Annotated in this window: 35 protein-coding genes; all 35 read right to left on the bottom strand. The window is 40.5% G+C overall.

Annotated features, from left to right (window positions below; translation table 11 throughout):
* Positions 1-424: nitrate oxidoreductase subunit alpha (locus tag IIB39_08230; protein MCH8928686.1), on the bottom strand; the 424-nt coding region annotated here is incomplete at its 3' end.
* Positions 425-483: 59 nt separating this feature from the next.
* Complete coding sequence (locus tag IIB39_08225; GenBank protein ID MCH8928685.1) at positions 484-1983, bottom strand: c-type cytochrome; 1500 nt, start codon at positions 1981-1983, stop codon at positions 484-486.
* A 165-nt stretch (positions 1984-2148) separates the two neighbouring features.
* Entirely contained in the window at positions 2149-3138 is a 990-nt protein-coding gene (moaA, locus tag IIB39_08220; protein MCH8928684.1) for a GTP 3',8-cyclase MoaA, read from the bottom strand.
* Between the two features lie 174 nt (positions 3139-3312).
* Positions 3313-3918, bottom strand: a complete 606-nt coding sequence (locus tag IIB39_08215; GenBank protein ID MCH8928683.1) for a hemerythrin domain-containing protein — start codon at positions 3916-3918, stop codon at positions 3313-3315.
* An 842-nt stretch (positions 3919-4760) separates the two neighbouring features.
* Positions 4761-4907, bottom strand: coding sequence for a hypothetical protein (locus IIB39_08210; protein MCH8928682.1), 147 nt, complete (start codon positions 4905-4907; stop codon positions 4761-4763).
* 76 nt (positions 4908-4983) lie between these two features.
* Positions 4984-6006, bottom strand: a complete 1023-nt coding sequence (locus IIB39_08205) for a zinc-binding dehydrogenase (GenBank protein MCH8928681.1) — start codon at positions 6004-6006, stop codon at positions 4984-4986.
* Entirely contained in the window at positions 6003-6749 is a 747-nt protein-coding gene (locus IIB39_08200) for a 3-oxoacyl-ACP reductase FabG (protein MCH8928680.1), read from the bottom strand. The genes IIB39_08205 and IIB39_08200 overlap by 4 nt, the downstream gene beginning before the upstream one ends.
* Positions 6736-7800, bottom strand: a complete 1065-nt coding sequence (locus tag IIB39_08195; protein MCH8928679.1) for an enoyl-CoA hydratase/isomerase family protein — start codon at positions 7798-7800, stop codon at positions 6736-6738. The genes IIB39_08200 and IIB39_08195 overlap by 14 nt, the downstream gene beginning before the upstream one ends.
* 22 nt (positions 7801-7822) lie before the next feature.
* A complete protein-coding gene (locus tag IIB39_08190; protein MCH8928678.1) occupies positions 7823-8623 on the bottom strand; it encodes a 2-hydroxyglutaryl-CoA dehydratase in 801 nt (266 codons plus the stop codon).
* 3 nt (positions 8624-8626) lie between these two features.
* Positions 8627-9421, bottom strand: coding sequence for a 2-hydroxyglutaryl-CoA dehydratase (locus tag IIB39_08185; GenBank protein MCH8928677.1), 795 nt, complete (start codon positions 9419-9421; stop codon positions 8627-8629).
* 10 nt (positions 9422-9431) lie between these two features.
* Positions 9432-10685 (bottom strand): 2-hydroxyacyl-CoA dehydratase, encoded by a 1254-nt coding sequence (locus IIB39_08180; protein MCH8928676.1) that lies wholly within the window; start codon positions 10683-10685, stop codon positions 9432-9434.
* Positions 10685-11839, bottom strand: a complete 1155-nt coding sequence (locus tag IIB39_08175; GenBank protein ID MCH8928675.1) for a 2-hydroxyacyl-CoA dehydratase — start codon at positions 11837-11839, stop codon at positions 10685-10687. The genes IIB39_08180 and IIB39_08175 overlap by 1 nt, the downstream gene beginning before the upstream one ends.
* Positions 11840-12057: 218 nt before the next feature.
* Positions 12058-12948: a radical SAM protein gene (locus IIB39_08170; protein MCH8928674.1), complete on the bottom strand. Its 891-nt coding sequence runs from the start codon at positions 12946-12948 to the stop codon at positions 12058-12060.
* 88 nt (positions 12949-13036) lie between these two features.
* Positions 13037-13465: a copper resistance protein CopD gene (locus tag IIB39_08165; protein ID MCH8928673.1), complete on the bottom strand. Its 429-nt coding sequence runs from the start codon at positions 13463-13465 to the stop codon at positions 13037-13039.
* A 206-nt stretch (positions 13466-13671) separates the two neighbouring features.
* Entirely contained in the window at positions 13672-13854 is a 183-nt protein-coding gene (locus tag IIB39_08160; protein MCH8928672.1) for a hypothetical protein, read from the bottom strand.
* Between the two features lie 39 nt (positions 13855-13893).
* Entirely contained in the window at positions 13894-15192 is a 1299-nt protein-coding gene (hemL, locus tag IIB39_08155) for a glutamate-1-semialdehyde 2,1-aminomutase (GenBank protein ID MCH8928671.1), read from the bottom strand.
* Positions 15189-16163, bottom strand: coding sequence for a porphobilinogen synthase (hemB, locus tag IIB39_08150; protein ID MCH8928670.1), 975 nt, complete (start codon positions 16161-16163; stop codon positions 15189-15191). The genes hemL and hemB overlap by 4 nt, the downstream gene beginning before the upstream one ends.
* The gene (hemG, locus tag IIB39_08145) at positions 16150-17589 is read right to left on the bottom strand and encodes a protoporphyrinogen oxidase (GenBank protein ID MCH8928669.1); all 1440 of its coding nucleotides are present in this window, start codon (positions 17587-17589) and stop codon (positions 16150-16152) included. Before hemG ends, hemB begins: the two co-directional genes overlap by 14 nt.
* Positions 17580-18536, bottom strand: coding sequence for a ferrochelatase (gene hemH, locus IIB39_08140; protein MCH8928668.1), 957 nt, complete (start codon positions 18534-18536; stop codon positions 17580-17582). The genes hemG and hemH overlap by 10 nt, the downstream gene beginning before the upstream one ends.
* A 32-nt stretch (positions 18537-18568) precedes the next feature.
* Positions 18569-19963: an oxygen-independent coproporphyrinogen III oxidase gene (gene hemN / locus IIB39_08135; GenBank protein ID MCH8928667.1), complete on the bottom strand. Its 1395-nt coding sequence runs from the start codon at positions 19961-19963 to the stop codon at positions 18569-18571.
* 2 nt (positions 19964-19965) lie between these two features.
* The gene (gene hemE, locus IIB39_08130; protein ID MCH8928666.1) at positions 19966-21012 is read right to left on the bottom strand and encodes a uroporphyrinogen decarboxylase; all 1047 of its coding nucleotides are present in this window, start codon (positions 21010-21012) and stop codon (positions 19966-19968) included.
* 36 nt (positions 21013-21048) lie between these two features.
* Positions 21049-21864, bottom strand: a complete 816-nt coding sequence (locus tag IIB39_08125; protein ID MCH8928665.1) for a uroporphyrinogen-III synthase — start codon at positions 21862-21864, stop codon at positions 21049-21051.
* Complete coding sequence (hemC, locus tag IIB39_08120; protein ID MCH8928664.1) at positions 21857-22828, bottom strand: hydroxymethylbilane synthase; 972 nt, start codon at positions 22826-22828, stop codon at positions 21857-21859. The genes IIB39_08125 and hemC overlap by 8 nt, the downstream gene beginning before the upstream one ends.
* Positions 22818-24089 (bottom strand): glutamyl-tRNA reductase, encoded by a 1272-nt coding sequence (locus IIB39_08115; GenBank protein MCH8928663.1) that lies wholly within the window; start codon positions 24087-24089, stop codon positions 22818-22820. Before IIB39_08115 ends, hemC begins: the two co-directional genes overlap by 11 nt.
* 243 nt (positions 24090-24332) lie before the next feature.
* Positions 24333-25640: an MATE family efflux transporter gene (locus IIB39_08110; GenBank protein ID MCH8928662.1), complete on the bottom strand. Its 1308-nt coding sequence runs from the start codon at positions 25638-25640 to the stop codon at positions 24333-24335.
* Positions 25641-26209: 569 nt separating this feature from the next.
* Positions 26210-27289: a sn-glycerol-3-phosphate ABC transporter ATP-binding protein UgpC gene (gene ugpC, locus IIB39_08105; protein MCH8928661.1), complete on the bottom strand. Its 1080-nt coding sequence runs from the start codon at positions 27287-27289 to the stop codon at positions 26210-26212.
* A gap of 281 nt (positions 27290-27570) precedes the next feature.
* On the bottom strand, positions 27571-29388 hold the full coding sequence (locus IIB39_08100) for a peptidylprolyl isomerase (GenBank protein ID MCH8928660.1): 1818 nt from the start codon (positions 29386-29388) through the stop codon (positions 27571-27573).
* Between the two features lie 30 nt (positions 29389-29418).
* On the bottom strand, positions 29419-30375 hold the full coding sequence (locus IIB39_08095) for a glycosidase (protein ID MCH8928659.1): 957 nt from the start codon (positions 30373-30375) through the stop codon (positions 29419-29421).
* Between the two features lie 35 nt (positions 30376-30410).
* Positions 30411-31646, bottom strand: coding sequence for a hypothetical protein (locus IIB39_08090; protein MCH8928658.1), 1236 nt, complete (start codon positions 31644-31646; stop codon positions 30411-30413).
* Positions 31647-31652: 6 nt separating this feature from the next.
* Positions 31653-32465 carry a carbohydrate ABC transporter permease gene (locus IIB39_08085; GenBank protein ID MCH8928657.1) on the bottom strand — a complete coding sequence of 271 codons (813 nt, stop codon included), beginning with the start codon at positions 32463-32465 and terminating at the stop codon, positions 31653-31655.
* A 9-nt stretch (positions 32466-32474) separates the two neighbouring features.
* Positions 32475-33335, bottom strand: a complete 861-nt coding sequence (locus IIB39_08080; protein MCH8928656.1) for a sugar ABC transporter permease — start codon at positions 33333-33335, stop codon at positions 32475-32477.
* Positions 33332-34648 carry an extracellular solute-binding protein gene (locus tag IIB39_08075; GenBank protein ID MCH8928655.1) on the bottom strand — a complete coding sequence of 439 codons (1317 nt, stop codon included), beginning with the start codon at positions 34646-34648 and terminating at the stop codon, positions 33332-33334. The genes IIB39_08080 and IIB39_08075 overlap by 4 nt, the downstream gene beginning before the upstream one ends.
* On the bottom strand, positions 34649-35689 hold the full coding sequence (locus tag IIB39_08070; GenBank protein ID MCH8928654.1) for a PorV/PorQ family protein: 1041 nt from the start codon (positions 35687-35689) through the stop codon (positions 34649-34651). It abuts the gene before it with no gap.
* Positions 35686-38985: a hypothetical protein gene (locus IIB39_08065; GenBank protein MCH8928653.1), complete on the bottom strand. Its 3300-nt coding sequence runs from the start codon at positions 38983-38985 to the stop codon at positions 35686-35688. The genes IIB39_08070 and IIB39_08065 overlap by 4 nt, the downstream gene beginning before the upstream one ends.
* A gap of 22 nt (positions 38986-39007) precedes the next feature.
* Positions 39008-40653: TonB-dependent receptor (locus IIB39_08060; protein ID MCH8928652.1), on the bottom strand; the 1646-nt coding region annotated here is incomplete at its 5' end.

Here is a 40653-nt window from a genome sequence, read left to right as displayed (position 1 = left end):
GTTTTAGCCTGTAAGGACCATATAGAACTCTATGAAAAGTATAACCTTTTGCGCATTGCCTCGGGTTCCAGTTATTCGTTGCATGATTTCCTTGAAGATCTGAATAATTTTGGTAATCATAGGTCGATCCCATCCGAGTGACAATCCCATTCCGGACATATGCCCTCACTCTACAGGCGTGGGTGTCGTTTGGTGAACAGACCCAATCAAACCAGCTGTCATATTTGTACTGATTTCTGTAGACTTTCTCCCATCCCCTCTTAACTGATCCCGCCAATGGGTTTTCTGCCGGATTCAGGGACGAAAGTAGATGCATCGGAGTGCTCAGTGTATAGACTAATGCTCCGGCGCCTAATTCCATCCACTTGAGAAACTCTCTCCTTTCCATCCCACCCCTATTTTTTCCTTCAGTTTTTTTATTCATCGTCGCTTCCTCGTTATACTTAAAATTCTTCTGTTTTATCGCTCATTCTTATCTGATTTTTAAGGAGCAATTATCAATTCCTGCCAGATTGTCACCGATTTTTTACCATCCCTGTCACCGGCGCTTCCATTCCAAACGGAGAAAGCCACGGAAAGATGCTGTCCAGGAACAAAATCCAAACTATTTTGACCCTCTCCCTTCAAAGACCTTCTGAACACAACTCTATACGTTCCGATATCGTATATACCAAATGATTTTACGTATTGCTCAATCCTGGGCCGTGCCTTGAGCGTACCGAATCCCTTCGCTGTGAGATTTTCAACAGCAGATTTTCTCGTCGGATCCGATACTATATTTCCCGCTCCCCATCCGGTTATGAAATCAGGATCAGACTCAAGCGTCAGTGCGTTGCGTGCCGGCTGTTCCAATGCGGATTTCATAAGATTGGGATATGAGTCGATTCCTAAGTTCGGATACATTTTATCTATATCCTGGAATGCGGGTTCTAGATCGGCCTGCCGCTCTGATTTCCACATCCAGATACTTACAGTTTGGTTTTTTTCACCCATTCCGAAAAATGGAGGATCGTTTTCACTTGAGAATTCGATGGCAGCTGCATCACGGAAATCCTGTACTCGAATCGCAGTATGATCATCGGTAGCATCCGTCCAGGTTAATCTGAGTGCCAGTTCTCTGCCGTCATGAAGAGCCTGTACGGTCAATATTTCCGGTCTGTCAACCCTCCACCAAAGCGGCATCATATGGATGTTAACAGTTCCCGCTTCCCTCCAAATACCAGCATCAGGATGCTCAGGAATCTTTTGCACTCTATTCGCTACAATCCTGAATTTTTTCATTTCCGCCCTATCACGTTTCAGTTTCGTTGACATTCCGAGGACGTAATTTGTAAGATGCCATGCATCATCTCCGTAAGCCCAGTCGCTCATCGGCATTGGTGTTCCGGGCATCCCCAATATTATTCTGCGATATACCTCCTCCGGATCAGGATTTCCCTTGAACACGCCCATAGTAAGGTCTCGCGGCCGTGTAGGCATTCCTTTTTCATCAATTTGCTCAGAGACTCCATCTCCTTCACCAGTAGCTCCGTGACATGTAGCACACGCGTCTCGAAACCGTTCAAACGCCAATTGTTCCGCCGCCGGCGTATATTCGGCTATAGGAGAAATTTCTAATAGCCCCACTCCGCTGTCACCTATAGCCGTGTTCGGCTCTATCGGATTATCTGCGAAAGTTTTGATATAATGAACAAGACTCCATCTCTCAATTTCTGATAAATGCGCCCACGAAGGCATCGAAGAACCCGGAATTCCTCTCGAAACAACGCCGAATATATCGTTATCCGTTGGAATTCTCTCCCATGTGGAGACTATCCGATATCGGGCTGATACAAAATCTCTCGGTTTAGGATATAATAAGTAGGCTGCTTTGCCCTCTCCTGCTCCATCCAATCCATGGCAAGGCGCGCACCTCTTATCGTATAGAATTTTACCTGATGCTAATAATTCCGGTGACGATTCCGTCTGATTCAAAGGGCTCAAACTTCTTGGGAGTTCTCCGGATTTGACAGTCGTTAAATTTATTGATTTATCGGGTTGTGCGCATGTTAATTGAACAAATCCTACTATTGCTATAATGAGTATAGAATATTTAGTTATATAATAATTGATCATAGCGCTGTTCCCTTATATTTTGATATTGACATTCTATCCCCCCATCTGGCACATGAATTGTGGATAAGATTTTCCATTTGTGGCAGTTTCCATCATTAAGTGTTTCTCCGGCTTGCAGGAAACTGTAAGTTTGATAGAATTCTTGATTTCATTCTCATCCGCACCGGTTCTCAACATACTCAAAAGATCCGTACCCTGATTATTTGCGAGACACGGAATGAGAATACCCTTCGCAGAAAGTCGCATCCGATTACAATCGGAACAAAAGTTCGAGCTCAAAGGACTGATGAAGCCTACACTGCCAATGCCATTAGGTCGGCGAAAATACTTTGCAGGTCCTGATCCTTTGGGCCAATCTTCAACAGGTATCGGTTCCAACGGTTGAGCTAATTGCATCATTTCGTCCAATGGTACTCGCCTCTCGAATGAGAAATAACCTGTCTCACCCATCGGCATGAGCTCTATGAAACGTACGTGGACAGGATAAGTCTCAGTCAGGGTTGCGAAATCGTTTATCTCGTCCTCGTTCATACCTCGCGATACGACTACGTTAAGTTTCACGGGAGAGAATCCGAATTCTAAGGCGCATTCGATCCCCTTTAATACATCGCTGATTTCACCAAATGAAGTTATACTCTTATATTTATCAGCGTTAAGAGAATCAATACTGATGTTGATCCTGTCCAAACCGGCATCCGATAAGGAAGATGCGAACTTTTTTAATAGTATTCCGTTTGTGCTAAGAGAAATATCATCTATTGATTTCAATTCTCTTAATTTCTTAATTAATGAGGGAAGTCCGGGACGTAGGAGTGGTTCTCCACCGGTGATACGAAGTTTCGAGATTCCTAATTCGGCAAAAGCTCTGACAAGACAAACTACCTCTTCGTCTGACATAATTTCGGAGGTAGAACTAAAATTTGAATACAATTTAGGAAGACAATACGAGCAGCGGAGATTGCACCTATCCGTCACTGATAAACGGAGATAATCTATTTTTCGATCTAACGAGTCGATCAGCATACTACTAACAGTATCTCATTGAAATAGGTACTCCTTCCCTCAATTAATCTTTCTAAATCTACTATTCGTAACGTGCACAGAGATCACTTGAACTCCCTTAATCTCGTAACTGAATAGTATCCTATAACATCAATATCATTTATTCTCGCTGTTAAATCTCAGTATCTATCAGATTCATAATTCCATACAGCTGCAATCACAAGCGGAGGAGGCTGCCTTTGTTGGTTTTCCCAGATAAACCGCGCTTAATTCCTCTAAGAGCTTATGGAATTTTTCGTGTACTCCCGGACCGATTTTCTCCATTTCAGCTTTTTCGAAATCAACTAAAAGAGATTGCTGCCTCTCTTCCGATATACGACTATCAGCCATGACGAATAGAATGTTATTCTCTTTGTCAATATGCGCCGTTAACAACTCAATGTAACTCCTTCCATATCGGACGAACTCTTTAGGGGCGGAATCTTTCCCTTCCTTATAGTCAACAATGGCGTTGGTCATACCTTTGACGTTATCTCGTCCTACAATATGCTCTGCTAACATCACACCTATCGGTCCACCCTCATTGGGTATACCATATTCCTCCAATGCCGGGAAAAGTATGTCCTCTTCTTTGCCATGATGGCATTTGTCCGCAAACACTGTGAAGAATTCCACTATATTTTCAAGATCTGATTCTTCCACACGCTCTCCGTTATCGAATCTTCGACAAACTTCCTCCAAGATGTTCAGCATATTTAGTATCGCATCGTGCTCTTTTATAAGTATATCTGTAGGTTTCATTTTTTCTCCTGTTATAAAATCAAAGTCGTTAATTGACTTTAAAATTTTCCGATTATAATCACCATTATTACAACTATTATGCCATTCTTGATCTTTCAGGTTATTTTTCGACCTAAGTCGCTGAATATCAATGTGATAGAATTAGTATTGTTTTAGCTGATTAAGATATTGGGATTGATTATTTCCCAGCTATGCAAAATTTCGAGGTTAGATTCTTAATAATGCGAAGATGGATTGTCTTCGGTTAATATTAATGTGTGAGTTTTAAGACGCGAATAATATGTCTCATGAACGATCATTATTGAGACAAAAAACACTGTCTCAAAAGCTAATTATTATTTGCTCCCGTTTTTGAAAGTTTTGGTACTGCGAAAGGGTGTATCAAATCTGACGTTTATGATACAGTGCTATTTTAGCATCTTCTTCTTGTAAGTCGTACATAATCGCCTGCTTGAAGTGAGAAGAATTCTCGCCTGATTTTAAGACCGATTATGTGAGCATTAAAACCAGGACTATTGTTCACTTCAGCGGCGTTTCCGGTGGGTTCCCAGTCTGTTGAAGCAGTTCTACCCAGGTGACATCGATATTCCGGAATGAGTGTGAATTTATCGAACTGGAAATTGAATCAGAGACTTATCGACAGCCCGAATATTCCTTCTGTCGAGCCGGGCAGGTTCCGTTAGTACCCTCTACCTGTATGGAGAATTCGATCCCTTCTTCAATTTTACCATTCCCTTTTCAATCTTTGTATGAATAGTTGCGCTTATTCTTTTATTGGAGGATGCTTATCTTCCATCTCGTCCAGCATCCCTCTTCAGAAGTTAAGGATATTTCGACGGTCCTCATAGTTTGAACGAAGACATGCAATGGACCATCATCATGGGCATCATCTCATGCATGTTCTTCATAACTTCCTCAGATTCCATCTTATGCATATTTATCATCTTCCGCTTCATCATTCCTTCCATCATTTTGTCCATCTTACCCATTATTACTTTCTAATTCTTTAACCGTATCGACTATATTTCGCTCGTTCAATGACAAAACAATGCTGATATTGTATTTTCATGGAACGATAATTGACCTTAAAGCCTCACCATTTCTAAGTTCATTCAAGGCTTCATTAATCTTGTCAAGCGGATACTCTCCCGTTATAAGTGGCTCTAACTTGATCTTGCCCTGTTCAATCATCTCAATCAAAGGTAAGTAATCTACCGGGCGGCAGCCAAGTGAACCCACCATTTCAAGTTCATAATACATTAACCTGGCAGGCGAGAACGTCATCTCCTCAGCTGTATATCCAATGACAACCAATCTGCCCCCTTTCTTAATGAGGGAGTAACCTTCTGAAATGGTCTTGGGATTTCCGATTACTTCAAACGCAATCTCGAACCCGCCACCCGTTTCTTTCTTTAATTTCCGGACGTACTCTTTATCTTCAAGGGGATTTACCGTCTTATATGCGCCCAACAATTTTGCGAGTTCAAGTTTAGAATCACTCAGATCAACGGCATAGACCGAAGCTCCCATAGCTGCGGCAATTTGCACAACATTGATACCTACCCCTCCGCATCCGATAACGACAACTTTATCACCCTGTTTTACTCGTCCCCTGTTTTTGACGGCATGATACGGGGTTGAAACCGCATCGGCGATAATTGAAGACTTTTTCAGATCGAGTGTATCAGGCAGATGCAATAAATCTTTTGCCGGTGCCGCTATATATTCAGCATAAGCGCCGTTGACGTTATTGCCGAACATTATCTGGTTTGCACAGATATTTTCCCTTTCGGATAGACAGAACTCACAGTTACCGCAACTGATAACCGCAGGAATTAAGACTCTATCTCCCTTCTCCCACCCCTCGACTCCCTCATTTATTTCAGTTACTATTCCTGAAGCTTCATGGCCGAGTATAAGAGGAGGTTTTTTAAAAGTAGGCACCCCGTGATCAATATAATGGAGGTCCGTATGGCAAACTCCGCAAGCAGCAATTTTAATAAGCAGTTCGCCCTCACCCGGCTCAGGAGTCGGCACTTCTTCTATAACGAGATCTTGTCCTGCCCCGTAAAAAACGGCGGCTCTCATATCAGTTGCCCGCCATCTACCTGTATCACCTGAGCTGTTATATAAGCCGCTTCATCGCTCGCGAGAAAGAGAACCAAATTCGCGACATCTTCAGGTTTACCGAGCCGTCCGAGCGCGCTCTCTTTAATTGCCCCCTCCCGAATTTCAGAAGATAGTTTAGCAGTCATAGATGTCTCTATAAATCCGGGAGCCACAGAATTTACATTTACATTGTATCTGCCCATCTCTCTCGCTACTGATTTTGTGAGACCTATTATCCCAGCTTTCGATGCTGAATAGTTCGATAATCCGAATTTCCCTCTAAGACCGTTAATGGATGAAATAGTTATGATCTTACCGGATTTTTGATTCTTAAGTATAGGCGATACAGCCCTGATATAATTAAAACAACCTTTGAGATTTACGTCTATGACACTGTCCCATTCGTCTTCCTCCATATTCCAAATGGTGCTGTCTATATTTATTCCCGCATTGCATACAAGAATATCTAATCCCTTAAATTCTGCGACTACGTTGCTTACAACCTTTCCAGCCTCGCTGAAGTCAGTTACATCGGCTTCAATCGAAATAAATTTTCTTCCGAGAGATGAAATATGGGTGGATAGTTTATCGGCATCTTCTTTCTCTCCAATAAACGTTATTGCTATATCTGCCCCCTGTCGGGCAAATTCTATTGCTATTGCCGCACCGATGCCTGTGCTGCCGCCTGTTATGAGAGCTTTTTTATCTTTAAGAAGAGCCATCTACACTGAGTTTTGAGCCGCATTTACCGCAGTATTCAAATTCGGAAGGGATGCCTTTCGCATTACATTTTGGACATTCATGTTCATACGGACCCCATAAAAATTCAATAGAACCGCCGTCAGCCATTTTATCCCTAAGCTCTTTATAACGCGGTTGACGTTTCTCGACGAATGCCGTCATTCCTTCATACGGCTCTAAGGAGGTAAAGTGCAGGCTTAGCCAATCCCGAGCATGTCCAATTGTACTATGCCATGCGAAATCTTTGAAGAAATTCAATTGCTGTTTTGTATATCGGGTGCATTCATAGAACTTATCTTTGAGTTTATCGGTCATAACTTCAACCGCTTCATCAAGTTTGGTTAAGTCGACCGCATACCCGTTTTCTTCTTTTAAGGCCATTTTTATCTCTTCTCTGCTTGCACCCTCTATGAATTCTCCGTCTTTCGTTACCGAAGGCACTACCTGATTTACGAGTCCCCAATCAAGAGCTTTGCTTGCTGAGATAGGTTCATTGAACATAAGGATCTCTCTCGCCCGTCGGTCGCCGACAAAAAGAGTAAGCCATTGAGTTGCTCCTCCACACGCTACGGAACCTACGCTTGTTCCTACCTGTTTTATATAAGCATGTTCAGCGATGATAGACAGATCACAAGCCAATTGTGATTCGTTACCTCCACCGACAACAATACCGTTTAGCCGCGCGATAGTGGGCTTACCGTTGTTCATTATACTTTCGATGTAACTCCGGAACAATCCCATATACTTCCAATAATCATGAGGTCTTTTAGTGTATAATTTCTCATATTCCTTAACATCTCCACCCGTACAAAACGCTCTGTTACCGGCTCCGGTTATCACTATAACCGCTATTGAATCGTCATAGGACGCATCGTTAAAAGCCTTTGCAAGCTCGATAAGAGAGCCGGTACTATATGCGTTGTAGTTATGTGGTCGGTTTATGGTAACTGTTGCCACACCGTCCGTTTTTTCATAACCGATTTCTTTCAAATCAAGTTCTTCAGCCGTCTTAGGAATGAATTCATCCATCATGTTTCCTTTAAAGGTTTTTTATTTAATTTTCAGCAAGGGTTTTCTTTTCAAGTCGCATTATGCCTAACAGTGCTGCCCCTATCGCTCCGGCAAATTCCGAGTCCGTGCTAACGTTTAGCGGCGCTTCAAGTTTTTCCTCAAGAGCTTTTATCATCCCGACATTCTTCGTCACCCCGCCTGTAAGAGTGATCTCATTTTCTATACCTACCTGCCGTAGCAACGCCACAATCCTATCGCTAATCGATTTGTGGGCGCCTTGAACAATATCTTCTACGTCCACACCCTTGGTCACGAGATTAATAACTTCGGATTCAGCCAGTACAGCGCAGATGTTGCTGATAGTCTGTGGATTTTTCGAACCAAGAGAGATACTTCCTATTTCGTCTAACTCAAGTTCAAGCGCAAGCGCGACTCTTTCCAAAAATCGGCCTGCGCCCGATGCGCATTTATCGTTCATACGGAATTTTAAGACTCTTCCCTCTTCGTTGATTTTCATGGCGCGCGCGTTCATTGCGCCTATATCAATAATACAACGGGTTTTGGGAAAGATATACAATGCGCCGAACGCATTACTTGTGATATCGGTGATCTGAATATGTCTGAAAGGAACCTGATACCTCCCGAAACCTGTGCTGGCTATATATTCTATATCATCAAATTTTATGCTTTCAATTTGACACGCTTTATTCAATGCGGTCTCTGCCGCTTGAGATAAATATGCCCCCGTCATTGTGGTTCCTCTACCGAGTATCTTTCTTTTATTGTCAATCACGACCGCTTTTGTCACTCTCGAACCAACGTCTATTCCTCCGATGAATTTCATATATTAGGCCGTAACCGATTTATTTGATGCCCGTTCAAGAGCGAAAAGAGCTGCCCCGATTGCTCCGATATACTGGGAATCTTCAGTAGCATTAATTTTTATTTTTAATTTCTTTTTTAGCGCCGCTACCATTCCTATATTTCTTGACACGCCGCCGGTAAACGTGAGCTCAGATTCCACTCCAACTCGCCGTAGTAAAGAAGAGCTTCTTCCCGATATCGAATTGTGAACACCACTAAGTATATCTTCCGGTTTTTTACCCCAGGCAAGATGCGAAATTATTTCCGATTCAACAAAGACAGTACAAACGTTTGTAATCCTCAACGGCTTTTTCGATTTAAGGGATATAACTCCTAAGTCATCCAGGGTGATGTCCATTACTTTTGCAGCGGCTTCAAGAAACCGTCCGGTTCCTGCAGCGCATTTATCGTTCATACAGAAATCAATTACTTCACCTTTTGGACCAACTTTAATTGCTTTTGTATCCTGGCCGCCAATGTCTAAAATAGTTCGAGTTTTCGGATGGAGATAATGAGCTCCTTTTGCATGGCAACTGATCTCTGTAATTTGCGTATCTCCAAACGGCACACGAAAACGACCGTATCCAGTCCCAACTGTGTAGGCAATGTCCCACTCTTCCACATCAGCCATTTTCAGCGCTTGATTGAATACTCTCTCAGCCGCCTTAACAACGTTCGCTCCCGTATTTGTCAATCCACGCGCGATAATTTCCCCGTTTTCATTCATGAGAATAGATTTTGTCGCGGTGGAACCTACATCTACTCCGGCTACTATCATTGTATATTCCTCAACCTCCCACTAACCTTCTATGTTCGAGAGATTCAAAAAACGCATCAATCCGATTTCGCATCTGTGCTTCTGAAAAGTATCTTGGGTCCGCGAGATCCGATTCGATGAAGAGCGTTGGAATATTATATTCCCGTATAAACCGCTCTCTCGCATCCGCCTGACCAACGGAAAATGCCCGGCAACTTTTTACCGAATGAATGACAAGAGCATCCGCATTGTAATCATCAATATAACTTTTTATCATTTTAGAACGCATTTTCCAGTTATAGTTGGTATAGCAATTAGTTGCGTATTCGGCTATACTTTCGAGAGGTCGCGTCGGATCATGCCTGAATCCGAAATCCCAAATGCCGCCGACCTTTGAATAGGTGGATGCAACTGCGCATACATCCCACTTTTTGAATAACTCCCAAAAGCTTCTGAAATGGGGCCATGGAGGAGGTCCTTCCATTACGATACGGAATTTTTCCTCCGGGATAGGACCCGTTTTATGTTGTATTCGTTCTTCAATTTCTAATTTTGCCTTCTGGTAATATTCGACGCATTCTTCGGTTCCTCTGAGCACATAAATGGGAGCCATAAAAAAGACCGCTTCAAAAAAAGCATCAAAGGGAGATGGTTCATGTTTCGCTGACTGTAGTATGTTTACCCAAAGATCTTCGGCCTTTACGGAATTTCCGAGAATCTCTTTCAACTTGTCTTCATCATATTGTATACCAGTCTTCCGCTCGCATACCTCGATGAGTTCTTCAAGTTGCGAACGAATATATTTCATATCACCTTTGGTGGGTTTTCCTTCTCTCAAAAACGGGATATCCAACATGAATAGTTCGGTTCCGTAAGCTTTTGCTAACGCCTCGAACCACTTCACATATGTCATACATCCCGAATACGTACATACAAGCAGATCAGGAGGAGAAATCTTTCCGAACGGACCTATATTGCCGGACATCAAAAGCCCGATATCATTTTTCACATATCCGCATACATCAGAAGAATATCCAATATCTTCCGCTTTCATGATGAAATCGCCGGCAACTTTTTTCACTCCACATTGGAGAGCGTTAACTTCCGGATAGACAAGATGAAAATCGAATACCCTCAAAAGCTCTGCGATATTTCCGCTTATGAATAGATATGCGACCTTTTCATTGTTTTCTTTCGCAGAAGATATCCCCGAATACCAGTCATCAAGTAACTTACGTTGATAAGTCCGGGCAACACCCTGATATTTATATTTAGCTTCTTCCATTATGAAAAGAAAAGTATCGATTCCACAAATGTTTCTACCTGAGTCTTAATTGATTCAAATACTCCCATTTTTTCTTCAAATTCGAATGATAGGTACGGTATATCCTTTGTTTCGAGTGCGTTCTTTAACAGTACATAATCAAATAGCGCCGGTTCGCAGAACTTTGCGGCGCAAAACAACACTCCTGCAGCATTTGTATTTTTAACTTTCTTCAATAAATGGTCACTTCTCGAGCGATTTCCGTCATGTCTGACTGAAGACGGATAGCTCTTATTGATATACGCTTCAGCAAGATTCCGATAGGGAGAGCCTTCTGTTGAAACATCTTCCATAAACCAACGATATCCGATTAGCAAGTCATCGTCTACAATATAACAGCCGGCCTCTTCAAGAAGGTGGAGCATATCCAGAGGCGGTTGTTCACAAAACGAACCCTCTAATATGACTCTTACGCTGTCTCTTTCTCCCTTATCTCTCACGGCTATGGAATCCAGCAACTTGTCAAGAGTATCCGAGAAAACTGATTGGGGAACGAGCGTGCCGTATCGAATTATTATATACAACTCCACTGTAGATAACTTCCAAGGTTCATTATTTCTCAAATCATAAAGTTCTCGAAGCTTAGCCCTATTCTTATTGTATACGGAGATCGATTCGAGAATTGAATCTTCCTTCGGTGATGAACCGTTCATTGCGCACAAATTATCAGCAAGACGTTTATATTCGTGAATCAGATAATCAACTGCACTTTCTGAATACATATTCTGCGGCAGATGTATGAATTCTACTTGGTGATCCGGAAAATTCCTTTCCCAAATCCCGCTTAAATTTTTTGAAACATCACATATCGAAGGGAAAACCATAGCATCTACATCTTTCAGAACTCCCTTGAGCCCCACTTCAAGAGTACTCCGTGCTATTGAACAGATAAATGACTGAATAAGTGAATCTGCATATTCTATTTCTACATCGGAACCGCCTCCAAATATCCCTATTGGGAACATACCGCAACCATCAATGATCTCCCATGGTGTATAAACAGGAAAAGTACCCACTGCAAGCCCTGTGGTGCTTTTTTTCTTCCACTTGTTGATATTCTGATACGGGCGTTCTAACGACTTGCGGCACTCAGCAATTATGGTGTCAAAATTCATAAGAATATCGCATTTTATTATCCGATTTAAAGCGATTACTAATTGTAAATCCTCTAATTAATAATTTCTTTCAATTACCGTGCCAACAAGTAGGGGAAATCCCGTTTTATTCATTTAACTAAAGCATTTTCAACATGATAACTTTGGTAACAATTAAAATCATTGAGCTCTTTTTCAATTAGATTCCTACTTTTGCAATTTCAATTAGATGCATATTCTCACTGCTGGGAAATACCATGCTGAACAAAAGTTTCGATATTGTAGCTGTTTCGCTTCGGAAATAATGCGTGTAATAAGTTAACACTCTCTCTATCTCCGCCCATTTTAGCCTCATGTATCATTACCATCGGACATCCGCATGAACTGCAATCCGCGTTTCCCTCAAAAGTACACGGTTTTTTAACCTTTAGCCGAACATCGAATGAAATTGCCGAACTTTTGTAAATACAATTCATCGCTACCGTTTTTTGATGGCATGGTCTGAAAAGTTCGATCGATCTCTCGCTATTAAGTAATACGCCCGGAATCGTTGCCTTAAGTTGAAGAAGCAGATCCACTGCCCTTTCTCGTAAATCAGAGCTTAATGGCGATGAGAATTTCTGCCCCGACACTTGGAAGCCAACTAATATTCCCAGAGCGTTTGCACGATTCACGAGCTCTGGAAATGCTTTAATCTGTTCTATCGCATCAGCTGTGAGGACACTGAAAATCGCGAAAGATTTGGGTGGTATTCTTTTTACGTTTCGCATGACTTTTGCGAAGGAACCATTGCCGCGTATTGAGTCATGGATCGCTTCGGAACCGTCAATTGAAATTAAAATTGAGGCGTTTAGATCTCCGGGAATTGGTAAAACCCCTGAAGTTACGATTGCGTTTCTCGGAAATAAATTTATAGCTCGTCTTAATAGACTTAACCGCAATAACGGCTCACCGCCTACCCAGAAGGCAGATTGTATCCCGTATCGGTTCCTGACCTGTTTAATCTTTTTCAGGTATATTTCATCAGACAGTTCCGTTGGAATTTCCGTTATATTGGTATAATAATAACAGTGAGTGCACCTAAGCGGACATCGACTGCTGATATCGAATATTCCGATAGATCTCTTGATTGTTCCCCCTTGCCTAAGATCGTAATAATACTACCGGAGAATTTACCCTATATAAGACTAGCTGTCAAAGGAAATCGAAATCTCTATTTCAGGGCAAACGTACTCCTGCGATTAAAAGAAGAACAGCAGCTATCGTAACTACCCTTATATGAAAAGCGGTTGATTTGACAAGATCGATCCCTTCTTTCTTTGCGATCCGAGTATGTGCATCTATGGCGGAGATCAGCGTAATCAGAAGTAATATGGTTTTCACTGCAAGTAGGGAATATATCTCATTTTCAAAGCTGAACCAGTTTATTGGATTTGCCTCATAACTTAATCCCATCCAAAAACCGGTGATTATCAAAAGAATAAGAGATGGCTTTCCCATTATTTCATATTTCGACTCGAAATTTAATAGTGAGGACATGTCATTTGAACGGATAACTTCGGGCAGATACCTGAACATCATTATAAGATGTCCACCTACCCATATTGTGGCTGACAAGACATGGATTATGAGAATTAATTCATTCATTAAGTGATTATTAAAGATATGAATCCTTTGCTCCAACTACAATAAAACATATTTTTTGTTTTTTAGAATTATTTCTTAATTTCGAAAGCTGGGAAGCTTTGCTAATTGCAGAAATAAATGATTCGAAGTTTGAGATGCGGTGGTATCCTTTCTTTATTACCCTATTTAGATATATAACATAGCTTATATATCTAACATAAAATTGATTAAAATAATCCAAGATAAATCAGGAACGGTATCAGGATATAAAGAATACTATCACGAATAAGATAGAATATCACGATAGTCCAAAGAACTTTCCAACCCCTCTTCTTAACGAAAACCTTAAAGCCTTCTTCGCGAAGCAATTTTACCCATTCGATAATAAAAAGCGGCAGTAAAAATTTCAAATCTTAGTTGCTCTAATTTTAATATCAATCATCTATAATTTATGATAATTTTTCGAAGGCTAAGATGCTTTTCTTAATTGTAGATTCTATATCATCACTCGAATGTGCAAGAGAGATAAACATCGCCTCGTACGCAGATGGGGCAAGATAGACACCGGTCTCAAGCATGAAATGAAAATATCTTTTATATCTTTCCGATATGGAATCAGGAATATCCTCAAGTTTCTCAATTGGTCCATCTGAAAAGTACATACATAGTAAAGAACCGACCCGTTGGACAATTGCTTTCACTTTCAATGACTCAATAGCATCTTTTAGCCCTATTTCCAATTCGGAAGATCTCATTTCCAATTTTTCATAAGTTCCGGGTTTCGACAATTCATTCAAAACTGCCAGTCCCGCTGATGTTGCCAACGGATTACCCGAAAGCGTTCCCGCTTGATATACCGCACCTATCGGAGCGATCATATCCATCAATTCTGCCTTACCTCCATATGCTCCGACAGGAAGCCCACCACCGATTATTTTACCAAGTGTGGTAATATCGGGCATCACGTCATAGAGCTCCTGCGCTCCGCCGAATGCAATACGAAAGCCGGTTATCACTTCGTCAAAAATCAAAGTCATACCGTCTATGTCGCATCGTTCCCTCAGACCTGCAAGAAATCCCTCCTTAGGAGGAACACAACCCATATTAGCGGCAACCGGTTCTACGATTATCGCCGCAATCTCTCCATTATTCTCGGATAAAACTTCATCCAGAGAATCAAGATCGTTATAAGGAGCAACCAATGTATCATTTGTCACGCTTCTTGGCACACCAGGACTGCTTGGCTCGCCGAATGTCAGCGCTCCTGAACCTGCCTGAACAAGAAAGCTGTCCGCATGACCATGATAACAACCGGTAAATTTCACTATTTTATCTCGACCGGTCGCTGCTCTCGCTAATCTGACAGCGCTCATAGTTGCTTCGGTCCCGGAACTGACCAGCCTTACCTTTTCAATTGACGGTACGGCTTCTACAATCTTTTCAGCCAATAGAATTTCATTCTCTGTGGGCGCTCCGAAACTCGAACCTTTTTCCGCCGCATCTTTGATAGCCGCAACGACTACCGGATGTGCATGACCGAGTATAAGTGGCCCCCACGAACAGACGTAATCAATATATTCATTCCCGTCAGCGTCGTAAATTTTTGAACCTTTAGCTTTGGATATAAAAGGTGGAGTTCCTCCTACCGCGCCGAACGCTCTTACAGGTGAATTAACACCGCCCGGAATAACTTTCTCCGCCCTGCGGAAAAATTCTTCGCTTCTTTTGAGAGAAAAACCGTCAGTCATGAAATAGTCTTCGCGGCTTCTTTTGCAAAGTATGTCAATATCATATCCGCGCCAGCTCTCTTGATTGAAATAAGAGACTCGAGCATCGCTGCATCACCGTCCAACCAGCCTCGCTCCGCCGCGGCTTTTATCATAGCATACTCCCCGCTGACGTTGTAGGCTGCTACCGGTAAATCCCATCTTTCCTTCACATCTCTTATTATATCAAGATATGGCAAAGCAGGTTTCACCATTATTATATCCGCTCCCTCTTCCACATCGAGTGCTACTTCCCTGAGAGCCTCCTTACGATTTGCGGGATCCATTTGATAAGATTTTCGATCACCGAACTGAGGTGATGAATCAACCGCTTCGCGGAACGGTCCATAAAAAGAAGATGAAAATTTAGCGGCATAACTTAATATCGGAATTAGTGCATGCCCTTCATCGTCAAGAGCAGACCGTATGGCGCCCACCATACCGTCAATCATTCCTGACGGGGCAACTATATCAACACCCGCTTTGGCATGTGAGATCACCTGCTTCTGCAGGTTTAACAGAGTAGCATCGTTGTCGAGCTCGCCTGATTTTGTCACCACACCGCAGTGACCGTGCTCGGTGTACTCACAGAAGCAAACGTCAGAGATCACCAACAGATTCGGGATTGCATCCTTCAAAGCCTTTGTTGCGATCTGTATGATGCCGTTATCGTTCCAAGTTTCCGAACCGACCGAATCTTTGCTATTAGGAATTCCAAAGAGAATCACTGCTTTTATACCAAGAGAAAACGTTTCTTTTGCATCCTTGATCAGTTCGTCTATCGAAAATTGGAATTGCCCCGGAAGTGAACTGATGGGATTACGTACCGATTTGCCATGCACAACAAAATACGGCTGTATAAAATCTTCGGGGCTTAACTTCGTTTCACGAACGAGGTCTCTGATTGAGGCAGTTCTCCTCAATCGTCTCGGTCGGCGTTTAAGTGTAAACATTTACTACCTCTGCCAAAGGAGCGTTTTTTATATTTGATAAGTACTCAGATATTTTAACCGCCGTAGCTTTACCATTTGCTATACAATCTTCGACAGATACGCCTCCCCTATACGCCCCGGTCATATAAAGACCCGGATAATTTGCCTCAACATTATTCAATTCGTTCAGTATCTCATGATAACCTATAGTGTACTGTGGAATTGCTTTCTTCTTTATGAATACTTCCTTTAATATCGGCTTTCCTGTGATGTGAAGAATCTTCTCCAAGCTCGTGTGAACCAGGTCAATAAGTTCATTTGGTTCCAGTTCGGTTAATTCAGGATGTCTTTTCCCGCCGATAAAATTGGTAAGTAATACTTTGCCATCAGGCGCTCTTCCATCGAAGAAAGTCGAAGTCCAGAGTGATCCAAGAAATTTATTCGGTTCGCGCGGTGGAGATAACATTCCGAATCCGTTGAGGGGATGTCCAATATCGTTCCTGTTGTAACCAAGCGAAACCACAGCCATAGGGGCGTAGTCGATTATTCTAAGATCGTTTGCCACCTTAGACGAAAACGGCTCTAATAGTTTTGCCGTTTGATATGACGGCGCAGAAATTACTACAGCATTAGCCCTAATAATATCGGTTTTCCCTGCATTTTCAACCGTAACTTCATATAGTGAACCGATTTCTCTCATGGGTGATATATTTTTAACCGTCGTTCCTGTCTGCACCTTATTTCCAAGAATTCCTGTCAATTTATCCGGCAAAGTCTTTAGTCCATTTTTGAACGAGAAAAGTTTTGGGCGAGAACGATTTGATTTACTTCCCGACTTTTTAAATAATTTTTTCACCATACCGCCAATCAGGCTCCCGTAATCTCTTTCCAAGGCATGAAGTCGGGGAAAAGTACTGCGTAAACTGATTTTTTCAGGATCGCCCGCGAAAATACCTCCCACGAATGGAGCAACGGCATAATCAAGAAATTCTCTTCCCATACGTCTGATCACAAAATCAGCAACCGATTCATCAATTTTATCGGAGGGTTTTATAAAAGGCTCCATCAAAAGTCTAAACTTTGCGGAAAGCGAAAATAACTTGGTAGTCACAAACGAAACAGGGCCAAGCGGAAGAGGTACAAGTTTTCCCCCCTTTAATATATAGCGGTTCTTTTGAAGATCGTTTGCGTATAAGATTTCATTTTTAAGTCCGGCATCATCAATCAATTCTAAAAGTTCTTTTGTTCTTCCTTGAAGCGTTGATGGTCCGTGTTCGATGAGAAAACCGTCTTTCAGGGTAGTGTTTATTACACCACCGACTCTGTCGGAAGCCTCAAATAGACAAACGGAAACTCCTAATTTATCAAGCCAGAATGCTGTAGATAAACCGGAAATGCCGCCTCCGATTATCGCCACAGAAACAGCATGGGATTTACTCAGTTCCAAGAATCCATCCTTTGTAATACTAACTCTTTCATTGCACTGATAAATTTCGGAGAATCGTTTAGAGCGGGCATGACTTCATATTGTTTTATTCCGGCCTTAATTGCTAAATCGCGGTTAAATATATCGAGTTCAAAAAGTGTTTCGGAATGGTCATTCACGAAAGCGACCGGAATTACGAGGAGGTTTTTAACACCGTTTTCCCCCAATTCAGGAATAATTTTATCGGTAGCGGGACCAAGCCATTCAACTTTAGTGACTCTGCTCTGAAAACTTATCGAATGGTGATATTTGTTCTCCAACTTTGTCATTACCAAGTTCACAGTCTTACGCACCTGCTTTTCGTAAGGATCACCTTTTTCTATCACGCTTAGCGGCACTCCATGCGCGCTGAACAAAAGATGTAAATCTTCCTCGACTACGCCATTGAATTTTTCAGTACCCTCATGAATCTTCTCCGCGAGCGCATTGATATAGGATTGATAGTCGTGATAATCATGAATAAGTCTGAATTCCACATCAGCATCTTTTTTTCTTTTCAGTACTCGTTCAAATTCATGCAGACTTGAACCTGTTGAAGTAATAGAATACTGAGGATAGAGCGGCAGAAGAATTACCTTTTTTATCTCTTCCTCAATTAGATTATCAACTGCTATCTCTGTAAAAGGATTCCAATATCGCATCGCTATATATACTTTAAAATTACCATCTTCGTTTAGGTCTAATTCAAGTGCTTTTGCTTGTTTTTGTGAAAGTTCACGTAGAGGAGACCCTCCTCCGATCTTTTTATATATTGCCATAGATTCCGGCAACCTCTTTTTCGTAATTCTCTTTGCTAACAGTGGACGAAATATCTTTCCCATCGGCAGATCAATTATATCCGGGTCATTAAAAAGATTAAGTAAAAACGGTTTTACGTCGTCCAATGATTCCGGTGCGCCTAAATTCATTAAAATTACAGCGATTTTCTCTGAATTATGGTTCATATGGTTTTTGAAAACTTACTTACTTTCTTATCGCTAAGGTATTCATCAAATGACATTGTGATGTTCCTTATAAGTAACCTGCCTGCCGGCAAAACCGTTATGCTGTCATCTGTGATCTCCAACAGACCATCATTCTCCATTGGTATCATTACCTCGAGCGCTTCAGAAAAATGCTCATCAAAAATCAGATCATTTGCATCACCAAATGATGTCTTATTGAGGTAAAAATGACACATCAGCTGCATAATGATCTCCTTTCTCAATCTATCTTCGTTACTGAGTTTGTAACCCTTAAAAGTCGCAAGCTCGCCTCTGTCGATAATTTCATAATATTCTTCCAGAGTTTTAACGTTCTGAGCATACATATTACCAACTTCACTTATTCCGGTAATGCCCATTGCAATAAGGTCGCATCCCTTTTTGGTAGTATACCCCTGAAAATTTCTGTGGAGTGTTCCGTTATTTTGGGCGGTAACTATTTCATCTTCCGGAAATGCGAAGTGATCCATACCGATAAATTCATAGCCCGCAGAGGTGAATTCGTCAATCACCAGATGGAGTAATTTGAGTTTTTCATCTGTGCTTGGAAGCCATTCCTCTTTGATCAGGGTCTGATGTTTTTTCATCCATGGAACATGAGCGTAATTAAATGTGGCAATTCTCTCCGGTTTAATATCGATAACCGATTTAATCGTTTTACGAAAATTGTTGACATTCTGATGCGGTAATCCATAGATGAGATCTAAATTAATGCTTTCAAATCCTAATTCTCTGCACCAATCAACCACCTGAATCGTCATATCTTCCGGCTGTATTCTATTTATCGCCTTTTGAACATCAGGATCAAAATCCTGGACGCCCATACTTATTCGATTAAATCCTATCTCTTTGAAGGCTTCAAGATGTTCTCGGGTCAGCCCTCTCGGATCAATTTCAACGCTGACTTCCGCATTATCATCAAAAGTAAAACTATCTTGAATATATTCTCCCAGTCCTACTATCTGCGACGGCAAAAGATAGCTGGGCGTACCTCCTCCCCAATGCATTTGTGAAACTTTGCGTTTGTTTTTGGTAAGCTCCGAAATCATATCAATTTCTTTTTTCAGAAATCCGAGATAATTCTCTTTTTTGTCATCACTGTGAGTTATCATCATCGAACAGGCGCAGAAATAGCAGAGTGTGTCGCAAAACGGAATGTGAAAATAAAGTGAAAGATCCGCAGGCTCTACTAAATCATTCGTCCTGGCAATCTCATTTCTAAAATCGTTTGCTCCTATTTCTTCGCTAAATAGAGGAGCCGTGGGATAACTCGTATACCGGGGTCCCGGTTTTGAATAGCGTTTAAGTAAATCCTCATCAAAGAGTGTAGAATTATTATTTTTGTTTCCCATCATCAACTTTCATTATGAAATTTAGGACTTTCCGATCTAACGGTTTCAATAAATGTTTTCACATTTTCCACAGGAGTTTCGGGCAATATTCCATGTCCGAGATTGAATATATGCCCGCTACCTTCGCCGTATGCCTCAAGAACTTTTATTGTTTCTTCTCTGACTGTTTCCTGATCTGAAAGTAAAACTACAGGATCCAAATTTCCCTGAAGAGCTACTCTGTTATTTACTGTTTTTCTCGATTCAGAAATATTAGAGCCCCAATCGATTCCAAGACAATCAGCACCGCTATCGGCTAAAATGTCTATGCTGTGACTCGCGCCTTTTGCGAACAGGATTATCGGAACACTCTTATCTAAATTCTTAATAACATCTTTCATCGAGGCGAGAGAAATATCGATAAATTGTTGTGGATTCAAAAGTCCCGCCCACGAATCAAAAAGCTGAACTAAATCAGCTCCGGCATTTATTTGTAAGTTAAGACTGCGAGTTACAGCTTCAGTCAATATCTCCATCAATTCTTTAAAGATTTCAGGCTCTTTGTATATGAAAGTTTTGGCATTGATAAAACTTTTTGAGCTCTCTCCCTCAATCATATAAACAGCAAGAGTCCACGGTGAACCGACAAATCCTATCAACGGTTTTGAACTATCCAACTTTGATTTTACCTTTTTAATAGCTTCTGAGACAAATGATAGTTGCACTTCAAAATCAGAATTTATTTTTAATTTCTCAATACTAAGCTTAGAACGTAGAGGATTCTCAAAAACAGGACCCTTTCCCGGAATATAATCCAACGACATTCCCAACGCCTCCGGAATCAACAAAATATCAGAATAGATTATCGCCGCATCTACGCCGAGTAACTCCACCGGCTGTAATGTCAGTTCCGCAGCTATTTCAGGAGAATGAAACGCTTCAAGCAAAGTTACCTTTTCTCTTATTGCTCTGTATTGTGGCAAATATCTCCCGGCCTGCCTCATAATCCAAACAGGTGTTCTTGGAGTCGGTCTGCCGTTGACAGCATCAATGATTAGCGAATTTGGCATAATTCCGGCTGTTTATTCTTTCAGTGTCTGATAATTTTAATGTAGTTCGTTTATTTTCAGAGATTTTGTTGACATAGCCCAATTTTTCATCGCTTCGATTAAACCAAACACCGTATGTTCTTCGGGGATAATATCTGCCTTGAAGCCCAATCCCTTCACGTATTTTGATGTTGTAGCTCCAATCACTGCTAACGCAACCGATTTATTTAATGTTTTTTCTCTCATTTTAATCGGAAGGTGGCTTAAGAAAACTTTAAAGGTTGATGGGCTAAAAAACGTCGCAACCTGCAAAACGCCATCTTCAAAAAGCGAAATCAATTTTCTTGAATTGACTTCATCGTTAGGAATTGTGCGATATACAGGAACCGAAGTCACCTTTGCTCCAATATTGATAAGCCCGTCAATCAGCTGGTGTCTCCCATACTCCGATCCCGGGAACAGGATTCTCTTTTCCATTATATCGTCTTTCTTAAACGATTTTAAAAGATTGTCGCTGTCAAATATTTTAGGCTGAAGGGAAACTTTCAATCCAAAATATTCAAGTCTTTTTCTTGTCTTTGAGCCTACGGCGGCAATCTTTTTGGGCAACAGGTAACCTATATTTTTGCCGACGTGATTAACTCGCTTCAAGAAACTGTCCACGGAATTAACGCTTGTAAACAATATCCAATCGTATGAATCAATTTTACTGATAGCCGAATCGGTATATTCCCATGATTCGGGAGGGTCAATTTTTATTAGTGGAATTAAGTGAGGAGTACCGCCTTCCTTCTCAATCAGCGCTCTAATTTCAGCCTGCTGATGAGCCGCACGTGTGACCAAAATACCAATATCATTTAAAGATTTACTCATTTAGCTGCTTCTCTGTTTCGGAGGTAAAGCTGGAATATTCCGACTTTTTAAATTCGTTCATTATTTCTTGACCTCCATTTTGAAGTAATCTTTCAGCAAGTTCATTACCCAACTTTTCGGCATCGCTGCGATCTCCTGACAGTTTGTTTCTTACAGCCCTATCTCCGCTTAGATCGGTTATTTGGGCTTCGATATTCAATTCGTTTTTTTCAATTTTGCTGATAGCGCCGATTGGAACCTGACATCCTCCCTGAAGTCTCCGAAGAAGGCTCCGCTCTGCGGCCACCGCATCTGAAGAATCTTTATCGTTCAGGATAGATATTATTTGAATTATTTTTTTATCATCCGCTCTTATTTGTAACGCAAGAGCTCCCTGCGCGACAGCCGGAAGCATGACTTTATGATCAAGAATAACACAATTCTCGTTTAGGAGATCTAATCGTTTTAGCCCGGCATAAGCTAAAATTAATGCATCCCAATTAGACTCTTTGAATTTCCGCAGCCTTGTGGGAACATTACCCCTGATATCAACTATTTTCAGATCTTTACGATAGTACAATAATTGAGCGCTGCGCCGCAGGCTGCCTGAAGCAATAACAGAATCCTTACTTATGGAATCTAAACCTTTGCCATCTTTAGTAATCAATACGTCCGACGGTTTCTCACGAAATGGAATAGCGCCTATTGACAAACCCTCCGTCATTCCTGTAGGCAGGTCTTTACAAGAGTGAACGGCAATGTCAATTTCTTCATTCAGCAGTGCCTCTTCAATCTCCTTTGTAAATACCCCCTTGCCTCCGATCATTGGAAGAGGTTTGTCAAGAACCAGATCGCCTTTTGTTTTGATAATTTTAATTTCGAAGTCAATACCTTTGTTGGCATTGGTGAGTTCATTTTTCACCCACTCAGCCTGCCATAACGCTAATTTACTGCCCCTTGAACCTATAACTATTTTATTTACCATTAATTTGATCCTGAATTCCAAATAGCTTATTAAGAACGCCGTCCTTAAGGAGCATCTCACGATGTGGCCCATCACCGTTTTTCAAATATCTCAAAGGCTGATGGAGAAGTCGATTTACCAGCAACGATGTGAACTTATCAACTTGGACAAATTCTTTTTCACTCATTTTATTACTGCTAACAGCAAGTAATTCTTCCTTTACAATATTAAAATGATTGATTAGGGATTTTGAAATATCGCTTTCCATATATTTACGATGCCATCTGCTGAATGATTTTTTTTCATTCATTATAATCTCTTTCGCTCTTGGAATCGACTGTTTCCGTAGTTTGATAGATCTCTGTATTGATTCATTTAAATCTGAAATATTGAACAGGTGGACATTTTTAATATTATCTATATCGTGATCAATATTTCGAGGCATTCCCAGATCGATAAATACTTTCTGCGAGCTAAATCTTTTTAATTTCTCGAGTTTATGACGTGTAATTATTTGTGCATCAGCATTGGTAGCTGATATCAGGCAGTCAACTTCAGGAATTAAATCATTTACCTGATCGAAAGAGATGGGAATACCGCCATACACTTCAGTTAAAGATTTTGCCCTGCTTTTGTCTCTGCTGGCGATGTAGAATGACTTGAGTTTTAAAGAACTTAAATATTTCGATACTGTTATACCGATTTTGCCGGTGCCTAATAATAATATTTTTTTACCGCGAAGTGATCCGATAATTTCTGATGCTTTAGCAAGTGCGGCAGATCCATAGGAAGCATTCCCTTTGCCGATACTGGTTTTTGTTCTAACTCTCTTACCCGTTTTGATCGCCGATTCAAATAATTTTAAAAGAAATGGTCCTGTTGATTTATGATCCCTTGAATTTCGGAGCGCTGTCTTAACTTGACCGAGTATTTCAGGTTCACCGATTATTTGTGATTTCAATCCCGCAGAAACTTCAAACAGATGATTTACCGCATCTTCCCCTTTTATCACATAATTAGTCTGTTTGTTTTTAAGTAGGGCTGTTCCGGTCAGCTTTAGAATATAATTCGAGACATTATTCTCAATATCAATTTCCTGAGATATTATATAAATTTCGAATCGATTACATGTCGAGAGTATAATGACTTCATCTATATTGTAAGATTCAGTAAGCTCAGTATATATTTGATCTATAAATTTATCCGAAGCGGATAATTTTTCTAATTCGCCAATTGGAGCGTGACCATAATCAGAACCGAGGAGTGTTAGATTGTTTATGATATTTTAATCCAAGTTTTTATCAAATAAATCTTCTTACAAATTCCATTAATTATTATTTTAGCCCTTATCCAAATTACGAATTCATATTCTTCTCCTTATAATACGGCAATATTTATGCCATCTGAATTCGATTTAAAAAATGTGAGTGTAAGTTATTGTTATTTGGTGAGGATAGCCAATATTATATCGAATTGTTTTCTACTGAATGATATTGCTTATTATTTCATTATGAAATGCAATGTTTCAATGTGAAACTTTGTATTTTTCTGTAATATCATTTTTAATCGCTCTTTTGAGCCAATAATATGCTCCAATTCCTGCAACTGTCTTCGAAATCATCGATGCTCCAAATATGCCTTTTATTCCTATGAGCTCTGAACCTATAAAAGCAAGTGGAATAAACATAACGAACATTTGAATAAAGGCGATGGCAGTAGCATGAAGCGGTCTATGCAAAACGTTTAGACTCGAATTTGCAATCATCATAATTCCATAAAGTCCATAACTGATAGGGACTATCCATAGAAACAGACTTACGATTGATATAACCTCTGCATCGGCGTGCAAGACTGAAGCAAACGGTTTAGCCACCAACGCAAGAATAACCGCTGCGACAATCCCCCATTTAAGCGCGAATCGATTTACATATATGATTCCTTCTTTTACTCTCTCAAATTTTTGTGCACCAAGATTCTGACCGATAAAGGGATTAATAGCGCTTGATAGCGCCATCATCATTACTAAAGCTAATGCTTCGATCCTTGTTGCCACACCAAACGCAGCTACTGCTCCATGCCCATAGGTAGATATAATCCGATATATGAAACCCATGCCTATCGGATATACTGCCTGTGTGCCGGCAGTTGCTATTCCTATGTATAAAATACTCTTCCATGACTCCCATACTTCTTTTATATCCGGAATTGTGAATGCAAGCATATGTTCCCTGTAATGTAAAACAGATAACGAAACGACAAATGTAATCGCCCGTGAAATAACAGTAGCTATTGCCGCCCCGGTGAGCTCTAACCGTGGAAACGGACCGAATCCGAATATTAAAATGGGATCAAGAATCAGATTTACTAATACCGCAACGCCCATTATCATAGCCGGTGTTTTCATATCGCCCGTTGCCCTGATAGCGCCATTACCTACCATTGGTATGACAACAAATAGTGCGCCGGGATAAATAAATGTCATATAATCCCTTATTAGCAAGAGCTCCTCACCGCTTGCTCCCATCATAGTAAAAACACTATCCATCGAGATCAAACCAATGCCAATCACACTACCGACAATAATCACGGAAAGTACAAGACTGTCTGTTGTAATACGTTTGACTTGTTCAGAGTTACCTTCGCCGATTGCGCGGGATATTAATGTTGTGGTACCTATACCGAGTCCAAGCGCCACGCTTCCTATTATGAATACCACAGGAAAAGTGAAACTGACGGCTGCAAGTTCCAGCGTGCCAAGTTGTCCGATGAAATAGATGTCAATCAGGTTAAATGCGATCATTCCGAAGATCCCGAAAAACATCGGTAACGCCATTCTTATTATCTGCCCGCCAACATTCCCCTCAGTCAATTTCGCATTATTTTGAATGATCGCTCCTTCCTATTTGAGCTATTTGAATAACTTTATACGACACAAAAATATAAATAAATTATATCAATAAAGTTTACAAAAGAATGTCATCGTTTAATTGAATAACTTTTTCAACCATTACAGTTGGTTCAATTACTCAAATGTCACTTTTGAGTGCCCTATCGCCGTAAGTGCCTGATACTCAGTATCGGGCAGAGTCCTTTTAAGCCATTTGCCGGTGGTCGCCCCGCCATTGGCGGGATGTTGTCCCGTAACTTGCGGGAAGTCCACCCGGGCGTACCACTATTTGACCTCTTTTAAATAATTTTCCCAAAACTCATGTATTTAGACGTATTTGAAACAGCCTGACTCTTGTACCATAACTCATTAAATGGGGTAGTTTTGGGAATTTAGGTTTTGGGACACGAAGTGGGGAGTGCCAAAAACGAACATTTTTTCGACGACGCGCTTTTATTAAACAATTTAGGTTGCAGAACCATAATTCTATATCTCTGCTCAGAAATTTTAGGGCTCTATATACTTTTTTCCGAATCGGGGTCAAAATAATGAGCTTTAGAATAATTAAAACTCACGTTGATCTTCTCTCCTTCTTTCACTTTCGTATCCGGTGGAACTCTTGCAATCATTGTGTTTTGTTCTATATTTAAATAAAGATAGATCTCATTCCCCATCATCTCTAAAATATCCACTGACATTGGGGTTCCCTTTTCTTCGCCGGAGATAGAAATATCTTCCGGACGTATTCCGAATATAATTTCTCTTCCGACATAATCCTTTAGTTTATCCTCAGCTCCACCATCAATTTGAAAACTTAACCTTCCGCTTTTAAATACCAATCCCTGATTTTTCTCCACTTTACCGCTGATAAAGTTCATAGAAGGACTGCCGATAAATCCTGCTACAAATTTATTTACAGGATTGTCATACAGATTAACCGGAGTACCATATTGTTGGATTACTCCATCATTCATAATTATAATCCGATCACCTAAGGTCATTGCCTCAACCTGATCATGAGTCACATAGATCATCGTTGTCTTTAATCTATTGTGCAATTTGGATATTTCAGTGCGCATTCCTACACGTAGTTTTGCGTCAAGATTTGACAGCGGTTCATCGAACAAAAAAACTTTCGGTTGGCGCACTATTGACCTTCCAAGGGCAACTCTTTGTCTCTGACCACCGGATAACGCCTTCGGTTTTCTATGCATTAAACTACTTATTCCAAGAATATCAGCTGCTTTTTCAACTCTCTGCTTGATCTCGCTCGGTTTAACTTTTCTTAACTTCAGTCCAAATGAAATGTTGTCGTATACATTCATGTGAGGATAAAGAGCGTAGTTCTGAAAGACCATTGCGATATCTCGATCCTTCGGGGCAACGTAGTTCATAAGTTTATCTTCAATATAAATATCCCCGGAAGTTATATCCTCCAGCCCGGCGATCATACGTAGCACAGTGGATTTACCACAACCGGAAGGACCTACTAATACGACAAATTCACCGTCGGAGATATCAACACTGAAATCCCTTACAGCATAGATTTCATTGTCAAATACCTTTGTCACATCTTTCAATTTTACAACTGCCATTGTAATTTCCTCTGTTGAGTTAAAATTGAATACTCACTAAAATTTATAATAATCGGGTCAACCGGGAAATTCATAAGGTTGCCCCACCGATTCCATTTATTTTATAAGAGTTCTTTTAATATCCGCAAGCTCCCACAATTTAGTCAAAGGTTTATGTTACAAATTAAACTTATAGATTTCACTGAAAATATCGCTCACTTCTTAAAATCGTTTAAGTTCTGCTGCACGGAATCTGTGTCTCATATTCACCTTTATTACTCATAACAATACTGCCTCAAAAACTAATTTCTCACAACGAAAAGGTCTGATATTTTTTCTTTCAGGTCAGACCATCGTCCACTCTCAATTATTTCTTTTCTGAATAATTCTGTATCTACAATGATTTCATGTTTTGTGCGAACCTTGCTCACTGTTTTTATATAAATATCCGCTTCCATTTTTCTAAGGATTTCTATACGAATCCGGCTCTTTACCTCTTCAAGTGGAATGGGAAGTTTTCCTTTTTTCCCGATAATTTTTATGACTGAAAATTCCGACCCATTTTGAATAGGTCCAATAATATCGCCAACTTTTGAGGAAAAAGCGTATTTATCTAAAGGTTGAAATTGCCCGCTCTGAATGTAGCCGAGTTCTCCTCCGTTGGCTGCTGCCTCTTTTCTGATTGAGTACTCTTTCGCCAAAAGGGAAAAATCAGCGCCATCTTCCAGCTTTTGTAAGATTTTATTTGCACTGCTTTCATCGCTCACAAGAATCTCTCTTAAGTTCACCATCGGCTCTGATAAATATTTTCTCTTGTTCTCTTTGTAATATTCGGTTATTTCCGCTTCCGTAATATTTATTGCTCTAATTTCTGAACTAATAAGGTCATTCATCATCCGATTTTGATGCCAAAATCTGATTTCATCGGTGACACGTTTGCTGTTGTGATAACCTTTTTTGATTGATTCTTCAGCAAGAAGTCTGTCCCTCAACCATCGCCAGATTGCACGATTCAGAGACAACGTCCCTGTGATATTAAATTCTTTCGATCTGTTTATTCTCATATCATCAAGAAAATCAGAAACGGTTAGTTCACCTCCATTCCACGTGACGAGGATATCATCAAGTTTGGTGGCGAACTCTTCAGAAAGCGCTTTCAGCTCAGGATCCATATTTGATAGGAGTAAGGGTAAGCCCGTCTTATTTCTTGATTTAACCTCTGCCATAAATACTGCAATTGAATTAAATGTCTCTTTATTGATTAGTGGATTTTTTTCTTTCATCAACCTATTCAAATATTCATTTGAATACTTATCCGCTTTTCTTTTGCGAACTGCATCAATGAGTGTTGATATCTTTAACGCATAATCTTCTTCGGTAATAAAAATATTCTGTTTTCTATCTTCGACTTTTATTATGTGCCAGCCAAAAGTTGATCGGATTGGTCCGGAAATTTCACCCGGTTTTAATTTCCACGCGGCTTCCTCAAAATATGGATCCCATTCCCCCCATTTAATCCAGCCGAGTTTTCCTCCATTAGATGCCAATATGGTATCGGAAAAGGTGCTCTTGGCAATAGCCGCGAAATTTTCTCCGGCATCAAGTCTTGATTGAATAGATTTAATACCATTCTTTTTATTTGCAAAAATATGTGATACCATCAGCTGTTGATTGTGCCTTAAAAATTCAAGCCTTGTATCTTCTTCAGTAACAACTATAACAGAATCTATTTCACGATAGTAGAGCTCCCACCTTGATTGCCTTTCAACCTCATATTTTCGTCTCTTGTTGTACTCATCTGTTTTATCTAAACCACTATCGGTTGCTTCCTGAACCATAATTTCCATCTCGATAATTAAATCAAGAATATCCTGAGGTTTCTTGTAGTTCCTTATCGACGCTCCAATATTTAAAACACGGCGAGCAGGAATCTTTTGACCCTCCCGTAAAAAATCGTTAACAGTTATTCTTTTTCCGTCAACAGTAGCAAGCAATAGATCATCGGTGGATTCAGATTCGCATCCGAAAAAAAACACTGTAGTCATAATCACAGATAGCGATAAAACAGATGAGTAGATTTTCATTAGAATAGATTTATAGTGAAAATATTTTCCGGGCATCTTTTATTATAACTTTCATGACACATAACTTTATCTGTCCTTTACAGGATATTGAAGAACATAATCCATTAGTTCGTGAAAATTTGCAATTGCCAGACCAATACTTGTATCAGCTGCTCCGTAGTACATCCATAGCTCATCATCTTTTCGAATCCAGCCACAAGGAAAAACCACATTGCCAACATCGCCGTGCATCTCATAATCTTCTTTGGGACCGAATACCCATTCGTCTGTTCTATGAGTAACAATTTCCGGATTATTTATGTCCAGTAAGGCTAATCCCACTCGATATATACATCCCGCACAAGTTTGCCTGACTCCGTGATAGGAGATTAACCAGCCGTGAGAAGTCCATAAGGGTGGAGTGTTCACCCCTATTTTATTTGCATCCCACCACGATCCGTTTCTGGCTCGAAGCAGAACTTTGCGATTATTCCAAGTCTTCAAATCTGTTGAATAAGAGATATGGGCATGAGCGCCGGGGTCATCTCCAATAGGATACGGTCGATGAATTAGCGCCCATTTATTATTTATTTTAACGGGAAAAAGAACAGCATCTTTATCAAATGGCTTTAAAATCGCGCCTATTCTCTCAAAATTCCGAAAATCCTTAGTAAGCGCCAAGCTCACGAGTGGACCATCCTTAGAGTAGGAACAAAATACTATGCCGTATTTATCCAGATTTTCAAGATATGTTATTCGCGGGTCTTCAACACCCCATTCGTCTTCAGGATAATTGGAAGGATCGGGCGCAATTGACGGCTTGTCATCTATTTCCCAATTCGATACCCCGTCTTTGCTTCGTGCAACTGTTAAATGAGAATGTCCCCTCATATCTTCCACTCTTAAGAGTAAGAGGGATTCGCCATTAATCTGAATTGCACCTGCATTGAAAACCGAATTAGCCTTATACGGTAAATCCTCACTTGTTATTATTGGATTATTCTTATGACGTTTGAATAACTCATCACTTACGTTCCTTGCCAAATTACGCTCCTATATATAATTATCATCATTATTTATTAAAGAAACCCTTTCTCTTTCAATTCCAAAAAGGTTAATAACGCTTCTATCGTTGACTCTGCGCCTGAATTTCGATTGACACCATTTTCACCGATTCCATCGAAAGTCCTGCCTGTTGTGGAATCATACATAACCACATTTACAGCGTTTTGTCCGGAAAACCATTCCAAAGCTCTATTCATATTTTTCCTGTAATCGTCATTTCCTGTCACCAAAAACGCTTCCATTAATCCTGATGTTATCGCGTGTATGCCATATGCAATTTGCGGGAACTTCTTGACGTTTACGGAATCGGCGGATCTGAATTCAAGTTCATTCAGATGACCATCGAGAACAATCTTGGAATAAAATCCCGCTCCGGCATTTATTGATACGAGCCAATTCTCGTCGTTAAATATCTTATACGCTTTGGCAATGGCTTGAACTTGGTGGGCGCCCCAGGCATGCCAAATATTCTGCCACGAAAGATGCGCGCCTGCGAAATTTCCTTCTCTGATTTGAAAATCCACAAGCCCATTAGTTAGTTTTCTTATGTACTCTTTGACCACTTCGTCTCCTGTTGCATGAAAGTAGTCAATTAATCCGAGAACCAATTCTGATGTTTGGTCGCCTGCTTGATTGATAAGCCACCCCGGAGTTTTATATGGGGAATTTAAATTATAATTCCCATAATTCGATATCCAAATGTCGATATGTGGAAACGTTCGCTCCAATGACGTCTTTAAGCTGTCAGCAAATGTCGATTGATTTAAATTAAAAACTTTATAACCATAAGCCATAGCGCGTATTGCTCTGATGGCCCACCAATTAAAGGACTTAATACTGGTAATGCCGTTTCGATTTATCGTGTGATCTTCATTGATGAAGTTGTAGAATTCTCCGTCTGAAGCTTGCATACTCAGTATAAACCTGAGTCCTTTCTTTGCTCTCAGCAGGAAGTCGTCACCGCCGAACTGCTCATAATATTTCAGATATACTAACACAGCGCGGGCTACGTCGTCAACTGCGGAAATTCCCTCTCCGTCAGCCGCAACATACACGTAATCCGGGTATTCGGAATAAATGTGAATTATTAAAACCTCTTCTGATGCAAAAGTAATCGATTCGGAGAGGAAATTCAGATGGTCGAGATTTATGTTGATAAGGTCTATTTTATTTTGATTGACATTATTAGCGTCTCCGCATGACAATGCAATGGAAATCATTAATAATATAATCGTCACTGTTTTTTTCATATTCAGTTAGCCGCTCTTGAGACCGCTTGTTGCCATACTCCTGATAAAATATTTCTGAAAAAATATGAATACCAACATTACCGGAACAGCTAATAATGTAGCTGCAGCCAGAATAGCCCCAAGCTGAGCTTCAGCCCTACCACCTATAGAGAATAAGGTTACCATCTGCGGCATGGTCATCAAATCTTCCCGTCTGATTACTATTAGAGGCCATAATACATCGTTCCATATTCCCATAAACGTAATAAGACCAACGGTGATAAGGGTAGGAATCGAATTCGGCCAAATAATTCGATAAAGTATCCTAAACTCGCTTGCTCCGTCTATTCTTGCCGCATCGATTATTTCCTGTGGAAAAGACTTAAAATATTGGCGAAAAAGAAGTATACCGAAAGTGCTGATGGAAGCAGGAAAAATCAGTGCGCGATAAGTATCTATCAGTCCCAATTTTACCATCAGTATATACATAGGAATAAGCGTAATTTGCGCGGGTATCATCATAGTTATGAGGATTAGAGCAAACAGCATCTCCCTTCCTCGAAACTGCAAGCGTGACAAGGCGTATCCCACCATACTGCTGAAAAATAAAACAGAGGCGGTAGAGACTGTGGACACGAACATGCTATTGAAAAATGCTCTTACAATTGGAATTTTTTCAAAAACAAGTTGGTAGGATCTGAGCGTAAATTCCTTGGGTATTAGCGATAGTTCTGTAATCTCTATCTCTGGTTTGAGGGTAGCGGCAATCATCCATATGAAAGGATATAGAAAGGTGAGTGCGGCGCCCAGCAAAACAACGTAGAATATTACCTTTTTCAGCACCGTACTTTAATTCTCCTGCTCAATAAATTTTCTTTGTACTAAGACCACAACAAAAATTATTCCTGCGAGCATAAACCCAAGCGTAGCGGCATAGCCCATTTTATAAAAACTGAATCCCTGTCTGTATATATAAAGAACCGTTGACAATGTACTATTCAACGGCCCTCCGCCCGTCATTACATATGGCTCGATGAACAGCGAGAAACCATTGATCGTGGAGAGGATTATCACCATAACGATTACCGGATTTATTGCCGGGACAGTAATGTAGCGGAATTTTTGGAAGGTCGTGGCTCCGTCCAAATCAGCAGCTTCATACATATATGCCGGTACATTTTGTAATCCCGCTAAAAATAGTATCAAATATAATCCGACATTTTTCCATGTGGCCATAATAGCGATTGAAGGCATTGCCATCGCCGGGTTGGTGAGCCATTCAATTTTACCAATCCCTATCAGCGCAAGCATGCCGTTTAACAATCCTGTATCAGTTGAATATAGCTGTTTCCAAAGGATGGTCACTACAACTCCGGATACTACGACAGGTAAGAAAAAGGACGCTCTAAAAAACGCCCTTGCTTTGATCTTTTGATTCAACACTTCGGCAAGTCCAAGAGCGATAATCACCTGTAGAGGGATATGAATTAATAAGAACCGTACAGTGTTCCAAATGGACTTCCAAAACAATGGATCAGAAAACATCATATTTAAATTTGCCAAGCCGACCCATTTCATAGGACCCACTATATTCCACCTGTGAAAAACAAGAAAGAGGGAAAAAAATATGGGAAAGGCTGAAAACATAAGAAAATAAATCATATAAGGAGCCGACATCAAGTAACCCATTTTTTCATTCTTATTCATCATGTCCGGTCTCTTGCAAGAAGAAGTCGTACTCGTTTAGCAGCGTCCTTTATACCTTTACTCGGTGTTTTAACATGATGGATACAGGCAGCTTCAAATTCCTGGCTGATTATATCGAATATTTCTTGTAAGTATATCGTTTTGTCCACACCAACTGCATATGTTACTTGTTCAGCAAATAATGTCAGCTCAGGATTCTTCTCGAAAAATTCATCGAATGTTTCGTTTTCTAACAGATTCTTTCTAATGGGCAATTGGGTAGCAATCTCCAAAAGTAACCTATCGCTCTCTTCAGAAACCATGAACTTTACAAATTCCCATGCCATTTCCGGATACGGAGCAGTTTTGAAGATAACGATGGACTTAGGGTCGGCATATGTTAGCGGTGGGCCTGTCACATCATCCGGTCTTGGCAGCGGTCCATACTTATAATTTATATGAGGGGCGAATTTTGCCAGATGTGAAACTCTCCAGGGTCCGACTATATCCGCCAATACTTTTTCCTTAATAAACAGATCTTCCATCTGCAGGATCGATTTAGAAACGAAACCTTCTCGATATCCTGAGGCGAAGAATTCAAAAACTTTTACTGCGCTGTCATTGTCAAAATCGACTTTACCGTCTTTTAAGAGAGTTTTCCCTCCTGAAGCGGCTATATAAAAAGGATAGAAATCAAATAACCGTTGCCACCATATGGGCAATACGTTCCTGTAGTGCATCCATTTAATAGGCGATTCACCGGTTTTTGATAGTTCTAATACTTTTCTGGAAATATTATCAAATTCCTTATAAGTGGTCGGAACTTTTTTTATATCCAAAACATCAAAATAATTTGTGTTATAAATGAAGAGTACAGGATTAGATTTCCATGGAATTTGATAATATTTTCCATCAGAAGAAGCATACCCGGAAACAAGTCTATCAGGTATTCGCGATGTAATTAAACTGTCGAATCCCGGCATCGTGTCCAGCAGAACAACTACTTGTGCTTCTACATACTGCTCTAAGACTCCGGGCCATATATTAGAACAAATATCCGGTGTAGTTCTGCCGGCAATGGCCGCCAATAAAACCTCTTCGCTGGATTGTCCGGAAGCTATAGGCTCCGTTCGAACAGGGAATTCAGGATGCAGTAAATTCCATTTCTCCACTACTATTGCAGCAAGGTCTATCTCTTGCTGATTCGCGGCAGACCAATAAGTTAAATATTTCTCCGCTCTTTCAGACGGATTTTTTGAACAGGAGATAAAAAATATTTGAAATAAAAATGATGTGACAAGGAAAACTTTTTTAAAAATCGATTGAAAGCGAACCACTTAGAAGAAGATCGATAAAGCAAATGTGTTTATATTGGAGAGCCTGCCAAAGTCCTGAAAAGAATAATCAGCTCGTAATTTTGTTCCGTTAGTTGACGCAAAATTAACTCCCGCTCCAAATGCCAAGCCTTCTTCACTGTCTTTAAGAAACAAACCTTTATAGCCTCCCCGTAGGAATATCGTTTCATTTAGAACATACTCGATACCGATATTTACAAATTCAAAATTATCGCTGGGATGTAACGCATCAAGAGAAACTATCAGTTGAGATGTCTCATTGCTGAATGCATACGTAGATATCCCAAATTGAAAATTCAGCGGCAATGGCCAAGGATCTGTTTCCACTCGCGCCGGTATCCGTTCGTTATTTCCAAGAGCATTTGGATCAGGGTCCAAGAAATAGCGAAGGTCACGTCCGTCGATTGAAAGATCAGGTCCAAAGTTGGTAATAACAGCGCCGATTTTGAGACCGTTGAATAAATCGGTTTTAAATAAAGTTCCGAAATCAAATGCCAAACCTTGAGCCTGAGAGTGCCAAATTTTCTGGAAAATATATTTTCCGGTAAAACCAATCGAAAACCGATCAGTCAAATTCTTAGCATAGGTTGCGCCGAATGCAAGATCGCTAACATTGAAAAATTCGCCGGTTCCTTCCGGCTCAAATTCTGTTCGGACCTCCATCTCGTCAGTGCTGACTGAAATAACGCTCAGCCCTATGGCTCCACCGGATCCCAGCGCAATTACAATTCCGCCAAAATCGTGGCTTACATTGCCAATCCATTGTGTATGCGTGATTATAAACTCGTTCCCGTTTAGTCTTGAAATACCCGCGGGATTCCAATAGATGCTGGACGCGTCATCTGCCACTGCAACAAATGCGCCCCCAAGTGAGTTCGCTCTCGGACCGACAGGAATGGAGAGAAACGGCGCAGCTGATATCCCCACCTTAGACACGTTCTCCACAAAATTTTGACCATATGCATGACCATTCACTAAGATGAGCAACGGTAGTAAGATTTTTCTGAATTTAAATATTGTCATTTAATTAACGCAAATTCTCCTACCTTTTCGCCAAGCGGTGATTCGATATGGTAGATATACAGACCGTAAGCCACATTCATTCCATCTTTCGAGGTCAAATCCCATATTTCTTCCCCGTCATCAGAGGCTCCGTTATGACGTAGAGTTTCAATTAGGTAACCTCTTATATTATAAATCCTTATTGTACATTCTGCCGGAAGATGTATAAACCAAATTCTTCTCTCTCCTCTTCCTGATTTATAAATGTTCGGCGGTTCAAATACTGACGTCCCGACGTAAGGATTTGGTACTACAGCGATTCTATCCATATCAAATTGTGTTTGTTCAGTAGTAAATTTTCCTGAATTTACGGTAAACTCCACAGTCTCTCCGGTTCTGAACGGCTTTTTGGTTTTAATTTGATATACGTCCCCGGGTCCCGGTAGAATCGGAGTGACCGTAGAATCTTCAGGATCAAAAAACCGGATAACCCAATATGCGTTACCCTGCCTGAACTCCGGTTCCAAATGTGCGCTATCCCCACCCATAATAAGCACTGACTCATCCCAATCCCATGTCCTGTTGATTGTTCCATTCTTGACTGTTTCTACAATACCGATTTTTTCCCATTTCTCTTCTGTTGTATTCCAGATCTTAAAAGGAAGCGGCATCGGTAACCTGCCTAAACCCCACGAGTGAGAAGTATCTATATCTACATTATCGAATATAATCTCATAATCCGCCGGATATGGAATACTTTTCCCGTTAATTTCATTAAATAGCTTTGATACAAACTCCTCGTTATGCGGTTTTTTGACAGTGACAAGTAGGTTGGTTGTCGGATTACCAAGCCATTTAGTGGCTGTATCAATCAAGGTTACAATACTGTCGTTGAATATTTGTACGGCTAACCCGTCAAACAAATCCACTTCCTGACCGTCAATATTAATTTCAACAGCTGATTGAAGAACTGAATTTGAAGTTATATCAGTCAGAGTATACGATGGTCTGGTACTATTAAGATGTGCGCCTTCATTAGTGAATTTTATTTCATAAGTATGATTGTCTTTGATTACTTCGTTGAATAAAATATCAACAGAAATAGCTCCAGTTCCGGGCCCAGAATAAATGATTTCGCCATTGATTTCCGGTAGAATAAATCCTGCTGATGGTGACCTGGGGGTTACTGCTGCCGTATTTACATCAGATGTTATATTTCCCGAAATGTCGCTCTGTATTATGGACGTGGAAAATGAAGGCGCTAATCCTTTCACATTACCTTGACTGTCTGTAATTATTGTACCTGACGTATCCGTAGCAACTAACCCTCTATCATAGGAAACAATTGCATAATAATATGTCCTGCCGTTTATCACATCAGTATCCACAAAGAAATGTCTTAGGCCGCTATCTATACCGATGTTGAATTTAACTCCTTCGATATCTACCGGATGTAATCCTCTTATTCCGTTGTCCAAATCGAATTGAGCAATTGGTTTTTGAAAGGTTAACGCGCCAAAAGTGTTTGTAATAGTTAAATTTTCTAAGAAAGTCGGTTCAGTGCTCTTATAAATCAGATATCCTTCGAAATCTTTTATTCTTAAAAATGGATCAAAAGATTCTTCTGCAAGAGCATCCCACTGCAAGATAACCCTTCCATCTCCCGGAACGGCTCGAAGTACAGGTTTATCGGGCGGTTTTGCAAATTGATAATCCGCGTTATATATTTGCTGAACAGTCTCCTTTTTACGAGCCATTGAAGAGTTTAAAATTTGGTTTTGATCAAGAACACTTATAAAATCTTTCTCGGCGAACAGCAATGCCATCGAAAATCGTTCCGTCTGACCTGCCTTCAGCGGAAATTTACCAGATGAGAAAAACATTCCGAGATTTCTTCCCCCTTCAAGAACCAAACTGGCTATTGGTAATAGAGTACGGCTGAATAAACTCCAGTCTTCTTCGTCATTTTGAAGCTCGAAGTCATGGACAGCAAACACACTAAACCCGGTTAGACCAATTTGATCTGATTCATCTTTATCAGTAATTCCGAAGTTAGGTTCTCCCTGGTTTGGTATCCCGTTTCCCTCGGTTCCGTCCGCATCGGGTCCAATATAAATTGTACTAAAAGGTCCGATACCATCAGTTCCGACATCATCATTGAGAGGTTCGCCATCATCCCAAATACCGGAATTGTTTATATCCGTAAAATTAACCCAATCATCGTCCTCGTCTCCCGAAAAATGTGGTGTTGGAGGACGTTTATAAAATAATTCGAACGCAACTGGATCATCAATACCATAGGGAAACACATCTAAAAACTCGCCGGCTTCATTTATTCTGTTCTCATCTATAATACCGTCATCGTCATTGTCTTTTAGATCGGAAGATTTTCCCGGACTTTCAAGAAAAGCATATCCTCCTACTCCCACAGGTCCCCATTTTCCGGGCGAACCTAAGCCATCAAAGTCCCATGCAAATGCCATATCTAAAAGTACATTATATGCTCCTTCGTCATCGCCTGAATCATCAGTACCTCCCACTCCCCAATCTATATACTGAGCAAAAAATACATCTTCGTAATCTACTTTACCCTCGTTAGTTATTTCATACAACCAAAAGATAACGTCCTGGGCAAGTACATGCGACCATTGGAATCCCCTTGTTGAAATCTCCAGCCCCAAACCACCTCTTGTAGTATCATCAGGATCAGGATGAAAAAGATGTGCCGGATCAGTACTCCACTCCTTATCCGGACTGTCATCAGAAATAAAATAAGTTTCAACATCCGCGTTTGTGATACCCTTACCAAAAAATCCATTCCAAACTCCGGGCCAACCGGGATCAGACATGTCCGACATCTTATCAGGCCAGAACGAGGGCCATGTATTTGGATTGTCGCTCCTTGCCGGAAAATCCTGCCTTGGGTTGGAATATCCCCTTACCGGAGCCCAACCCCATGCTATTCCCGTAACAGGGTCAGTATCAATAAATTCTCTATAATTGGTAGACATTGGATGGATAGTCTGACCGAATTTATTTTGAGTCTCAGCGCTTACGATTATTGCTACGCCATCCACGTAAGAATGCCCGGTTCCTTTAGGCCATTCACCTGACGGTTGATCGGGCCAGCGGGAAATTTCTCCATGATTCGAATAAAGTGTTCTGACGCGATTACCATCAAGAATTCCCCATTGAGTGAATTTTTCATCTCCCTTATTCGGGTCAGGTTGACGTTGAGCATATGAAGTAGTAAAACCAATTGATAATATCAACAGGATTGGAAGGATTTTATATATGTGATATAATGGTATATTCATAATAAGAACATTGGTATTATTTTTAAAAGTCTATAGTAATCCCAAGGTTTACCTGTCTGGGCGGGCTGTACCATTCAGGACGGTTGAAAAATTCTTCTTTAGTATTCAGACCTCCGATAATTCCGGGTAAGTTAGCTTCGAGAGTATATGTCGCTCGTCCTGTATCATTGTAAACTTCTCTTTCATTCAATCTATCAAAAAGATTAAATATTCTAACGAAAATTGTAACATCAAGTCCACTTAAATTTATAACCTTGAATGCGTTAATATCAAAATTTAATGTTATCGGTCTTCTATCGCTGTTTTCAAGACCAGTCCTTTGATCTAAAAACGACGGCGTATATGGGAGTCCCGTTCCCATTTTGCCCAATATACTTATAAGATATTTTTTTGGTGGACCTAATGACACTGTCAATGTCATACTTTGCGTCCGATCCCAATCAAGCGGAACGAGTTCTTTTTCTGTTTGAACGGGCGGATCTGATTGATTGTCAATCAACACCGATTTCGGATCGGAAGCGTTTCCTTTAGCAATCTGGTAAGTATAATCCAGCGTTCCCGATATATTATTGCTTGCCCTTTTCTCTAATGAAAAGATTAATCCACGTACATTGCCAAAATCCCTGTTGATAAATCTTCCATAAGAAACACCCGAATGAGTCTCTCCTGTGGCGATTGTCTCGATCTTAGTGGCAAGTAAATTCCTTATGTCTTTATAATAGCCTGTGATGTCAATTGCGATATCTTCCGCTATCTGCTGCTGTAACCCGATTTCATAAGAGATAGTTTTTTGCGGTTTAAGATCAGCATTTCCAAAAGGCTCCGCAAATACCGATGCCCTTCCTGATTCAGTATTTATAGAAAAATTAGGGTTTGTGAAAAGAAATTCGAATGATGGAATTTGAAAGAAGTGGCCGTAGGAAATATGAATCACTCCTCTGTCCGTTATAGGATACGCGATTCCGAATCTTGGGCTAACTTGAATTTTTTGATCGGCTTTTTCTCCGAGTCTCGGTAAGGTCAATGTTGAATCATTTGGATCGAGAATTTGCGGTCTCGAAAAATCGAGTAATACATTAGCAGCCGGATCAAAAATATCGATCCTTAAACCGCCGTTAATTATAAGATAATCGATTTCTATTTTATCCTGAAGATAAGCTGAAAATTCCTTTGGCTTTTGGATATACGCCTGGTTATTGGTTCCTCCCGCAACAGGAATGTAACTTTCAAAACTGCTGCTGGCATTATTTCTTACATTGAAATCATGAAGACTAAGTCTGTGAATTTTTACTTCTACGCCGCTCCTGAGTTGATGTACAGTGGAAACTTGGCTTGTAATATCCGCTTTTAGCAGACTGGTTCTTGTTTGTCGCCAATCGTTTCTCATATCGGTTCCACCGCTGTAAAAGGAAAAATTTCCTCTTTGTCGCAGTCTGTCATCTGAAGAATATCCGGAATCCAATGGATTTTCAAAAACATAGCTTTTCGTAGTATTTTGAAAGTGGTGCAGCTTGAGAGTAAAAAAAGTATTTTCACTCAAGATTCTTGACCATCTTGTACCTATAGACCAGCTGTCTTTGAATTGAGTTGCCATTCCATCAGGACTAAATCGAAAGAGATGGTCGAAATTCGCTCCCTTGTTTTCAATATTCTGTTTGAAGATATCAA

The organism is Candidatus Neomarinimicrobiota bacterium, from assembly GCA_022573815.1.
Taxonomy (GTDB): Bacteria; Fidelibacterota; SORT01; order SORT01; family SORT01; genus JACZTG01.
The sequence above is the reverse complement of the archived record's forward strand: the minus strand, read 5'-3'. Positions and strand labels throughout refer to the sequence as shown.

What these genes read in the sequence shown, in the direction of transcription:
- IIB39_08175 (MCH8928675.1), bottom strand. Translation starts at nt 11,839, where the DNA reads ATGAATTTTGACACCATAATTGCTGAGTGCCGCAAGTCGTTAGAACGC.
- IIB39_08165 (MCH8928673.1), bottom strand. Translation starts at nt 13,465, where the DNA reads ATGAATGAATTAATTCTCATAATCCATGTCTTGTCAGCCACAATATGG.
- hemL (MCH8928671.1), bottom strand. Translation starts at nt 15,192, where the DNA reads ATGACTGACGGTTTTTCTCTCAAAAGAAGCGAAGAATTTTTCCGCAGG.
- moaA (MCH8928684.1), bottom strand. Translation starts at nt 3,138, where the DNA reads ATGCTGATCGACTCGTTAGATCGAAAAATAGATTATCTCCGTTTATCA.
- hemH (MCH8928668.1), bottom strand. Translation starts at nt 18,536, where the DNA reads ATGAATTTAGGCGCACCGGAATCATTGGACGACGTAAAACCGTTTTTA.
- IIB39_08180 (MCH8928676.1), bottom strand. Translation starts at nt 10,685, where the DNA reads ATGGAAGAAGCTAAATATAAATATCAGGGTGTTGCCCGGACTTATCAA.
- IIB39_08210 (MCH8928682.1), bottom strand. Translation starts at nt 4,907, where the DNA reads ATGGGTAAGATGGACAAAATGATGGAAGGAATGATGAAGCGGAAGATG.
- hemC (MCH8928664.1), bottom strand. Translation starts at nt 22,828, where the DNA reads ATGGTAAATAAAATAGTTATAGGTTCAAGGGGCAGTAAATTAGCGTTA.
- IIB39_08070 (MCH8928654.1), bottom strand. Translation starts at nt 35,689, where the DNA reads ATGACAATATTTAAATTCAGAAAAATCTTACTACCGTTGCTCATCTTA.
- IIB39_08215 (MCH8928683.1), bottom strand. Translation starts at nt 3,918, where the DNA reads ATGAAACCTACAGATATACTTATAAAAGAGCACGATGCGATACTAAAT.
- hemN (MCH8928667.1), bottom strand. Translation starts at nt 19,963, where the DNA reads ATGGGAAACAAAAATAATAATTCTACACTCTTTGATGAGGATTTACTT.
- hemE (MCH8928666.1), bottom strand. Translation starts at nt 21,012, where the DNA reads ATGCCAAATTCGCTAATCATTGATGCTGTCAACGGCAGACCGACTCCA.
- IIB39_08100 (MCH8928660.1), bottom strand. Translation starts at nt 29,388, where the DNA reads ATGCCCGGAAAATATTTTCACTATAAATCTATTCTAATGAAAATCTAC.
- IIB39_08125 (MCH8928665.1), bottom strand. Translation starts at nt 21,864, where the DNA reads ATGAGTAAATCTTTAAATGATATTGGTATTTTGGTCACACGTGCGGCT.
- ugpC (MCH8928661.1), bottom strand. Translation starts at nt 27,289, where the DNA reads ATGGCAGTTGTAAAATTGAAAGATGTGACAAAGGTATTTGACAATGAA.
- IIB39_08205 (MCH8928681.1), bottom strand. Translation starts at nt 6,006, where the DNA reads ATGAGAGCCGCCGTTTTTTACGGGGCAGGACAAGATCTCGTTATAGAA.
- IIB39_08200 (MCH8928680.1), bottom strand. Translation starts at nt 6,749, where the DNA reads ATGGCTCTTCTTAAAGATAAAAAAGCTCTCATAACAGGCGGCAGCACA.
- IIB39_08185 (MCH8928677.1), bottom strand. Translation starts at nt 9,421, where the DNA reads ATGATAGTAGCCGGAGTAGATGTAGGTTCCACCGCGACAAAATCTATT.
- IIB39_08080 (MCH8928656.1), bottom strand. Translation starts at nt 33,335, where the DNA reads ATGATGAATAAGAATGAAAAAATGGGTTACTTGATGTCGGCTCCTTAT.
- IIB39_08195 (MCH8928679.1), bottom strand. Translation starts at nt 7,800, where the DNA reads ATGATGGATGAATTCATTCCTAAGACGGCTGAAGAACTTGATTTGAAA.
- IIB39_08190 (MCH8928678.1), bottom strand. Translation starts at nt 8,623, where the DNA reads ATGAAATTCATCGGAGGAATAGACGTTGGTTCGAGAGTGACAAAAGCG.
- IIB39_08065 (MCH8928653.1), bottom strand. Translation starts at nt 38,985, where the DNA reads ATGAATATACCATTATATCACATATATAAAATCCTTCCAATCCTGTTG.
- IIB39_08110 (MCH8928662.1), bottom strand. Translation starts at nt 25,640, where the DNA reads ATGGCGTTACCGATGTTTTTCGGGATCTTCGGAATGATCGCATTTAAC.
- hemB (MCH8928670.1), bottom strand. Translation starts at nt 16,163, where the DNA reads ATGTTTACACTTAAACGCCGACCGAGACGATTGAGGAGAACTGCCTCA.
- IIB39_08090 (MCH8928658.1), bottom strand. Translation starts at nt 31,646, where the DNA reads ATGAAAAAAACAGTGACGATTATATTATTAATGATTTCCATTGCATTG.